Origin of the sequence: Anaerorudis cellulosivorans (assembly GCF_025943985.1) — a bacterium.
GTDB classification, from domain to species: Bacteria; Bacteroidota; Bacteroidia; order Bacteroidales; family Dysgonomonadaceae; genus Anaerorudis; species Anaerorudis cellulosivorans.
This window is the reverse complement of the sequence record NZ_JAPCWE010000018.1, coordinates 1-57,671: the sequence shown is the minus strand read 5'-3', so window position 1 is coordinate 57,671 and position 57,671 is coordinate 1. Positions and strand designations below refer to the sequence as shown.

35 protein-coding genes and 2 CRISPR repeat arrays (1 of these 37 running past the window's edge) are annotated in these 57,671 nt (G+C 38.9%); of the genes, 22 read left to right on the top strand and 13 right to left on the bottom strand.

What is annotated here, in order from left to right:
- Positions 1-4,918: direct repeats of the CRISPR family, unit length 29 nt; unit sequence CTCTTAATCGCACCAGAAGGAATTGAAAC (it extends 942 nt beyond the left edge of the window).
- A gap of 580 nt (positions 4,919-5,498) precedes the next feature.
- The 10 genes from cas6 to OLM34_RS09945 all read left to right on the top strand — a co-directional run bounded on the left by cas6 (position 5,499) and on the right by OLM34_RS09945 (position 19,624).
- Positions 5,499-6,305 (top strand): CRISPR-associated endoribonuclease Cas6, encoded by an 807-nt coding sequence (gene cas6, locus OLM34_RS09990; RefSeq protein ID WP_264407028.1) that lies wholly within the window; start codon positions 5,499-5,501, stop codon positions 6,303-6,305.
- On the top strand, positions 6,302-8,305 hold the full coding sequence (locus OLM34_RS09985) for a hypothetical protein (protein ID WP_264407026.1): 2,004 nt from the start codon (positions 6,302-6,304) through the stop codon (positions 8,303-8,305). The genes cas6 and OLM34_RS09985 overlap by 4 nt, the downstream gene beginning before the upstream one ends.
- A gap of 20 nt (positions 8,306-8,325) precedes the next feature.
- Positions 8,326-9,351 (top strand): type I CRISPR-associated protein Cas7, encoded by a 1,026-nt coding sequence (locus tag OLM34_RS09980; protein WP_264407025.1) that lies wholly within the window; start codon positions 8,326-8,328, stop codon positions 9,349-9,351.
- Between the two features lies 1 nt (position 9,352).
- On the top strand, positions 9,353-10,060 hold the full coding sequence (gene cas5, locus OLM34_RS09975) for a CRISPR-associated protein Cas5 (RefSeq protein WP_264407024.1): 708 nt from the start codon (positions 9,353-9,355) through the stop codon (positions 10,058-10,060).
- A complete protein-coding gene (gene cas3 / locus OLM34_RS09970; protein ID WP_264407023.1) occupies positions 10,045-12,507 on the top strand; it encodes a CRISPR-associated helicase Cas3' in 2,463 nt (820 codons plus the stop codon). The genes cas5 and cas3 overlap by 16 nt, the downstream gene beginning before the upstream one ends.
- A gap of 12 nt (positions 12,508-12,519) precedes the next feature.
- Entirely contained in the window at positions 12,520-13,044 is a 525-nt protein-coding gene (gene cas4 / locus OLM34_RS09965; RefSeq protein WP_264407022.1) for a CRISPR-associated protein Cas4, read from the top strand.
- 24 nt (positions 13,045-13,068) lie between these two features.
- Positions 13,069-14,085, top strand: a complete 1,017-nt coding sequence (gene cas1b / locus OLM34_RS09960; protein ID WP_264407021.1) for a type I-B CRISPR-associated endonuclease Cas1b — start codon at positions 13,069-13,071, stop codon at positions 14,083-14,085.
- Positions 14,086-14,202: 117 nt separating this feature from the next.
- Positions 14,203-14,466 (top strand): CRISPR-associated endonuclease Cas2, encoded by a 264-nt coding sequence (gene cas2, locus OLM34_RS09955; RefSeq protein ID WP_264407019.1) that lies wholly within the window; start codon positions 14,203-14,205, stop codon positions 14,464-14,466.
- Between the two features lie 213 nt (positions 14,467-14,679).
- Positions 14,680-18,221: direct repeats of the CRISPR family, unit length 29 nt; unit sequence CTCTTAATCGCACCAGAAGGAATTGAAAT.
- A gap of 66 nt (positions 18,222-18,287) precedes the next feature.
- Entirely contained in the window at positions 18,288-18,569 is a 282-nt protein-coding gene (locus tag OLM34_RS09950) for a hypothetical protein (RefSeq protein ID WP_264407018.1), read from the top strand.
- A gap of 5 nt (positions 18,570-18,574) precedes the next feature.
- Entirely contained in the window at positions 18,575-19,624 is a 1,050-nt protein-coding gene (locus OLM34_RS09945) for an integrase core domain-containing protein (protein WP_264407016.1), read from the top strand.
- A 343-nt stretch (positions 19,625-19,967) separates the two neighbouring features.
- Here the strand turns inward: OLM34_RS09945 and OLM34_RS09940 are convergent, their stop codons facing one another.
- The 3 genes from OLM34_RS09940 to OLM34_RS09930 are packed head-to-tail and all read right to left on the bottom strand — an operon-like array spanning position 19,968 to position 23,976.
- Positions 19,968-21,071: an ROK family protein gene (locus tag OLM34_RS09940; RefSeq protein ID WP_264407015.1), complete on the bottom strand. Its 1,104-nt coding sequence runs from the start codon at positions 21,069-21,071 to the stop codon at positions 19,968-19,970.
- Positions 21,058-22,224, bottom strand: coding sequence for an MFS transporter (locus tag OLM34_RS09935; protein WP_264407014.1), 1,167 nt, complete (start codon positions 22,222-22,224; stop codon positions 21,058-21,060). Before OLM34_RS09935 ends, OLM34_RS09940 begins: the two co-directional genes overlap by 14 nt.
- 15 nt (positions 22,225-22,239) lie before the next feature.
- On the bottom strand, positions 22,240-23,976 hold the full coding sequence (locus OLM34_RS09930; RefSeq protein ID WP_264407030.1) for a class I mannose-6-phosphate isomerase: 1,737 nt from the start codon (positions 23,974-23,976) through the stop codon (positions 22,240-22,242).
- 139 nt (positions 23,977-24,115) lie between these two features.
- Here OLM34_RS09930 and OLM34_RS09925 point away from each other — a divergent pair, with 139 nt between their 5' ends.
- From OLM34_RS09925 to OLM34_RS09890, 8 genes are all read left to right on the top strand, one after another.
- Positions 24,116-24,853, top strand: a complete 738-nt coding sequence (locus OLM34_RS09925; RefSeq protein WP_264407013.1) for a GntR family transcriptional regulator — start codon at positions 24,116-24,118, stop codon at positions 24,851-24,853.
- A gap of 703 nt (positions 24,854-25,556) precedes the next feature.
- Positions 25,557-28,706 (top strand): SusC/RagA family TonB-linked outer membrane protein, encoded by a 3,150-nt coding sequence (locus tag OLM34_RS09920; RefSeq protein WP_264407012.1) that lies wholly within the window; start codon positions 25,557-25,559, stop codon positions 28,704-28,706.
- A 12-nt stretch (positions 28,707-28,718) separates the two neighbouring features.
- Positions 28,719-30,674 carry a RagB/SusD family nutrient uptake outer membrane protein gene (locus OLM34_RS09915; protein ID WP_264407010.1) on the top strand — a complete coding sequence of 652 codons (1,956 nt, stop codon included), beginning with the start codon at positions 28,719-28,721 and terminating at the stop codon, positions 30,672-30,674.
- A 28-nt stretch (positions 30,675-30,702) separates the two neighbouring features.
- A complete protein-coding gene (locus tag OLM34_RS09910; RefSeq protein WP_264407009.1) occupies positions 30,703-31,458 on the top strand; it encodes a DUF3823 domain-containing protein in 756 nt (251 codons plus the stop codon).
- 38 nt (positions 31,459-31,496) lie between these two features.
- Entirely contained in the window at positions 31,497-34,649 is a 3,153-nt protein-coding gene (locus OLM34_RS09905) for a GH92 family glycosyl hydrolase (RefSeq protein ID WP_264407008.1), read from the top strand.
- Between the two features lie 89 nt (positions 34,650-34,738).
- Positions 34,739-38,137 (top strand): glycoside hydrolase family 38 N-terminal domain-containing protein, encoded by a 3,399-nt coding sequence (locus OLM34_RS09900; protein WP_264407007.1) that lies wholly within the window; start codon positions 34,739-34,741, stop codon positions 38,135-38,137.
- Positions 38,137-40,497, top strand: coding sequence for a GH92 family glycosyl hydrolase (locus OLM34_RS09895; RefSeq protein WP_413777221.1), 2,361 nt, complete (start codon positions 38,137-38,139; stop codon positions 40,495-40,497). The genes OLM34_RS09900 and OLM34_RS09895 overlap by 1 nt, the downstream gene beginning before the upstream one ends.
- 4 nt (positions 40,498-40,501) lie before the next feature.
- Positions 40,502-42,091, top strand: coding sequence for a sulfatase family protein (locus OLM34_RS09890; RefSeq protein ID WP_264407005.1), 1,590 nt, complete (start codon positions 40,502-40,504; stop codon positions 42,089-42,091).
- A 320-nt stretch (positions 42,092-42,411) separates the two neighbouring features.
- Here OLM34_RS09890 and OLM34_RS09885 read toward each other — a convergent pair whose 3' ends face one another.
- From OLM34_RS09885 to OLM34_RS09875, 3 genes are all read right to left on the bottom strand, one after another.
- Positions 42,412-42,804: a hypothetical protein gene (locus tag OLM34_RS09885; RefSeq protein ID WP_264407004.1), complete on the bottom strand. Its 393-nt coding sequence runs from the start codon at positions 42,802-42,804 to the stop codon at positions 42,412-42,414.
- Between the two features lie 62 nt (positions 42,805-42,866).
- Positions 42,867-43,280 (bottom strand): structural protein P5, encoded by a 414-nt coding sequence (locus OLM34_RS09880; RefSeq protein WP_264407003.1) that lies wholly within the window; start codon positions 43,278-43,280, stop codon positions 42,867-42,869.
- The gene (locus OLM34_RS09875) at positions 43,277-43,966 is read right to left on the bottom strand and encodes a phage holin family protein (protein WP_264407002.1); all 690 of its coding nucleotides are present in this window, start codon (positions 43,964-43,966) and stop codon (positions 43,277-43,279) included. The genes OLM34_RS09880 and OLM34_RS09875 overlap by 4 nt, the downstream gene beginning before the upstream one ends.
- A 479-nt stretch (positions 43,967-44,445) precedes the next feature.
- Between OLM34_RS09875 and OLM34_RS09870 the strand changes: the two genes are divergently transcribed.
- The 4 genes from OLM34_RS09870 (at position 44,446) to mobA (ending at position 47,442) form a co-directional block, all read left to right on the top strand.
- The gene (locus tag OLM34_RS09870; protein WP_264407029.1) at positions 44,446-45,213 is read left to right on the top strand and encodes a HipA family kinase; all 768 of its coding nucleotides are present in this window, start codon (positions 44,446-44,448) and stop codon (positions 45,211-45,213) included.
- Positions 45,203-45,595, top strand: a complete 393-nt coding sequence (locus OLM34_RS09865) for a DUF3037 domain-containing protein (RefSeq protein WP_264407001.1) — start codon at positions 45,203-45,205, stop codon at positions 45,593-45,595. Before OLM34_RS09870 ends, OLM34_RS09865 begins: the two co-directional genes overlap by 11 nt.
- Before the next feature lie 149 nt (positions 45,596-45,744).
- Complete coding sequence (locus OLM34_RS09860) at positions 45,745-46,617, top strand: DMT family transporter (RefSeq protein ID WP_264407000.1); 873 nt, start codon at positions 45,745-45,747, stop codon at positions 46,615-46,617.
- Between the two features lie 207 nt (positions 46,618-46,824).
- Entirely contained in the window at positions 46,825-47,442 is a 618-nt protein-coding gene (gene mobA / locus OLM34_RS09855) for a molybdenum cofactor guanylyltransferase (RefSeq protein WP_264406999.1), read from the top strand.
- An 11-nt stretch (positions 47,443-47,453) separates the two neighbouring features.
- Here the strand turns inward: mobA and OLM34_RS09850 are convergent, their stop codons facing one another.
- From OLM34_RS09850 to OLM34_RS09820, 7 genes are all read right to left on the bottom strand, one after another.
- Positions 47,454-49,187 carry a nucleoside-triphosphatase gene (locus OLM34_RS09850; protein ID WP_264406998.1) on the bottom strand — a complete coding sequence of 578 codons (1,734 nt, stop codon included), beginning with the start codon at positions 49,185-49,187 and terminating at the stop codon, positions 47,454-47,456.
- 25 nt (positions 49,188-49,212) lie between these two features.
- Positions 49,213-51,177 (bottom strand): TonB-dependent receptor plug domain-containing protein, encoded by a 1,965-nt coding sequence (locus OLM34_RS09845; protein WP_264406997.1) that lies wholly within the window; start codon positions 51,175-51,177, stop codon positions 49,213-49,215.
- An 11-nt stretch (positions 51,178-51,188) separates the two neighbouring features.
- Positions 51,189-51,899: a 4Fe-4S dicluster domain-containing protein gene (locus OLM34_RS09840; RefSeq protein ID WP_264406996.1), complete on the bottom strand. Its 711-nt coding sequence runs from the start codon at positions 51,897-51,899 to the stop codon at positions 51,189-51,191.
- Entirely contained in the window at positions 51,887-54,301 is a 2,415-nt protein-coding gene (locus OLM34_RS09835) for a molybdopterin-containing oxidoreductase family protein (protein WP_264406995.1), read from the bottom strand. The genes OLM34_RS09840 and OLM34_RS09835 overlap by 13 nt, the downstream gene beginning before the upstream one ends.
- A gap of 21 nt (positions 54,302-54,322) precedes the next feature.
- Positions 54,323-55,267 (bottom strand): DmsC/YnfH family molybdoenzyme membrane anchor subunit, encoded by a 945-nt coding sequence (locus OLM34_RS09830; protein ID WP_264406994.1) that lies wholly within the window; start codon positions 55,265-55,267, stop codon positions 54,323-54,325.
- Positions 55,268-55,564: 297 nt separating this feature from the next.
- Complete coding sequence (locus tag OLM34_RS09825; protein ID WP_264406993.1) at positions 55,565-55,738, bottom strand: hypothetical protein; 174 nt, start codon at positions 55,736-55,738, stop codon at positions 55,565-55,567.
- A 254-nt stretch (positions 55,739-55,992) separates the two neighbouring features.
- A complete protein-coding gene (locus OLM34_RS09820) occupies positions 55,993-56,814 on the bottom strand; it encodes a prenyltransferase/squalene oxidase repeat-containing protein (RefSeq protein ID WP_264406992.1) in 822 nt (273 codons plus the stop codon).
- Positions 56,815-57,671 lie beyond the last annotated feature (857 nt).

Here is a 57,671-nt window from a genome sequence, read left to right as displayed (position 1 = left end):
GAAGGAATTGAAACACGAAAAGGCAAGGAATGGGAAATTAAAATCTTATGGCTCTTAATCGCACCAGAAGGAATTGAAACTCACTAAAACGACAGCTGCTTTATAAGCTCCATATGTAGACTCTTAATCGCACCAGAAGGAATTGAAACTAAATATAAACCATTACCAATTGATAATAATATCGATTACTCTTAATCGCACCAGAAGGAATTGAAACAGTGGATATGTGATAATGTACCTTATTGCTATCGTGTCTCTTAATCGCACCAGAAGGAATTGAAACGCGATTTTCATTCGCTTTTCGGGATGTAATTTGAAATGCTCTTAATCGCACCAGAAGGAATTGAAACAAGAATAAATCCGGGGAATGTTTGACGATGCAAATACTCTTAATCGCACCAGAAGGAATTGAAACTGCCGTTTCTTGACTATCTTTTATCTCTATCTCGAGCTCTTAATCGCACCAGAAGGAATTGAAACAAACAAACGATAACCCGGTGAATAAGGAAATTATCGCTCTTAATCGCACCAGAAGGAATTGAAACCAATTGCTACCGCAACGAGTTACAAGGTGACGAAAACTCTTAATCGCACCAGAAGGAATTGAAACTACAACTGTTAATTATTTTCATAAAGCGAGTTGGATCTCTTAATCGCACCAGAAGGAATTGAAACACGATTGCACAGTTACGCAATGTTTACCCATTGGAGCTCTTAATCGCACCAGAAGGAATTGAAACACAAACTTTCAAAAAACATTAGAAGGCAACTATGATCTCTTAATCGCACCAGAAGGAATTGAAACCCTGCAATAGCTTGCCGCCGTAATAAGGTGTTTGTCTCTTAATCGCACCAGAAGGAATTGAAACCTGAAGCTTAAAAAAATAGACGAAATCAAAATCGTTTTACTCTTAATCGCACCAGAAGGAATTGAAACATTCTTGTCGCAGTTGTTGCGCTGACTGTGGTGTCCCACTCTTAATCGCACCAGAAGGAATTGAAACCACGATACGTCCCTGCTTCAACGTTATGAATTGTTTCTCTTAATCGCACCAGAAGGAATTGAAACAGCTGAATGACTTCATGCAGATATTTCAAAAGAATGGAACCTCTTAATCGCACCAGAAGGAATTGAAACCAGGTTCAGTATTCGCTTTCAATAGATGAAAACTATCTCTTAATCGCACCAGAAGGAATTGAAACTTCGGCGGCCGAGAAGCCTTCACAACGCAAGGAATCTCTTAATCGCACCAGAAGGAATTGAAACAGGCCTACGCGGACGGCATTGTTGACGCCGAAGAGCTCTTAATCGCACCAGAAGGAATTGAAACGCGCAAAAGGTTAAGCTGTATTTAGAAGCTCTCAAACTCTTAATCGCACCAGAAGGAATTGAAACCTTAATGTTCCTCCTATAGCTGAAACAGGAAGCAGCTCTTAATCGCACCAGAAGGAATTGAAACGAGATAGGATTAAGAAGCATCTCAACCATGAATGGCTCTTAATCGCACCAGAAGGAATTGAAACCTGCTGTTAGTAGAGTAACAAGTAATCCCAAAGGACTCTTAATCGCACCAGAAGGAATTGAAACTGCTCTTTTCCCTGAGCTCTATCTCTTTTCTGCCTAACTCTTAATCGCACCAGAAGGAATTGAAACTAAAAGGTAATAATGAGGAGATAGAGGATGCCGACAGCGACTCTTAATCGCACCAGAAGGAATTGAAACGGAATAATACCGACTGGGCGATGGTTGAGGGAAATCTCTTAATCGCACCAGAAGGAATTGAAACTACTTCTTACTTGATCATTCGGTATCTGCATTTGCCTCTTAATCGCACCAGAAGGAATTGAAACCGATAGAAGGTGGCTATTTCGATTTAGAATTACTGCTCTTAATCGCACCAGAAGGAATTGAAACGCGTATATTTGTCAGAAGGTGGTTAACCCGGCCAGCCTCTTAATCGCACCAGAAGGAATTGAAACCATTCACGATTGAACACATCCTCGTACGTCTCGCCACTCTTAATCGCACCAGAAGGAATTGAAACGACATAAAATTCAAATAGAATTTACTCCGTTTCGTGCTCTTAATCGCACCAGAAGGAATTGAAACGGAAGCATCTACCGGAGCATCTACCGGAGCATCTACTCCTCTTAATCGCACCAGAAGGAATTGAAACAAAATGGGCTGATAAAACTTTCAAAATTGCAGTAAATCTCTTAATCGCACCAGAAGGAATTGAAACGGCATCTATTTCGGTATGTTCCATTTGCTTTTCTTTCTCTTAATCGCACCAGAAGGAATTGAAACACATATTACCTGAACGAGCCATATATACCGATAACGTCTCTTAATCGCACCAGAAGGAATTGAAACATTATCGCCGAAATTATTATATCAAAATTCATTTTACTCTTAATCGCACCAGAAGGAATTGAAACACGATTCGGAAGTTAGAGGAATTATGTATGCAATACTCTTAATCGCACCAGAAGGAATTGAAACACGATTCGGAAGTTAGAGGAATTATGTATGCAATACTCTTAATCGCACCAGAAGGAATTGAAACTGTCGAGCAATTCTTTTACTTCATCTGCTGTTGAATCTCTTAATCGCACCAGAAGGAATTGAAACATATTCGTGTTCCGGAATTACCGCTTTTGCCGGGTCTCTTAATCGCACCAGAAGGAATTGAAACGTTGTATGCTGTCGATAAAGAATTTAATATAATAAGTCTCTTAATCGCACCAGAAGGAATTGAAACTAAATTATCGTTAAATTTTCGATAATTAAGGATTACACTCTTAATCGCACCAGAAGGAATTGAAACTATATTCCATAAAAAAATTGCCCATGCCCTTGGGACTCTCTTAATCGCACCAGAAGGAATTGAAACAAAAAAATCGGTTCAGCACTTCCTGCCAGTTAATTTCTCTTAATCGCACCAGAAGGAATTGAAACAATTATTGGAAAAATTCGAGCCTACACGTGATATTACTCTTAATCGCACCAGAAGGAATTGAAACGCATTGGTTGTTTTCCGGCGTGAAGAAATTAAGCTCGTCTCTTAATCGCACCAGAAGGAATTGAAACGGTATTCCAGCTCAGTATTGTATTCTTTCTCGTTGACTCTTAATCGCACCAGAAGGAATTGAAACTTATCCCGGTAATATCTGATAAAGACATTGACCCTCTCTTAATCGCACCAGAAGGAATTGAAACCTTGTTGCCTTGTCTCCAACTTCTTCCTTCGATTTGTCCTCTTAATCGCACCAGAAGGAATTGAAACAAAAAAATCGGTTCAGCACTTCCTGCCAGTTAATTTCTCTTAATCGCACCAGAAGGAATTGAAACAACTTATAGCAGAAGAAATGGTAGATGACGATGAATCTCTTAATCGCACCAGAAGGAATTGAAACGCGTGCAATAGCCGGTATAGGGGACGTCTTAGGCCTCTCTTAATCGCACCAGAAGGAATTGAAACTGGGATTTTCGGTGTAACGCTTTCTTTCCCTCCGAAACTCTTAATCGCACCAGAAGGAATTGAAACCAAGAACGGGTCGCTCTCGATATCCTTGTACTTGCCCTCTTAATCGCACCAGAAGGAATTGAAACAATTTTGCTACTACAATAACAAATCTAATAGGGACAACTCTTAATCGCACCAGAAGGAATTGAAACGAATAGGTTTATAATAATTTTTGTTTTCATAATTCCTCTTAATCGCACCAGAAGGAATTGAAACTTATTATCTAAAGCGTGCTGTATTGCACGTTGCAACTCTTAATCGCACCAGAAGGAATTGAAACCACAGTCGAACATTAGCGTAAACACATCCCACAATCCGCCCCTCTTAATCGCACCAGAAGGAATTGAAACTTAATAGAAGAACTTGTATCTCCTAATATATTTCTACTCTTAATCGCACCAGAAGGAATTGAAACAAACTATTTATTCAGTTTAGAGAGTGGTTAATAGGCTCTTAATCGCACCAGAAGGAATTGAAACACTGAAACATCTTTCGGTATCGAAACAAACGATTTTTACTCTTAATCGCACCAGAAGGAATTGAAACACTGTTGTCGATAATCGAATCACAGCAAAAAACAATCTCTTAATCGCACCAGAAGGAATTGAAACTGACTAAAAACATAAATGAACCATCGTTTCTCGAATCTCTTAATCGCACCAGAAGGAATTGAAACCGCCTTTTTATGTCAGGGTAAATTGAGAGGTTTGTTCTCTTAATCGCACCAGAAGGAATTGAAACTTAACAGCTTCTATATTAGCATATGCAATATGCATCTCTTAATCGCACCAGAAGGAATTGAAACAAAAGCAAGATAAAAGAGATTACGGTTGAAGATGCACTCTTAATCGCACCAGAAGGAATTGAAACATGTATTTCTGCGTTACACGAAAGCCCTGACCGGTCTCTTAATCGCACCAGAAGGAATTGAAACATTCGTCGAAGAAAAACGGCAATAACTCATGCACGCTCTTAATCGCACCAGAAGGAATTGAAACTTTTTTTTGATAGTTTTTTGTAATCCTGTCTTTTCTCTTAATCGCACCAGAAGGAATTGAAACCTCATATCTGAATAAGTAATTTCAGATTTAGGGAAAGCTCTTAATCGCACCAGAAGGAATTGAAACTCGATATGTCGCCGAGTTGTTTAATTATCGGTATTACCTCTTAATCGCACCAGAAGGAATTGAAACCGTTGAGGAATTAGCGGATATCATTCAGGGGAAAACTCTTAATCGCACCAGAAGGAATTGAAACGGTCATTTTTTCTTTCGTTATATACCTGTTCGGCGACACTCTTAATCGCACCAGAAGGAATTGAAACTGCATCCCTTTGCATACCAATTGCCCGAAAAATCAAGACTCTTAATCGCACCAGAAGGAATTGAAACATTAAAGGAAGCAGCTAGTCCTTCTTTAATTGATCAGATAACTCTTAATCGCACAGGAGGAATTGAAGTGAAATGATTTAGAACTTTACATAGTCGGCGATGCGGATAAGAAGTTGCCAATAGCCTGCGGCGGAGGGACAACGACGTCCGGAAACGGCGTATCGCCGACAAGCCGCAAACCCGGTTAATTGCCGGGTTTTTTTATCTTACAATCGCATCAGGGGGCATTTGAAGTGGAGATGAATTTAGGCTTGTTCTGTTTTCCGGTGTTGTAACGCTTGAACAAATTTGGAAACGTTGAAAAATGTAAGTGCTGAGGAAGTATAAGAAGTGCAGGGAGATATGGGATCTGTAGGAAGTGTAGGAAGTGTAGGAAGTGTAGGAAAGTCTTTCCCGGAGCGGGTTTCGGGTGTATAGGAAAGCGTAGGAAAGTGTAGGATTCTCCCCATGGTAAGAGAGGATTCGATTGGAAAAAAGATTGAAAATTGATTTTTATGTATTTTATTTTGTCTATTTACATATATTTTGAATATATTTGGGCGAAATATAGTAACCCATTTTTTGTTCCAAAAAATACCGAATGAGATTCAAATTATTTTTAAATATCGATAAACACCCTTTTGGCAATCGGTTGCCCTTCAATTACCAATATGAACTGTCGGCGGTAATTTACAAGATTCTTGGCAATGCCAACCGCGAATTTTCCCAATGGCTTCACGATAACGGCTTTGCGGCAGACAAAAAGGTATTCAAGCTGTTCGCTTTCTCACGACTGCAAATTCCGGATTATCGGATAGAAGGCAATTTTCTCGAAATTCTCTCCGACTCGGCCACCTGGTATCTTTCTTTTTTGCCCGAACGCAGTACGCAGGAATTTATTCAGGGCATTTTCAACGAGCAGCAATTTGAGTTGGGAAACAGGCAAGCCCGTATCCGGTGCAGGGTGCAAAGCATTGAACTGATGCCCTCGCCCGCCTTTTCGGAACCCATGTCGTTCAGGACGCTTTCGCCGATGTGCCTGACGCTGAAGCGCGAAAACGGAACCGACGAATACGTTGCCCCCACCCACCCGATGGCAAGGGAACTGATCATGCAAAATTTGCTCGACAAATACAAAGCTTTCACCGGCAACGATTTTCCCGATAAAAATGTTGCTTTCGATTTCAAGGTTGACGGTAAGCCTCGTTCGTCGTTGATAACCATCAAAGCCGACACGCCGCAGGAAAGCAAAATCCGGGCTTTCGGTTGCAATTTTCAGCTGGCAGCCCCTGCCGAACTGCTCAAAATAGCCTACGAAGGCGGCATCGGCGGAAAAAACAGCCTGGGCTTCGGCATGATAGAGGAAAAGAAAAACGAAAAAATAATTCTGAAAATAAAAGAGATATGAGTTTAGATACAGTGCTCCAAATAGGAAAAACTCTCAGAAATTCTGAGGATAACCTGAAATATTTCAAATATGTAGAACCCTGTCCTAAAGATAAAGATGGTAATTGGCCGATCTGCATTACAATACCAGTAAAAAATGATTATTCTTTTGATTTTGAAGGAATGAAATTCACTCCCGAAAATCAAAGAGAAAATCTTTATTTTTTAAAATTTAAAACTTCGAATAGTGATGGTATGGTAAAATATATTTTCGGAGATATCTACTATGAAAAAAAAGTAAAAATAAAAAATGATGGTACTATTGATATTGACGAAGGGGGATATTATCGATTAGAAAATCCCATGCATTCAAATCCAGCATACAGAACAAGTTCTTTTATCCGAGGTATAAATGACTATAATGATATTATAAAATCTTATAAAGAAAATTCTCCAAAAATTATTCAACAATTTCACGAATCATTAGAAAAAAACATAAAACATATTGAGAGCATCTTAAAATATGCGCCGGCTATTTCAGAATTAATCGAAAATGGGGAAAATAACAAAATTATTCAATTATTAGAAAATGAATATGAATTGTACAAATATACAATTACGTTTGCTTTTCTTAATACTACAAAAAACAAATTAAGAAAAATAGGAATTCCTGATAACTTAGCTGAGTGTAATGAAACTCAAAAAAAATTACTCTTTGATTGCCTTAACTTTAAAATATTTATCCATTTTGAATTTCCTGGAAATTTACATTGGTATAATTTTCCCGATGATATGAATTTATTAAATTCTAAGTTGTTTTCTGAATTTGTTGAAGAAACACCTGAAGGCTTAGTTTTAAAAAAGACTCTTTATAAGACCCTTTGTTCTGGTGATAAAAAAAATGATATTCAATTTCCATTTTTTTCAGAAAATAATAAATACAAAGCAAAAAGTTTTACAATAGATACTTTACAGGATTTATTTTATGCTGTTGATTTTACGAGTAAAGGAAAACAAATTAATAGTACGGATCTAAAGCTAATTGTTTTGCCACGTGGCATAAATCTTTCTGCAGCAGATTATGAAGAATTTTTTAAAAAAAGGAATGAATCGAAACTTCTTGCACAAAATAAAGAAAAAAATAATAGTTCTTATGACCCACTTTTTGATTTTTTATTTGATGATAAAAAAAATATTACCTCATTTGATTTGATATTATGCAACAGTAACAGAGGAAGTCAATCTTCCCCAGACAAAGATTTAATCGAATTGTCAGGTATTGAAAAAAGCAAGCTTCGTTTAATAAACGAAAGAATAAATGAAATTTCAAGAGAAATATCTAAAGAAAGAAAAAATTTTATTCATGCAAATAATGAACTTTTCCCTTTAAATATTGAATATTCTTTTCAACAAATTCTAGGTATGCCCCTATGTGATCCTAACACCGGAAAAGTTTCATTTAAAATAAGCCCCAAGTATCAATCTCATATTTTAAAAGTCTTACCTCTTATTTATACAGATAATTATACCCATGATGAAGAATTATTATCTTCTTTCATTCAAAATGTAGAATTCAGCATTCGTGCTGATGATCAAAAATTTATTTTTTTAAAATACGATCTTAAATTTCTTTTAAAAATACAAAACACTAAAATTGATAAATTTATGGAAATAACATCATCTGAAAGTTATCAAATAGGTTTTCTGCTTGGAACAATGGCAAAAAATCTATCTCAAGAAATTAATTCTTTTGAAAAGAATTATGTTGGGAATCTCAGAAGAAGAATCGCAACCTTGGCCGATTTCATAAAACTAAAAAATGAAATTGAAGAAAAATTAATTATGCATGACAAAACCAAATTCACCTTTCAAACTTCCTATGAATTAGCACAAAAAATAAAGGAGTTCAAATCAAAATATGACAAAGACGAATGTGCTTTTGGTTTTTTTGAAGGTTACTTTAAACCAATTCCTTCAAGAGAAGCTTCGACTTCAGAAGAAATAAATTCAAATATTAATTAATAAAACTAAAATTTACAATTATGACAAATCAATTAAAAAAGTCAGAAATTTTGTTCTTATACGAAACGAAGTATAATATTCCTAATGGGGATCCATTTACCGGTGAACAGCGTTATGATGAAGAAACAAAAAAAATTCTTGTAAGCGATGTTCGTATGAAAAGATATGTCCGAACTTATTTTGAAGAAAAAGAATTACCAATATATGTAAGTGAAAAAACTGGAGCAGGTAAAACTGATTCAAAAGGTGTTTTGACATGGATCGCCCAAAACCGAAATGAAAAGAAATTCACCAATATTGGTGATATATTGAAAGATCAAATTGACGTCCGTTTATTTGGAGGTATTTCAACTTTAAAAGACGACGAAACTAAAAAAATAAAAATAGACGGAAAAGAATGCACAAACGGGCATGTTCAATTTACTGGTCCGGTTCAATTTGCATTATTAAATCCTTCGTTAAACGAAGTAAATCTGAGAATACACCAAAATACAACGCATTTCACTTCAAGCGCTGAAAATACTCAAGGGTCTATTGGCACAACAACCATAGTTCCATATTCTTTAATCCAAATTCATGGATGGCTAAATCCCAAGGTTGCAGAAAAAACTGGAATGACTGAAGAAGATCTCAAACTTATGTATGAAGGACTTTGGTATGGTACAAGTGGGGAAGGAAGTTCTCATTCACGCAGTAAAGTCGGTCAAAATTCTGTACTTCTACTTGAAATTGATTATCCACAAAACAATCAAAAAATTTATGAAGTAGATCAATTAATTAAATTAATACCAAAAGAAGACAAAAAAGAAGAACAATTAAGAAGTATGGATGACTATCTACTTGATTTTTCTAAACTTTTTGAGATTGGGAAAACAGATAAAATAGAAAAAATAAGATTCTACACTGAAATTGAATCCATAAAGGATCTTTTCACTAATAAAAAAACGCTTAAAAGCGTTATGCCTCAAATAAAAGATGAAGATTTGGAAAAGCTATTTAAGAAATTTGAACAAATCGAATTCTTAAAAGATAAAAAAACAAATTGATATGAAAGGTTTTCAACTTATCATAGAAGGTAATTGGGGACATTTTAAAAAACCGGAAACAAATAATAATCCATTATCCCATGATTTGATAACAAAAACCGCACTAATTGGATTAATAGGAGCTGTACTTGGAATTGAGCGAGAAGATATGAAAAGCAAATATCCGCAATTATCTGACGATTTACTTTATGGAGTACAATTACTTCATTCAGTAAGAAAAATTTCTTGGGGTTTTACGAGCAGAAAGGCAATTAATCCTACAGCAGAAGGTGCTCCAAAATATTTTGAATTTCTTAAAGACCCTAAATTTTTGGTTTCGATTGCATTGTTAAATGAACGTTCTAATGATGTTTTTGAAAATTTTAAAATGTACATTAAAAGTGAAACTGCAATATATACGCCTGTTCTTGGATGGCACAATTGCCCTGCTAACTTAAAATGGGAATCTGAGGGGGATTTTTCAGAATTAAAAAATGGGGATTTTGAAACTTATGGATTTGTTCTTTCTGAACATACCCCTAAAGATTTTTCTGGTCAGTTTAGAATAGGCTTTGAAAAAATGCCGACATTTCAAAATGATGATTTTTGGAATTTACCTGAACGTTACAAAAATGTAATCTATCCAGATTATCCATATTCTATTATTGTTAATGGTGAATATTACGAATATAAGTCAGCAGAAAAAATTGAAAAATGGTGCTTAATATAGAGAAACTAAAATCTCATCCAGACAAGTATTTATTAGATCATATTCGAGGGGTAAGAGAAAATACAAAAAAGCTAACAAATTCCAGTTTTGCTGAATTGATTGCTATTTGTCATGACCTGGGGAAATTAAATCCCAATTTTCAAAATAAACTTAGTCATCAACCAATTATTGGATATTCAAATCATGCATATCTGTCTGCTTATGTTTTCTTTTGTGCATTTTGTACCTCTAAACTAAATATTGAGGCGCTAAAACAATTTTTGAAAGTTAATAATATTACTCAAAATGACTTGATTGAATTAACTGTTTCAATTGCAAAACATCATGGCAACTTACCTGATTTTAGTCCAGAATGGAAATATGATGAAGCATTTGCAACAATCCTTTCCAAAGATGAAATTTACATTTTATTCAAATTTCTTGAGGAAGAAACTAATCTGCCAGTATTCGAATTTATTAATTATTTTATATCAATCGAGGATTTTCGACAATTCTTGTTAAATAAAAAACTTCAAAAATTTTTTTTAGAGCAATTTATTTTTGATGGAAGAAAAAATGAAAATCCATTAGATTTCTTCATAAATGTTCAATATTCTTTTGCAAGCGTACTTCAAGCAGATAAAGCAGATGCAGGAGGAATGGGTAACTTTATCGTTGATCAGCAAAATGCTGTTCAAATATTTTCATCTTGTTTTCATGCAAAATTAGATTTTTACCTGAAAGAACTCAAACAGGATTCTAACTTAAACAAATTACGTACTCAAATTAGAGAAAATGCGGTTCGTAATATTAAAATAGGATTGATAGAGAATAAAAAAGTTTTTGAATTAACAGCACCAACCGGTTCTGGTAAAACATTAATGTTGCTATCTTTAGCTTCAGAGATTATTCAAAACAAAGGTGCTAAAAGAATCATATATGCATTACCATTCCTTTCTATCACGGAACAAGTCGAAAATGAAGTTTTGAAAATATTTAAAGGATATGAAACCTTTATTCAACGCGTAGACTCAAAATCTGAAAATCAAAGATTTGAGGAAATTCAAAAAGAACTAGATGATAATCCTGAGGAAGAAAAAATAATGGAAGCCAATATCCTTGAATTTCAGGAAAATACTTTTGCTTATCCCTTCATTATAACTACATTTGTTCGTTTTTTTGAGACATTGTTGAGCAATAAAAACGCAGAATTACTGAAACTACCAAATTTTTCCAATTGCATTTTTTTATTAGATGAAATTCAATCTCTTCCCCCAAGATTATATGGATTTTTTGTTGCTTATTTGAGCCATTTTTGCAATAAATTTGGAAGTTATGCAATTATTTCAACAGCAACTCAGCCAAGCTATGAATTACCTAAAAAACATTTAGAAGCTCAAAGATTTTTTAATGGATATTCAAAACCCTATCCATTATTGCCGTTAAGTTATTTCGATAATAATCTCTTCAATCGATATCAAATTGAATATGATAAAAATAATATTGATATAGAAACATTAAAAGATTTGATAATTTCAGAAAATCAATCGGTTTTAGTTATTTTAAATACAATAGAAGATACAAAAGATCTTTATCAATTATGCAAGAATATATTGAATAATGAAGAATTGATTTTATTGAATACACATTTTGCTCCACGAGATAGAAAATTAAAAATATATTTAGCAAAACGTCGATTACGAGAAGGTAAAAAAATTATTGTTATTTCAACTCAATTAATTGAAGCTGGGGTTGATATCGATTTTCCAATAGTTTACAGAGACTTTGCTACTGTATCCAGTATTATTCAATCAGCTGGTAGATGCAATAGAAATGGTAAATTTCCTACGTTAGGAAAAGTAAAAATTTTTCAATTACAGAATAAAGGTAAGATCAGATCAAAATTGATTTATAGAGGAAAAGATTATGAACTAATTCGTTTCACTAAAAACTCTTTTACCGATATTCTATATCAAGAAAAAGATCTTATAAATGTTCAAAAAAATTTCTTTAATCTTATTCAATCTGATTTAGAATGGGGAAAGCATACTTCTATTTCAAACCATAATTTAGAATTTGACTTCTTAAAAGATATAACGGAATGTCAATATGAAAAAATAGGTAAATTTCAATTGATAGATGAAAAAGTATTTGGCGAAGAAAAACTTTATTATGTATCTAAAAATAAAAAAGACGATTCTTTTAATCGGCTCTTAAAAATAAATGATGAAGTAATGAATTTAATTCATCAAAACGCTGATATTTCTTTCATTAAATTGAAAAGAAAAAATATTGAATTACTTTTAAGAAAGATGTCTCAACAAATTATTAAGGTTAGAATTAAATCTGAGGATAAAAAACCTGATCTGGCAGATAATAGAAGTTATTTTGATTTATTTCATATATCTTCGAGTTCATATTCATTTGAGATGGGTATAGATTTAAAAGGAAATGATTGTATAATATAAACTTAACTTTTTATGCAAATTACTGGAACGCATTTCAATTATTATCAGGTATGCAAGCGAAAGCTGTGGCTGTTTGCCAATGGCATCAATATGGAGCAGACATCCGATTTGGTGTATGACGGCAAACTGATTCACGAAACGAGTTATCCACAACGTTCGGAGCGGTATGAAGAAGTGGAAATCGATGGAATAAAAATCGATTATTACGATGCGCGGAATAAAGTGATCCACGAGATTAAGCGTTCGGACAAAGTGGAACCTGCACATGAATGGCAGGTGAAATATTATATATATGTGTTGGAACGCAATGGCATGAATGGTGTGAGCGGGTTGTTGGAATATCCGACGCTGCGTCAAACCACCAAAGTGGAGCTGACGGATGCCGACCGACAAAATATTGCCGAAATGGAAAAGGAGATTGCGGAAATTATCCGCTCCGATGATTGTCCGCCCGTTCTTCACTCGAAAATCTGCAAAAGCTGCAGTTATTACGATTTTTGTTATGTGGAAGAAAAAGAAAGTATTACAGAGCAATAATTTATATAGGCGAAAATTTATAATATGAAGAAGACCTATTACCTGTTTAATCCGGGAACGTTGCAACGGAAGGACAATACGATAAAGTTTACGCCCATTGAAGAAGACGGCAACGGCTTGGAACATGAAGGGCAACCCCGATATCTGCCTGTGGAAAATATTGCCGAATTTTACGTGTTTGGCGCTTTGAATGCCAACAGTGCTTTGTATAATTTTTTGGGACAGAACGACATTGCCGTACATTTTTTCGATTATTACGAAAATTATACCGGTTCGTTTATGCCGCGCGATGGTCTGCTTTCGGGAAAAATGATTTTGGCTCAAACCTCAGCTTATCAGAGTAAAAAAAGGAGACTCGAACTGGCACGAAAATTTGTGGAAGGTGCGGCTTTCAACATGACCAAAAATCTGCGTTATTATAATTCGCGCGGTAAGGATCTGGAGGGGGTTATCGAAAAAATTGAGCAATATGCCGCGATGCTTCCCAATGCAGAAGCCGTTGACGAAATGATGGGACTGGAAGGCAACATAAGGCAGACCTATTACGAGGGTTTCGAACTTATCATCAATGATTTCAGCATGGGTGGAAGAAGTAAGCAACCGCCTAAAAACGAAGTGAATGCGTTGATTTCGTTTGGCAATATGATGTGCTATTCGCAGTGCTTGCGGGCGATTCATCAAACGCAGCTCAACCCAACGATCAGTTACCTGCATACGCCGGGAGACCGACGTTACTCGCTGTCGCTCGATATCTCTGAAATTTTCAAACCGATTTTGGTGGACAGGGTGATTTTCAAACTGTTGAACAAAAAAGAGCTTCAGGAAAAACATTTCGAAACCCGACTGAACCGTTGCTTGCTCAATCCCTCGGGGAAAAAGATTTTTGTGCAGGCTTTCGAAGAACGGCTCAACGAAACCATTCAGCATCGATCGCTCAAACGCAAGGTGAGTTATCGCCATCTGATTAAGCTGGAGTGTTACAAATTGAGCAAACATTTGTTGGGGATGGAAGAATATAAACCGTTTAAAATGTATTGGTAGTATGACACATAAATTCCCTGTCAACCGCTTCGACTCACAAAACGAGAGGCCGAACTTCACCGGTAGTTGTGGTACATTGATCACTTGTCAACCGTCACTCATAAAAAAGTTTGAGCTGTGTATGTAATTTTGGTATATGATGTGGGAGAAAAGCGCGTCGGGAAAATGCTGAAATTGTGCCGCAAATATTTGAATTGGATACAGAATTCGGTTTTTGAAGGCGATATTTCCGAGGTTAAATTGAAAGAATTGACTATATTGGCGGAGAAAATAATGAAAACGGAAGAAGATTCGTTGATTATTTTTTCGAGTCGTACAGAAAAGTTTCTCGATAAACAAATTATTGGGAAAGAGCGAAGTAGCACCGATAATTTTCTGTGATTCGATTGTCGATGGAAGGTTTTTCTCACGGTTGCGCGAGCAATTGACAGGAGCAGCGATCATTGACATACTGAAAATCAACATATAAAATAAGTTGTCGATGGTCGGGAATTTTTATATTTTTGCCTATCGACAACTTTCCTACTTCAAAAACGAAGTTTATTTTGTGTTTTCGGGCTGATTTTCAGCCTTATTTTCAGTCGTTTTCAACGGCTCTTAATCGCACCAGAAGGAATTGAAATCGAGATGCCACTTCCAGTTAGCACCCCGATGACTGCCTCTTAATCGCACCAGAAGGAATTGAAATATCGGAATTGCTGTCGCTGCTATTGCTGGTGCTGCCTCTTAATCGCACCAGAAGGAATTGAAATTCGACTAAAGAAATAGTTGAGGAGGTATCAACTGTACTCTTAATCGCACCAGAAGGAATTGAAATATTTAATTACACCGGCAACAGCGGCTGTGGCGGCAACTCTTAATCGCACCAGAAGGAATTGAAATTCATTCCTTGTGTCATCATCGCTTGTATCGATTGTCTCTTAATCGCACCAGAAGGAATTGAAATCGTACAATTACATTATCAAATTCTCCTCCTGTAGCACTCTTAATCGCACCAGAAGGAATTGAAATCTCGTCCTTTTCGACGTATTGGAAGTTTTCGCAAAACTCTTAATCGCACCAGAAGGAATTGAAATTGTTTACTTCGAACTTACCTCCGTCGATAAGTGCCTCTTAATCGCACCAGAAGGAATTGAAATAGCCTTCGAAAATGCCATATTCGCAGTCGACATGTACTCTTAATCGCACCAGAAGGAATTGAAATGATCCAGCTCGGCTATTATCTCTTCTGCCGTCTTGCTCTTAATCGCACCAGAAGGAATTGAAATCTTGCTCCTTTTTCGACGGACTGGAGCAATTTTATTCTCTTAATCGCACCAGAAGGAATTGAAATCTAACACGCCAAGAAGCAGTCGCGTGATGATTGAGAACTCTTAATCGCACCAGAAGGAATTGAAATACGTCATTGTGCCTTTTTTTAATCGAGCTTTTATCTGCCTCTTAATCGCACCAGAAGGAATTGAAATAGTGCTACGGCAATGCGTTTTTTATCGGTATCCGTCTCTTAATCGCACCAGAAGGAATTGAAATCACTCAGTGAAGCGCAATTGACTGCAATCTCAACTCCTCTTAATCGCACCAGAAGGAATTGAAATACATATTTCTTTATTTTAGCTTTGACTGCTTCCATCTCTTAATCGCACCAGAAGGAATTGAAATAGATCAAAGCTTCTCAACTTACTAAAAAAGAATACGCTCTTAATCGCACCAGAAGGAATTGAAATTGATGTGAATAGGCAAATTTATCATCATAAACAACTCTTAATCGCACCAGAAGGAATTGAAATATTCCTTATGACCCCAAAGTGGCAAGAAGGTGGTTACCTCTCTTAATCGCACCAGAAGGAATTGAAATAAGTTGAACTATTTTCGGGTTGGCTTTACGCCACTCTCTTAATCGCACCAGAAGGAATTGAAATAAGACAAGTAGAGGCGCTCAACAATTTAGTTGCAGCTCTTAATCGCACCAGAAGGAATTGAAATATGATATTGACCAGGAAATGGCCGAAAGCTTTCTCTCTCTTAATCGCACCAGAAGGAATTGAAATATTTATGGAATTCGTCGAACGATTTACTCTGACGGTCTCTTAATCGCACCAGAAGGAATTGAAATTCTTTTGGAAACGGAATGCTGAATTTATCGTGTAAGTCTCTTAATCGCACCAGAAGGAATTGAAATCGCCTTTTTCGATATTTAATCGCCAGAGAGACCCCTCTCTTAATCGCACCAGAAGGAATTGAAATCAATTTCGAGAGCAAGCCAATATTTTTAAAATTAAACTCTTAATCGCACCAGAAGGAATTGAAATAAGTTTTTTCATATCTGTTTCAATTTAAGTTATAAGCTCTTAATCGCACCAGAAGGAATTGAAATAACAACAATTAAAACAAAACATTATGAAGACAAAACTCTTAATCGCACCAGAAGGAATTGAAATAGTCCATTTAAATGCGAATTTCGGCATCTGTGGAACTCTTAATCGCACCAGAAGGAATTGAAATAAAAAGAGGTAACGTTGAAGCCCGACAAGAAGCTGTCTCTTAATCGCACCAGAAGGAATTGAAATTATTGCTCGGTATGAGGAGATTCACGGATTTAATAACTCTTAATCGCACCAGAAGGAATTGAAATTTTTATTGTTCCTTCCGGCGAGTATCAGGGTCTCGTCTCTTAATCGCACCAGAAGGAATTGAAATAATAGTCCGCACTGTCAAGTGTGAAAATATTTTTACTCTTAATCGCACCAGAAGGAATTGAAACCACGACAATTCAACGCTGATGTGAAGCGTTGGTCCGACTCTTAATCGCACCAGAAGGAATTGAAATTTATAAGGTTTAAGATACTTGTAAACATAATCTAACCTCTTAATCGCACCAGAAGGAATTGAAATTCCTGTCCAGGAAAGAAGTAATCACCCTGACAACCGCTCTTAATCGCACCAGAAGGAATTGAAATAACAGTTGCGTTTAACATTGTTCAGACGATAACTAACTCTTAATCGCACCAGAAGGAATTGAAATCCGGAACGATAGAGCTGATTGGTAATTCAGATAGAATCTCTTAATCGCACCAGAAGGAATTGAAATTATATGGCTGGTGCATGGAACTCTACAGGACCATATACTCTTAATCGCACCAGAAGGAATTGAAATCTACGTTTATCTGACTTTGAGGGGAGACGTAAGGCTCTCTTAATCGCACCAGAAGGAATTGAAATACAATCGTCCGGACATATCATCGAAATAACGGGAATCTCTTAATCGCACCAGAAGGAATTGAAATGCACCAAAGGTAGCCGAAGATATTGCACAGCAAGGTACTCTTAATCGCACCAGAAGGAATTGAAATGCCGAGCGTGCCAACTGCATCGCCCTTGCACTCAATCTCTTAATCGCACCAGAAGGAATTGAAATTTCGGCGGCCGAGAAGCCTTCACAACGCAAGGAATGCTCTTAATCGCACCAGAAGGAATTGAAATTTGTTTTAACCAATTCGTCTTGTGCATCTGCATAAGCTCTCTTAATCGCACCAGAAGGAATTGAAATTGTAGCACCACCGTTCAGGTAATTGCTTAGTGACTGAACTCTTAATCGCACCAGAAGGAATTGAAATAGCGAAACAAGCACTGCATTTCAGTTTGCAGTTGGAGCTCTTAATCGCACCAGAAGGAATTGAAATTTCTTTCGCAACTTAGCAATTTGTCGGCACAGGTTCTCTTAATCGCACCAGAAGGAATTGAAATCAAAATAGGTTCATGCTCAATCTCATGATGAAACCTGACTCTTAATCGCACCAGAAGGAATTGAAATTTGGGTACGGTGATGGTTTTATCGTCGATGGTTTCCGTCTCTTAATCGCACCAGAAGGAATTGAAATAGTAAATCCTTTTACACGAATAAGTTTATCGACTCTCTTAATCGCACCAGAAGGAATTGAAATTCGACAATGGAAGAACCATCATGGACTTCGGCTGCACTCTTAATCGCACCAGAAGGAATTGAAATAACTATATTAAAAGAGATATATCATTTAGCGAATTTCTCTTAATCGCACCAGAAGGAATTGAAATTTATACTGTATAGATTGCTCTATATCCAGCTTGCCACTCTTAATCGCACCAGAAGGAATTGAAATATTCGACGTATATTAGCCCTCAAAAAAACCGAGCAGTAAAAAATAAAATTTATTTTTACAACTGCTATGAAAAAGAGAAAGAATTTCACATCAAAGATCAAGGCTGAAATTGTTTTATCCCTGTTGCGAGGGGAGGATCCGGAGCTGATCAGCCGGGAATACGGAGTCACTTTGGCCGAGATTAATCATTGGCGCGACCAATTTATCGAGAGTGGTACAGAGGGGTTTAAGCGTAAGCCGGAGGATTCAAAGCTCAGTGCTGCCGAGCGCAAGATCGGGCAATTGCAGATGGAGCTTGAACTCACAAAAAAAAAGAACGAATTAGCGGCAAAACTAAGAAAGAAATGATCTCTATGCTGATAAAGGAACATTATCCGTTAACAGGGAAGCCGTATCCGAAACGTTTGATATTCAAAGTAGTGGGTTACAGTAGCAGCACCTGGTATGAAAGCCCTACACCCCGAACAGGCAAGCGCGGCAGAAAACCCAAACACACCGATGAAGAGGTTTTACGGGAGATTAAAACTGAAATCAAGAAGAGCCGGTTCAACGCTGAAGGTTATATGAAAGTGAAGAAACGGATGGAAAAAAGAGAAGTAAACGCTCTTGTAGCGGGCAAGGCACGTGGGAACCGCATCATGCGGGAAAACAACCTGCTCAGCCCCAACAGAAGGACAGGAAAGAGCAATAAGCGTGAACATGACGGTATCATCATCGCGGATGCACCCAATGTAATGTGGGCCACTGACGGCAAGAAGTTCCGGATTGACGGGTTAGGGTGGCATTGGTTCTTTGGTGTGATCGATCATTTTAATGAGGAGATTATCTCATGGCATATAGCCAAAAAAGGCAATCGTTTTGCAGCTATGGAGCCGGTTAGAGCTGCCGTAAGAAAGACTTTCGGTTCGGTAGATAAGGATGTTTGCAAAGGGATGAAGCTGCAATTAAGAAGCGACCATGGGTCACAATATGACTCCGCCGATTTTACGAATGAAATGAAATTCCTGGGATTGGAGATGTCCAAAGCATTTGTACGCTCTCCACAATGCAACGGGATAATAGAGCGGTTCCATCGCACATTGGACGAACAGGTGCTGCAAACAGAAACATTTTCTTCCTTCGAGGAAGCTTATAACAGTATTAATCGATTTATTAAAGACTACAACACAGATTGGATATTTCATAGATTAGATTACTGTTCTCCTGTAGAATACAGAGAAAAGTACGCACAAAGCCGGCGAAAAGAAAAAAATGATATCCCATCGGGTAATAAGGATCCTGAGGTTCAGCTTGTCCTCATTTCAAGTGGCTCGATGCCTCGAAGAAATGAATTGCCCAATCAAGGAATGATTAAAGGGGCTATTACTTACAGCAACACCCCTTCAATTAATCCTTCGGTATAAAATATCACCATCGGATCAGCTTGTCCGATACAAAAGTACTAAAAAAAATTAAATACAATTAATGTGCTCGGTTATTACGGGCTAATACATGAAATATTCGACGACAGGATTCTTATATAGGTCAAGAGAGACTCTTAATCGCACCGGTAGAAATTGGAATGTTCAGGGTTGCGTAATGGCTTATGTTGTAACCACGGTTACATTTTTTGCGGGTGGAACTTTCTACTTTTGCAGCAGTAAAAAAGAGTTGATCTAATTAATAAAATACGGTGAGTATTCTCATGATGACAACATGCGAAAAAGCTAAAGTGATGAACGCGGGGTTGAGGAAAAACGACATATTTCAATCAATGCCTTTGTCTATTCTGTTTAGGGCAAAATTATATGCTCCTAATGCAATTGCTCTACTGGTACCGAGTTTAGTTGTTGTTATTCCTGTTTTTTTCGCAACATTATAATCTACCGTTTTATTGAACTCCGGTACTTTTACTGTCTTAATTTCTGCTTTAAAGAATTCGGATTTTTCTTGTTCGTCAAGCAAATTATATACTTTCATCGACAATCGGGGATACGGTTCTCCATTCCTTGTATATCGAAAGCCATTCATTTCTTTTATTAATGAAGGCATAAAATATTTATATGCATTAGCAATTCCCCCTCCTATGACAACTATTCCGTCAACTATACTTAATGATTCTGCTATTGTAAATCCGGCTACTTCTCCAAGTTCTTCGAAACTCTTTATGGCAGCACTTCTATTCCCCGGTGCATTTCCTTCTGCAATATCATATATCTCTTTGGGTGTCAATTTTTCATTTGTGCCGGATAATTCATAATATTTTCTTTGTATTGCCCTAATGCTAACGCCTTCTTCTGCAATTAAATTGTTATTTGTTTTATTAACCATTGACCAAACATCGCCTCCACATCCATTGTCTCCCAAAAGCAAATCGTTATTTATAACAACTCCTCCCCCAAAGCCTGTTCCGAAAGTAAATCCTAATAAGTTTTTGTATCGTTTCCTATTCCCCCTTATTTCCAACTGTTTATTTATTTCAGGTAAAATGCCGCATAATGCTTCACCATATGCAAATAAATTCCCATCATTGTTTATGAATACCGGAATATCGAATTTTTCACGCAAGAATGGGCCTAAGGCTACTCCTCCCTTAAAGGATGGAAAATTGGGAAGATCGCCTATGATGCCATTTTCGTAATCGGCCGGACCCGGGAATGCAAAACTTATAGCAACCGGTGCGGATTTCACTCTTTTTTTTATCCGGCTAAAACCGACAACCAAAGAATCTAAACACTTTTCAAGATTGTCGGGATAAGCAGGCAAAACAAGAGGGGTAACGATTTCCGTATTATTCTGTATGGCAGAAAATACAAAATTGGTTCCACCTGCATCAAGTGTGAGTACTATTCTGTTGTTATTCTTGAACATTTTTATCTAATTTTAAAGTGAAGATAAATATTAATACCAAACAAATAAACAATATGAATAAGGATGTAAAAAAACCTAAATGGTCGTTGATTATTCCTTGCAAGGGTAAAATAATGGCTCCTCCCGAAACTCCCATAATCATTAAGGCGGAAACTTCATTTGAGCGTGTCGGGCTTTCTTTTAACGCATATGAGAAAATAATCGAAAAAACATTGGCACAGGTGAATCCTATTATGAAAATCAATGCCATAAGTATCCATAAATTCGATATAAACATGAGTAGAAAAAATGTTGCCATTGCAATCAGCAACGATATTTTCAAATAATTCAACGGAGAAATTTTAAGCAACATGAAAGCTCCGAAAAAAGTTCCGATAATACGTGCTGCAAAATAAATGCTTATTCCCAATCCGGCACGATTTAATTCTAATGAGGTTCTTTTCATTAGCAATTCAGGGACATTGGTATTGATCCCCACATCAATACCCACGATAAGCAAAATACAAAAAAAGCAATATAAAATATATTTGTTGCCTAATAGATTTATAACATTGCGAAAATTGGTAGGGGTATTTTCGAATCCTTTTTCATTTGTTTTCGAAAAAAATAATAATAAAGTTGAGAGAAATGCCATTGATGAGTAAATCATAAATATCATTTTCCAATTGCTAAAATAACTTGCCGCAAATCCGACGATAATCGGACCAAGAAAGGAAGAAATTGCCTTTACGAATTGACCCAGGGTTAGTATGCTTGCTGTTTTGTCTTTTTCGAAAAGAGAGGCGACCAAAGGGTTGAGCGAGACTTGCAAAATAGTGTTGCTTATTCCTAATAAGCCAAAAGCAATTAATACCATGATATAATCGTAAAAAATATAAGGAATAAGCATAGCCGCCGTAGTAAGAATTAACGATAATAAAACGGTTTGCTTTCTTCCAATTTTACCCATGAGGATTCCGACAGGTATGGAGAATACGGCAAACCATAAAAAGGTCATCATGGGTATGACATTGGCTAACGTACTTGATAAATTGAAATCATTCTTTATGAAATTTGTAGCAATACCTACAATATCCACAAATCCCATGATAAAAAAACCGAAAAAGACAGCAATGATTGATAACCAATTGGATTTTGATTTTTTTGTCTTCATTTCTCGAATTTATTATTAATGTCGTACAAAAGCTTTTATCGTTATACATTTATTATTGCTTGAATTTCCATGAGGTTTAATGATATATTGATTTATACAAGCAGGAATAATAAATGTTTCGGCATAATGAATAATTAAAGGTTCGAATTCGCCATTTAAACTTTCTATAACGATTTCTTCCCCTTCTACCAGGTTGAGAACATTAACCGATTCGTGCGTTGAATGAAGAACAGGTTTGGAAAACGTGTGCCTTCTTGTTTCAATGAATTGTGTTTTGTGCAACCCGGTTTTCTCTTCTATCCAACCATCGCCCTGATCTATTATTTCGAATTTGTTTGTTAGTTCATTTTCAACATATTCACTATTTCTATTCCATTGAATTACTTTTTCTCCTCTTTCGATGTTTATCGGCCTGGGTTTGCCGTCGAGTCCCAATCTTTGCCAATCCCACAATTTGAAAGTAAAAAGATTAGGAGTAGTACTTATTTCCAGAACTACCGTATTTTTCCCTGAACAATGGATTGAGCCTGCCGGGATTAAAAAATGATCGTGTTTCTTTGCGGGAATTTTATTTACATATTTTTCTGCGGCAAAATCGACTCCGGAACATGCGTTCGCTTTTTTTAACTCTTCAAGCATACTATTTTTATTCGTCCCCGTTTTAACTCCTAAATATACACAGGAATCTTCTTTGGCATCGACGATATAATAACTTTCATCTTGAGTATATGTTAATCCGAAATTTTCATGAGCAAATTCGAAAGTTGGATGGACTTGTAAACTTAGATTTCCTCCCTCCATCGTGTCCAGAAAATCGAAACGAATGGGGAATTCTTTCCCAAATCGGGCTTCTACCGGTTCACCCAGAAGATCCTTACTTTTCAGATAGACCAAATTGATCGATGGCATTTCAAAAAGAATATCGTTTACCTTTAAAAGTAAACTATTTTCTTCGGGGACGCAATCAAAACACCAACCGAAATTCGAAATATTGTTGTCCAGATCGAAAACAGCTTTCATCCATTGACCACCCCAAGGTGCAGGATCAAAAAAAGGCACAACTCTAAAAGGAGATTTGGATGCTTTTTCCATTCCCTCCAAAAAAGTCGATTTATCTATCATTTTGGGATTTCCTTTTGAAACACTATCGATCCAAAAATCCACCTCTTCATATATCTGCTTTTTATGTCGGTCCAAAACTTTCCAATCGTTAAAAAGGCCACGTTTATATTGTAAGGAAAACTCCTCGTTTTTGTTATTTACACCCAATCCCGTTACTTCTTTTTTGCGCATTCTTTGTTGTATTTCCCATCTTGGCATATCTGCATAAATAACCAGGTCTCCTTTTTTGATGTATTGAGCTCCATATCCAAAGATTATGACTGTACCTTTAGTTTTGTCGATTTTTTTGCGTTCATTTTTGACTTTCTCTTTATTAAAATAATTTTCGATGGAGAGATTGGTATAATATCCGAAAAGTATATCGTTGGTTATAAATGGTTTTGTCATGGATTTTATGCTCTTTTCAGTTTTAAAGAGCTGAAGAGTATCTATGAACAACGCATTTTTTATTTTTTTAAAATGTGATTTGAGTTCTTCATAATATACACCCGAATAACATTCTATCGTTATTGTTTTACATTTATTATTTATTTTTTTTTCTATAGTTGAAATTATGTTCTCCCATCCTTGGATTATCATTCCATTATCGATTGAAATTGATGGAAATTTGTCGTATGTACTTTTCATTATATAATATAATTTGTTATTGTAAAAACATTATCTTTATATGTATGAACATATGAGTCCGCAAATATACATAAAATATAATTCCAGACAAATTTTTTGTGTAATTTGGAAAAATGTTTTACTTTGTACAAAATTGAATGCTATGATTGATCATAATAATCGTATTCCTTTGCATAAGCAAGCTGAATCGTTTCTCAGGAATTTAATTTCATCCGATGAATATAAAGCGGGGAAAATGCTTCCAAATGAAATTGAATTGGCTGAACAATTAAAGATATCCAGAAATACGTTAAGACAGGCTATAAATAAGCTTGTTTCAGAAGGTTTACTGATTAGGAAAAAAGGTGTGGGCACACGGGTTGCCGAAAAAAATATATACAGTGAAGCTAACAACTGGTTGAGTTTTTCTCAAGAAATGAAAGTATTAGGAATACAAGTTGAGAATTTTGAATTGCACATAAGTCGACAAAAACCGAGTGAGGAAGCAAAAGATTTTTTTAAAATAGAGGACGATATTAAAATTTTTCGGTTAGAAAGATTAAGAGGAAAGGAAAATTTCCCATTTGTTTATTTTTGCTCCGAATTTAATCCTAAAATTCCACTAACCGGATCCGAAAATTTTAATCGCCCACTCTATGAAATTTTGGAAAACGATTTTAATATAATCGTAAAAACATCCAATGAAGAAATCAAGGCAGCCGGGGCTAATGATTTCATAGCTTCGAAATTGGAAGTGGAAACAGGTGATCCTATTTTAATTCGAAAAAGATATGTGAGAGATATAAACGATGTTCCTATTGAATATAATATAGGTTGGTATAGATCCGATTCTTTCAGTTACAAAATTGAATGTGTAAGAAATATAAAGACAATTTCGTAATTCATAATTACTCGAAAAATCGGTCCTATTTTTCACCGGAAGCCTTAAAATAATAGTTGATTGAGGGACAGTCAAAAACAAATAATACCTGAAAACATGACCTTCTCCTTTTCGTGGAAAAGGTAAATCCCCTCATAATACCGCTAATGTAAAGAAAAGTAACATTTTTGTTTAATCATAATTATTTGATTATTAACAATATCTGTTGAAGGATTATATTAACCGAAAGCAACTTATATATTTTTACAAATCTTTAACGCAAAAAATACATCAAAAAATGCGTTGGGAAAAAATTATATATATATTTGCACAATCAATTAATATGTTTATACATATTGCAAAAAATAATGTTGCTTAAACAGCATAATGTATCTACATTATTAGTGGGATAAATCTCATAAAATAATTAATTATAAGCAAATACTGCATATTTCATACATACTTATAAATTTGAAAATTGTGACAAATTATAAAATTATATTCATTAATAAATTGATATTCAAACGGTTTTATAGTATGATTTTGACTTAATAAGAAAACTCGACAATAATTGAAAAAAAACAATGACATGAAAGAAATTAGAAAAACAAGAGATTCACCCTACATTCTTCAAATTTAAAATTTTCAGTTGTAAAATGGAAAATAATAATCAAATAAAGATTATTCGATATGTAATAGAAAAATATTTAAATGTTTAAAAAGAATGAAAAATAACGCTTTATCAAGTTTTAGTAAAAGACTCCTATTCATTGTTATAGGAATATTGTCTTTTGCTGTCATCTATGCTCAAAATATTACTGTAACAGGTACCGTTACAGATAGTAATGATGAACCTTTAATCGGAGTATCAATTCGAGTACAAGGTACAAGTCAAGGGACCGTGACGGATATTAACGGAAAATTTTCCATTAGTAATGTTCCTCCTAATGCAAAATTGGAAGTTTCTTATGTCGGAATGCAAACGCAGGTTGTAGAAATAAATGGCAGATCGTCAATAAATGTCATTCTCAAAGAAGAAACGGAAGCACTAGAAGAAGTTGTAGTCGTTGGCTATGGAATCCAAAAGAAAGCATCACTCACAGGTGCAGTATCTGCAGTTACGAATAAAGAGATTGTATCTACTAAAAACGAAAACTTACAAAATATGCTTGCAGGTAAGGTTGCGGGACTTCGCATCGCGCAAAATTCAAGCGAGCCGGGACAATACAACACCTATATGGACATCCGGGGATTTGGTTCACCACTCGTAGTTATTGACGGAGTTCCTCGGAATAATATATCTCGTTTAAACCCTGAAGATATAGAGAATATATCCGTAATTAAAGATGCATCGGGGGCCGTTTATGGTTCTCGTGCGGCAAATGGTGTTATCATAATTACCACAAAAAAAGGGGATAAGACAGGTCTGCCAAATATCAATTATTCGGGATATATGAGTTGGCAAAAACCTTCTAATTACCCTGATTTGGTTGATGCTGCAGACTGGATGATCCTCTATAATGAGAAGTTAAAACACAACGTTGATAACAGTAATGTAGTACCTCGATACTCTGCGGAAGAAATTGAATCTTACCGCAACGGAACAAATCTTTCTACAAACTGGAAAAAAGCAGTCATGCGTACAACTGCTCCCGCTACCCAGCATATCCTAAGTGCAACAGGCGGCAATAATTTTATTTCATACTTTACGAGCATAGGGTATCTAAATCAGGGTAGTTTTCTTAAAACCAATGCTATCAATTATGATAAATATACACTTCGCAGTAATATTTCCGCAAAAATTACAGAAGAGTTACTGTTAGACGTGAATTTATCGGGTTTACTTGACGAAAGACAATCTTCACCATATGGTTCGAATGACATCGTCAGATCAATGTGGTTGCATCGCCCTATGGATAAAATCTATTATGATGAAGAATCCCGTAAATATGCCATGATGGATTGGAATGTGATTGTGAATCCTGTAGCCATGATGGATAAGGATCTTGTAGGTAATAACAGCTATAAAAGTAAATGGTTTCAATCAAATTTAAGCCTTACTTATCAGATTCCCTTTCTGGAAGGTCTCTCCTTAAAAGCTATGTATAGTTATGATTATACGCTGAACGACAATAAGGAATACTCTAAGAGTTTTTCACTGTTTTTACCGAATGGTACAGAATATAAAGCGAATACTAAAATAAGTGGCAATAGTAGTATTTCTCGATATTTTTATGGGAAAGATGCGAATCTTTGGCAATTACAAATTGCTTACGAACATCAATTCGGGGATCATTCAATTTCTGCCATGAATTTGTTTGAAAATTCACATTATCAAGGAGATAACTTCTACGGAACACGTTATTTAGTGCTACCTTTACCTCAAATATTTGCAGGAATAAGTGAAAACCAGGAAATCAAACAAAGCACCAGCAGCGGTTCGCTATATGATTATGCAAATCTTGCTTCAGTTGGCCGTGTTAGTTACGATTTCAAAAGCAAGTATCTTGCCGAATTCTCATACCGTTACGAAGGCTCTTCAAAATTTCCTGAAAATAGCAGATGGGGATTTTTCCCTTCAATTTCGGGAGGATGGAGAATCTCGGAAGAAAGCTTTTGGAAAAATTTATCACTTAATTTCGTTGATAACCTAAAGCTTCGTGCTTCCTATGGTATAACAGGTGACGATAGTGCATTGTCTTACCAATTTATAAGTGGCTATCAATACCCTGCTTCCGGAAGTCCCAGGGGGTTGCCGGCAGGATACGTATTTGGTGATAAATTTGTGTCTTCCTCTAGCAATACCGGTCTGGCAAACAGGGAAATTACATGGTATAAATCGAAAATATTCAATATAGGCGCAGACTTCAGTGCATGGAATAGTTTATTGGGAGCAACGATAGATTACTTCGACAGAAATCGTTCAGGACTCTTGGCAACTCGCATACAAAGTTTGCCCGGTATTGTTGGAGCAAGTCTTCCACAGGAAAATTTGAACAGCGATCAAACCCGAGGTTTTGAGATTGAACTTAGTCACACAAATCGCATAAGCGATTTATCGTATCAGATAAAAGGGAATATTTCCTACACCAGAACGAAAACAAAACACTATGAAATGGCAGAGTTAGGTAATTCTTATTTGAATTGGCGAAATAATGTCAATGAACGTTATAACAACATATGGTGGGGCTATGAAGGAAATGGACGAATCACAAGTTGGGATGAAATATATTATAATCCTGTATATATCGGCCGAGGTTCTATACTAGGCGATTATGAATATCTAGACTGGAATGAAGATGGATGGATCAACGATCTTGATGTTCATCCTATAGCTACCAATGCACAAGTTCCTCTTATCAACTATGGCTTCAGTTTCAATGCCCAATGGAAAGGATGGGATTTGACCATGCTTTGGCAAGGATCAGGCAAAAAATATGTTATTCCGAGAGAATTTTTATATGAACCTCTTTGGTCAAACTCAAATGCCATTACGGATTTTCTAGATCGTTGGCATCCTGTAGATCCAACCGCTGATCCTTACAATCCTTCAACTGACTGGGAAAAAGGTTATTATGCTTATACCGGCTCATTACCTAATTCATCTTCCGATTTCAATATTCAAAACGCCGCTTATCTTAGACTGAAAACCTTTGAAATCGGGTACACGCTACCAAATAAATTGTTAGGTCATTTTAAACTTAAAAGCATAAGAATATATGCAAATGCATATAATCCTTTAACTTTTACAAAGTTAAAATACATGGATCCTGAATTCTACATAAATAACACGAGCAGTTCAGGTCTTTCAAACTTGGGATATAATTACCCTATCAACAAGACATTTTCAATAGGTATGAATGTAAAATTTTAAAAGTGAAGCATTATGAAATTAAAAAAAATCTTTATACTTACAGGTTTATGTGCCGCTATAGTAGCATGTACCGATTTGAATATTCCGCCTATAAATTTGTTAGGAGAAAGGGATATCTTTGGCAGTAATGAGGGTGTTACGAGTAATCTGGCTCGAATATACAGTAGACTTCCTATTGAAGATTTCAAATATTACTATCCGTCAGGATTCAATTTCAATGGGGCTCATTATAAACAAATGGCTTGTCTTACCGGTGAAGCTATCGGCAGAGATACACAAGCTTCCGATAATGAAGGGTTTTCATATTGGGATGAAGCCTATTCGGAAATTCGGGACATCAATATGTTTCTTGAAAATATTTCCAAATATTCATCGTCATTCAGTGAATCAGAAGTGAAGATGTATCTCGCAGAGGCTCGTTTTGCCAGAGCATACACATACTTTGCTTTGGTAAAAAGATATGGAGGGGTGCCTCTTGTAGATGCAGTTATAGATTATCCGGCTTCTGTCAATATGGAAGGAACTTATTATTACAGAGCCTCAGAAGAAGCCATATGGGATTTTATCTCCTCTGATTTAGATTATGCTATAGAGAATCTGCCTGAAAATTCGCCTGCAAAAGGACGTGCAAATAAATATGTCGCAGCTGCATTTAAGTCACGGGCAATGCTATATGCAGGAAGCATCGCGAAATATAATACGGTAAATGAGGTTCAGGATCAGAATGGCACATCGGTACGCATTTGCGGCGTTCCCTCAAACCGTGCAAACGACTATTTCAAGGCCTCTTATGATGCAGCCAAACGAGTTGTTGATTCAAAAAAATATTCGTTATATAAAGGTCTTTGGAAGGCCAATGATCGCATTGCTCAATATGAGAATTTCAGGAATATGTTTCTAAATGAAACCTCCGAAAACATTTTCGTAAAATACTATGAAATAAAGAATGCACCTCACAATTTCGATGAATCGGTTCAACCCTATCAGACAAAATCCGGAGGTAATGATTCTGAAGTCAATCCGACCATCGACTTCATCGAAATGTTTGATGGTATTCCTAAAGACGAGAATGGTTATTTTAAGAATATAGACAGTAACGGAAAGTATATTCTTTTTGATTCACCTTTAAGTGCTTTTGCCAATGCAGAACCCCGTTTACGTGCTACCGTAATTTTCCCAATGGATACTTACAGAGGTAAGGTGATCGAGATTCGTCGTGGCATCTGGACAGGTGATGCAAGCAATGGAATCTCTCCTTTGGCTAATGAGGGAGATGTTGGAAACTGCAATCAATTGACTGATCCGAATTTGAAATTGGCAGAAAGTTTGAGCTCGAACCCTCTCATACAATTAAAAGCGGGAGATCCGAATGGAACCAGCATGAGGGCTGCCGGTATTAATGGACCGGTATCAAATTGGGATTTTGGTAATGTTGGGGGTGTATATCTTCGCAAATATTTGAGGGAAAGTGGCACAACTAACGATTTTAATTCTACGCAATGTTGGATCGAAATTCGTTATGCGGAAGTTCTTCTGAATCAAGCCGAGGCAGCTTATGAATTGTTCAAGGCAGGAATCACGGGTGATAACTATCGTTCAATAGCCTATAATAATATAAACAGTATTCGTGAACGTGCAGGTGCTACTTTGCTTTCTTCAGAGTTAGCTCTCGACAATATTAACATCATTCGTAATGAACGCCGCAAAGAACTCGCCTTTGAGAATAAAACATATTGGGATTTAAAACGTTGGAGGGTTCTTCATGAAGAGCAAAACAACAGACGATACAAAATTCTGAATTCGTTTTATTCAACGGATGCTCAAAAATATTTTCTATCGGTCAAATTCCAGGAACCGCGAGGAGGATTTCAATATATCTATACATTTGACACAAGATATTATTATCAACCCATTCCTACATCGGAAATAAGTAAAAATCCGAATTGTAAACAGAATCCCGGTTATTAATTCAATTTAAAATTTTAAATTTACAGTTATGAAAAATTTTAGATATTTTGTTTTTTTATTTCTTGCCCTTCCAGCTTTGATTTCCTGCGAAACAGACAACTATGATTTTCCGGCAGAGACATTCAGAGGATCTTTTATCGATGCCGGCACCAATGAACCTTTTCAAACAGCAATCGGCAATACAGGCATTCGTATTGCCATGATGGAATATAGCTGGAGGGAAAACCCTATACCCTATTATATGAATTGTATGATGGATGGTAAATTCAATAATACTAAAATATTTAAAGGAAGATATGGTGTAAAACCTGAGGGAGCATTTGTACCTTTGGAGGAAGAAATCATAGATATTAGAGGAATAGTCGAGAAAAATTTTGAAGTTGAACCATTGCTTCGCGTTGAGTGGATTGAGGAACCTGTTATTAATGCTGATGGCACTGCAACAGTAAAAGTGAAGATTACTCGCGGTACTTCAAACCCCGAATACCAACAACCATTGGCAGAAGTTTGGCTGTTTGTGAGTGAAACGCAATATGTGGGAGATTTTAGTTATAGCTCGAATTATTCCACTAAACTAATCGGTTCAACATTACCTTCCCTTGACAAGATCGTTACCATCTCTACTGGTTGGCCAAGTGGCATTGGAACAGGATCCCAAAGATCATTTCCTTCCTATTCGAGAAAATATTTTTTGAGAGTGGGAGCGCGCACTACCAAAAGTTTCAGTGGCGTCAATCGTTATAATTATTCTACAATAAAAGAAATAACAAGCATAGCACGTTAAAATATTAATAAATATGACCAATAATACAAAATAAAAAGATGAAGTTAAAGAAGATCGTAGTATTATTTTTTTGCTTAAATAGTTTGACATTTAGTTGGGCATTTGACAATCAGATAATTTGGCAAATAGGAACACCGGATAATTCTGCCGCAGATTTGGCTTTAGGGCCTTCAGAATATAAACAATTTCTTGCTCAGGATTTTGGTTATGAAGATCGTTATTTTTTAGTAAACAAATCTATCGCTCGAAATGATTTTCCTTATGTTTTGCCGGGTCCGGATGACAGTTGGGGGGGTACCTCCCCAACCTCCGGATGGCGTACGCATGAGATTAATATCTTGTTTACTATAGACAAACTACCTAAAAATGGCGAATGGAAATTTGTGGTTGACTTGGTAGATTGCAATCCTAACCGTTCGGTTGTAAAATTAACAGTAAACAATAATGCTGAGAAGAAGTTTGAAGTTGCAGGACATTCCAACGATGTTTTGGAAGGTAATACAGATCATGCAAAAGAACAAATTTTAGAATTTACAATAGCTTCCAATACACTGAAGGAAGGTGGAAACTGCCTTACAATTTCCGTTTTAGAAGGGGGTTGGATTGTTTTTGATTGCCTCTCCCTGGAAGGGCCGTCGAATACTGTTTTAGGGAAAAATAATCCGTATGTTTTTTTGAGAGATGTTGTACCTGCTAATTATGAAATAGAGCAAGAAAACAAAAGGGTACAGCCACTTTTAGTAGATATTGAGCATTTGCATGGATCCCCAAAACTTTCGGTTAAATTAGATAATTCTTTGATATTTGAGAATATACTGGATACAGCACGTTATGTATTTGAAGTCCCTATGCCCGCTGTAAGGAAAATACAAAAAAGTCAATACTTAATTTTGGTAAATGATGAAGTTATAAAAAAAGGGACAGTCGTGCGTTTACCTCAGCCAATCCAAACAGCGGCTGATTATGTAGATACTAAAATAGGTACTGCTCATTCTCGCTGGATGATTGCACCCGGACCGTGGATGCCTTTCAGTATGGTAAAGCTGAGTCCTGATAATCAAAACAAGGGTTGGCAAGCCGGGTATCAACCGACCTTTGAGACCATAGGCTGCTTTTCCCATATTCACGAATGGACAATGGGAGGATTGGGAATAATGCCAACAAGCGGTAAGTTATATACAAAAGTTGGTGATCAATTTCATCCTGATGAAGGCTATCGTTCCCGCATGGATAAGAAAACGGAACAAGCGCCATTAGGATATTATAAAGTGTTTCTAACAGACACTAAAATTCTGGCAGAGCTTACTGCAACTGAACGATGCGGTTTTCAAAGATATACTTTCTTCCCTAAAGACAAAGATGGGCGGGTGATGATCGATTTGCATGTTCAAGCAGAATATGATTATAAACTGGCTGATGTTAAAATTGAAAAAGTAAGTGATACCAGAATTGAAGGATATAGTAAACAGTTTTCCCCGGGTGTTTGGAGTAATGACGCTGATCAGGAATATGTAGTCAATTTTGTAATTGAATTTGATGCCCCAATAAAAAAAGTAGGTGGTTGGAAGAATGATAAAGTTATTGATTCGAATCATATTGAAGGAAAAGAATTGAACGATGCCGGTTTATATGTTGAGTTCGATACACAAAAACATCCGATAGTTCAAGTGCGAACAGGTATTTCTTTGGTCAGCATCGCTAATGCTTCTGAGAATCTTCAAAAAGAGATAACAGACAAATTTGGATGGGATTTTGAAGCCGTAGTACAAAATCAAAAAGAGAAATGGAATGAGATATTAAATCGTGTAACAATTATTACAAATGATCGGAGAGAAAAAGTTCGTTTTTATACGAATATGTATCGGGCTTTTTGTCGCAATACCTGGAGTGATGTAAACGGCGAATGGGTATCGCCGGATGAAAAAGTGCAAAAGTTGGCCCATCCCGATCATTTGGCATTAGGATGTGATGCTTTTTGGAATACCTTTTGGAATTTAAATCAATTGTGGAATTTGATAACACCGGAGTGGTCTTCCAAATGGGTAAATTCTCAATTAGCTCTTTATGATGCCAATGGATGGCTGGCAAAAGGTCCGGCAGGCATGGAGTATATACCTGTAATGGTGGCAGAACATGAAATTCCTCTTATTGTTTCAGCTTATCAAATGGGGATTCGCGATTTCGACACAGAAAAGGCTTTTGAAGCTGTTAAAAAAATGCAAACGACACCTTCTGCCCATGTTGGGGGCGGACTTGCCGGCAATCGTGATTTAATTCCTTACCTTACCTACAAATATATCCCAATGGAAAAGGGACGTTTTTCCAATACCCTGGAATATTCATACGATGACTGGACAGTAGGACAGTTTGCGAAAGCATTGGGTAAATATGCAGAATATGATATGTTTGCTCAACGGGGTGAATGGTGGAAAAATGCAATTAATCCTACTAACGGATATGCCCATCTTCGCGATACAGCCGGTAATTTTATTCCTAATTTTGACCCTTTTCAGTCTGGACGAAATCATCATTATGTAGAAGGTAATGCATGGCAATTGACTTTTTTTGTTCCTCAGGATGTGCCCTCTTTAATTCGAATAATTGGTGAAAAAACATTTGTCGATCGTCTCAATTGGGGATTTGAAGTGAGCGAACAATGGCGTTATAACGCGCCGAATGATCAATATTGGGATTATCCGGTAGTGCAAGGAAATCAACAGTCTATGCATTTTGCTTTTTTATTTAATTGGGCAAACCATCCTTGGTTGACTCAAAAATGGAGTCGTTCGGTTATGGATAGATATTATGGTTACGGCATTTCGAATGCCTATTTGGGTGATGAAGATCAAGGGCAGATGAGTGCATGGTTTGTAATGGCAGCTCTGGGATTGTTTCAAACAGACGGAGGATGTCGTACGGAACCTATTTACGAGATAGGTAGTCCTCTGTATCAAAAAGTAATCATCAATTTAGGAAAGCAATATAACCGAGGTGAGCATTTTATAATTGAAGCCAAAAATGCTTCAAGAAAGAATAAATATATTCAAAACGCCGTTTTGAATGGCAAATACTTGAATAGCTTTTTCTTCCCTGCCTCCGAGTTATTGAAAGGAGGAAATTTGATTTTGGAAATGGGAGATAAACCAAATACAGAATGGGGATGCATAGATGCTCAACAGTTGTTAAAATAATCATCAACAAGTATATGTTTATTTATTTTTTTCTAGGATTCATTGTTTGTTTTGTGGGATTTATAATTCCTGCAAAATCACAAGAATCAATGGAAATATACACTCCTATAGAAATGCCATCAGTGCAAGTAATGGCAAGTAGTGAATTCCCGGGTTTCCCTGCTGTAGAAACAATCAATGGTAGCGGAATAAAAAACCGCTACCATCAATCACAGAATTTGGGTCGTACAATGTGGATCTCACTGCCTTCTCAAAGTGAAACCCGAGCTCATAAAAAAACTAAAACGGGTGTTGTATGGCTGTTATATTCATTTGATCAGGTGCAGAAAATCGATTTTTTGGAAATCTGGAATCATAATCAAAATGACCACACAAATAGAGGATTACAAAAAGTATACTTTCAATATTCCTCAGATGGTGAAGAATGGCATATTTTAAAGAATGGTGATAAAGATTATTTTATTATTCCGAAATCAACAGGATGTAAAGAAGAACCGGCCGATTTCCAGTTAAAACTTCCCGGACTCTTGATGAAATATTTTGTAATTACAGCCGATTTGAAAAATGGCAATTATTATCACGATAATTCGGTTTTGACCCGACAAGAAGCTGAGGAACATAAACAAAATATAGATATTTATGGATTAAGTGAAATAAAATTTTATGAATCAAAGAACATTCCTATAAGTGCTTTGCCAACCATAGAAGATTTTTCTTTTAAACCTTCACAAGCTTATCGTAAATCACCGAAAGGGCCGGAAAGGGAGTTTACAATTAGATTGAATGATCCTCTTTATACCGGAGGGCAATTTATAATAGAGGTGGCAGGAACAAAACAAGTTCATAAAATTTTGCCTTCCCCTCTTGGGATTACAAAATATACATCTGTTTTTCCCAATGGTTTAATGGAAAATGAAAAGAAAATATCTGTTTCTTTTTTTTCATCACAGGGTTCTGTAAAAAAATCATGTCTTGTGCCGGCAGCAAGGAAATGGACAGTTTATTTTTTACCTCATTCGCATGTTGATATCGGATACACACATAATCATGAAGAAGTGTTGGCCAAACAATGGCGTAATCTTGAACAGGCTATTCATTTAGCAGAAACTACCTCTGATTTTCCGGAAGGCGCAAAATTTCATTGGAATTCCGAAATAACATGGCCGATTTCCGAATATTTGAAACAACATAAAGGGACGACAAAATCAAAACGTTTGATAGATGCGATCAAGGAAGGAGTGATCGGAGTCGATGCATCTTTAGGGAGTATTTTGACAGGGATTTGCAAACAGGAAGAAATCACACACCTTTTTGACGATGCGCATCAAATAGAAAAAGCTACGGGTGTAAATATTTGTACAGCAATGATGTCTGATATTCCGGGGGCCACATGGGGTATTGTTACTTCCATGTCTCAAAATGGGATAAAATACTTTTCCATGGCTCCCAACTATGTCCCTTTTTATTTGGTTGGAGGTAGTCGCGTCGGGAATATTCATCCGGAGTTAGGAGATTTTCCTTTTTACTGGGAATCGGGTTCTGGAAAAGAAAAAATTCTTTTTTGGTCGGCAAGTAAAGGATATTCATTTTTTCATAGCTGGTTGGAGGATAAATTAGCTGCTTGTGGGACAGAACCTATTTGGGATTACCTGACAGAATTGGAAATGAAGGAATACCCTTATAATATCACTTATATGCGTTATACGATTGAGGGTGATAACGGGCCTCCGGATAAAGAAATGCCGGAAATAATACGTGCGTGGAATGAAAAATATGAATACCCAAAATTTATAATCGGTACTACCAAACAGCTATTTACAGACTTTGAAGAAAAATATGGGGATTATCTTCCGGTAATGAAAGGAGATATAACGCCTTATTGGGAAGACGGAGCAGCTTCAACTGCTGTTGAATTGGCTATGAACCGCCGCAGCTCAGATCGTTTGAATCAAGGAGAAATTTTATGGTCTTTAATCGACAAAACTAATTATCCTGAGGCGGATTTTTTAAAAGGCTGGCGAAATATTGTCTTATTTTCCGAACATACTTGGGGGGCAGCAACGAGTGCATCAGAACCTGAATCACAATTCACAAAATTGCTGTGGTCTCAAAAACAAGCTTTTGCTCATCGGGCAGATTCTTTGTCCAAACACCTTTACCTTTCTGCTTTAGCCCGAATGAAGGTTCATAAAGGAACAGAAGAATTTGTACAGGTATTCAATACACAGATATGGCAACGCACGGATGTAGTTTGCATTGAAACCCAGAAAGATTTATCGGATAAAATGCTTATTGATGAGGAAGGAAATAGAACTTATTTGCAAAAAAAAGGAGAGAACGGTTGGTTTTTTGTGGCTCATGATGTTCCTCCCTTAGGCTCGAAAGTCTATTGGATAAAGGATTTAGAGGAAATGCCGAAAGAAGCATTTATATATCAAAACAATACATTATCAAACAAAATTCTTTCTTTTTGTGTGGATACAACAAAGGGAGCTATTATCTCTTTAAAAATAGAGGGGGAAGATTGGAATTATGTTGCAGAAAAAGGATTGAATCAGTATATATATTCGGGGCGAAACGCTACTCATATACAAGAAATCGACAGTATTAAGGATATCAAATTGGTTAACAACGGTCCGGTTTTTGCAACCCTTAGAATTGTATCAGTTGCTCCGGGAGCAAATTCTTTAATAAGGGAAGTTACTATTTATAAAGATATTAAGCGTATAGATATAGCCAATATTATCGATAAACAGAATATTTATGAAAATGAAAATGTACGCTTTAAGTTTTCGTTTAATATACCTAACAGTCAGCTGAAATTGGATATACCTTTTGAAGAAGTAGCGCCTGAAAGAAACCAATTGCCGGGCAGCAATAAGAATTTTTTTTGTGTAAACAACGGGGTGGCTATAAAAGGCATGAAACATAGTATTTATTTGGCCACTACGGATACTCCTATTTTGGAAATTGGAGAAATGACAGGCGAGGATTGGATGGAAGACAGAAAAGAATTTCTTGCATGGAAAAATGTAGCAAAACATTCCTCTACTCTTTATTCCTGGGTAATGAATAATTCTTGGAAAACCAATTATAAGGCTTCCCAAGGTGGTATATGTAGACTAAATTATTCTGTTATTCCTATTCAAAATGACTCAAAAGATTACAAACGTAGAGGAATCGAAATTTCACAACCTTTGGTTGCTACAATTTCTTATAGCCCGATTCCCATAAAGAGTTTATTTATGCTGAGCGGGCATCATGAAATTGCTGTTTCTACTATTCGACCCTGTAAAAATAGTAGCAATTTGTTGGTTCGTTTGGTGAATACTTCTCGGTGGCCTGTCAAATCTTCATTTATCTGGAATGAGACTATTCCTTCGAAAATTTATGAATGTGATAATGACGAAACGATTAAAAGAACTTTTAATGGAGAATCGTTTTGGATGCAACCTTATGAAACGTTGACTCTAAAATTTGAATATTAATGTTAAAGATGAAACGATTGAATTTAATTGTTATTTATTTGATGATATTATTCTCTTTTACTGCGAAAGCTAAAGGAGAAAAATCGTTGAGTGACTATGTTGATCCAAACATTGGAACCGCACATTGCCGGTGGTTTTTTTATACTCCGGCAGCTGTTCCATTTGGTATGGCGAAGTTGGCACCTTCTACCGATGCTCACCTCGGCAATCCCGGCGGTTGGCAGGCAGTTGGTTATGATTTTCGTCACACCTCGATTGAAGGATTTGCTCATTTTCACGAATTCCAAATAGGAGGCGTTGTACTAGCTCCTACAGTAGGTCCTTTGCAAACTGTACCCGGAGAGCTTGACAATCCGGATGGAGGATACCGCTCTCGGTTTGATAAAAAAGACGAAACAGCAAAGCCCGGTTATTATTGTGTGTTTTTAAAGGATTATGGAATAAAAGCTGAATTAACCGCAACAAAAAGAGTGGGTTTTCACCGCTACACTTTTCCAAAGTCGGAGCAGTCGAATCTGATTTTCGATATAGGCAATAAACAAGGTGAAAGTGGCGAAGTGAAAGATGCTTATGTGAGATATACTTCTGATGGGAGAATTGAAGGGTATGTAATTACATGGCCTGTATATGTAAATATTTATCAGCCCGGAGCAGATATCCGCATGTATTTTTCGGCAGAATTGAATAAAAAACCGATTAAGGTTGGGTCGTTCATTAAAAATACGATTTATCCGGGTAAACAAGAAATTGCAGGACAAGGAGCAGGACTTTATCTGACTTTTTCTACCAAGGAGAATGAAACAATCGACGTAAAGGTAGGACTTTCCTATACTTCAATAGAAAATGCACGGTATAATTTAGAAGCCGAAGGTAAACATTTAAACTTTCAAGATGCCAGAAAATCTGCCAATGAAGTATGGAATGATTACTTGGGGAGAATCATTGTTGAAGGGGGTAAAGAAACCGATAAAGTGAAATTTTACACAGGACTTTATCATGCCTTGTTGGGGCGCGGATTAGCAAGTGATGCAAATGGTTATTATCCTAAAAATGACGGTTCCGCCGGACGCATTGCGCTTGATGCAAAAGGGAATCCTCTCCATAATCATTATAACACCGATGCAATTTGGGGAGGTTTTTGGAATTTGACCCAACTTTGGGCTTTAGCTTATCCGGAATATTATTCAGACTGGATTAAAAGTCAACTGCTGGTATATAAAGAAACCGGATGGTTAGGAGACGGAATTGCATGCAGTAAATATGTATCGGGGGTAGGAACCAATTTTACGGGTTTGGCCATTGCTGCCGCATATAATTGCGGTATACGTGATTTTGATATAGAATGCGGATACGAAGCTGCTTTGAAAAATGAAGTAGAATGGCGCGGACGTATAGAAGGGGCAGGGAAAATGGATCTTCGCCAATTTATAGAGCGTGGCTATTCGCCTTATGAAGAACGATTTGATATGAAAACTACCGAAGAAGGATCCGGATTCGGTGCTTCACATACGCTGGAATACAGTTTTAGCTGTTTTGCCGTGTCTCAGTTTGCTAAACAGTTGGGGAAAGAGAAAGACTATCAGTGGTTATCCGAATTATCGAAGGGGTGGAAACTTCTTTTTGATAAGGAAACTCTTTTAATCCGTCCGAAAGATACGAAAGGACATTTTTTGAAAAATTTTGATCCGTTAGCTCCCTGGAAGGGCTTTCAAGAAGGAAATGCGATGCAATATACTTTTTATGTACCACATCATATTGACCAATTGATCGATTTAGTAGGGAAAGATAAATTTAATAATCGATTGGACAGCATTTTTTCATTGTCTCGAAAAAATCTATTTAGTGGCGGTACAGAATTGAATGCTTTTGCCGGCTTAAATGCGTTATATAATCATGGTAACCAACCTAATTTACATATATCATGGCTATTTAATTTTTCCGGAAAACCCTGGCTATCGCAGAAATGGGTACACGCTATTTTGAACGAATTTTACGGTATTGAACCCCTTCATGGTTATGGTTATGGACAAGATGAAGATCAAGGACAGTTGGGAAGTTGGTATGTAATGTCCTCAATAGGATTATTTGATGTGAAAGGATTAACAGAAATCAATCCGAAATTGCAGATCGGAGCGCCATTATTTGATAAGGTAACGATCTACTTAAATCAACATTATCATCCCGGTAAAAAATTTGAGATAGAATCAAAAAAAACAACGGCTGATGCATGTTATATTCGTTCAATTATGCTGAATAATAAAAAACAGAGCACCCCAATGTTACCTTTTGAAGAAGTAGTGCAGGGAGGAAAAATGGTAGTGGAGCTTTCGGAATACCCTGATATGAATTTAACTGACTGATAAGATGAAGAGGAAGATTGTTACATCATGTATAGGCATGCTGTCAGCAGTATCAGTGGCACATTCTGTTTCGGCTCAGAATAATGGGCCTAAATCTCCTAATATAGTTTGCATTTTTGTGGATGATTTGGGGTTCCAAGCTATTAGTGCTTACGGACATCCGATTTCTAAAGTTGCACCAACTCCAAATATTGATCGCGTTGCGAAAAATGGAATGCTTTTTACCCATTCATTTGTTGAAAATTCGATTTCTACACCTAGTCGTGCTACCTTATTGACCGGTTTATATAGTCATCAACATAAACAAACTCGTCTGGGGTGTTGCTTGGACACGACAAAAACGTGGTTTACGGAGTTACTTCAAAAAGAAGGATATGTTACGTCTGTTTTTGGAAAATGGCATTTAAATGTGGATCCTAAGGGATTTGATTATTATGATATTTTATTTGACCAAGGTGAATATTATAACCCGGTGTTTCGCCGTCCGGATACTAAAGGAAAATATATTCCGGAGAATGGTTATGTTACAACACTAATAACAAATCATGCAATAGAATGGTTAGATGAAATTATTCCTACAAAAGAGCCTTTTTGTATTTTGGTAAATCATAAAGCACCACATCGCAACTGGATGCCGGATCTTCCGCATCTAAATTTGTTTAATGATGTCGATTTCCCTGAACCTCCGACATTGTTTGACGACTATTCAACGCGAGGGCCACAAATGGAAACACAAGAATTGACTATTGCTCATCATTTGGGATATGCTTTTGACTTGAAAGTTGAAGAATTAAAGGATGAACCTACTTTGCAGTATATCAAGGATAGTTGGCCTGTGGCAATGGATCGTTTAACAGCTGAGCAGCGAGCTGTTTGGGATGCTGCCTACAAAGAACAAAATAGGGAGTTTTTAGATCACAGACCTGTGGGAAAAGAATTAATTCGATGGAAATATCAACGATATATTAAAGATTATTGCCGAACTGTTCGTTCGATAGATGAGCAAGTGGGCCGTTTACTTGACTATTTAAAAGAAAAGGGAATATTGAATAATACCATTGTTATTTTCACTTCCGATCAAGGTTTTTTCTTGGGTGAACATGGTTTGTACGATAAACGTTTTATGTATGAAGAGTCTTTTCGCACCCCTCTTCTTATTTCATATCCTCCGTTAATAAAAAAGCAGTCTCAATGTGATGAACTTGTTCAGAATATTGATTTGGCTCCTACTCTTCTCAATATTGCGGGAATTGATATTCCTGAAGATTTTGCAGGGAAATCATTATTACCTCTTTTTAAAAATGGCAAATGTAATGAGTGGAGAAATGCGTTGTATTACCATTTTTACGATTATCCTGCTGTAGGGAATGTACGTCAACATTACGGAATTAGGACGAAAAGATATAAGTTGATTCATTGGTATGGTGCCGGTTATGGGAAAGATAAGGAGATAGATTTTTGGGAATTATTTGATTTGAAGAAAGATCCAACCGAACTTCATAACGTTTATGGCGACATACACTATAAAGAAATACAGAATGACCTTAACGAACAACTTATTCAATTACGTAAAAAAATCGGAGTGTCAGAATAATGATAATTTATGGGATCTGTAGGAAGTGTAGGAAGTGTAGGAAAGTGTGATCAGGAGCGGATTTCAGACACATACCGAAGCGTAGGAAAGTGTAGGAAAGCGTAGGATTCTCCGTATTAGTGAGGAATACAGACGTATAGAAAGGGGCACCGTAAGATGTATAGGATGTATAGGATGTATAGGATGTATAGGGTGCGTAGGATGTGCGGGATATCGCGAATTTTTGCGGGTTGCGGTCATGGCGGGAAAAAAGGGTATTACGGCGTTGTGAAAACTAGCGGAATTTGTATTCGCTCAAATGTTATGGCGGGAAAACGGGGTTACCGCCGGATTTTGGACACGAAACGGAGGCTGCCGACCAGCAAAACGAGAAGGGCGATGCGTCCGCACCATAGCTGAAAGTGCCGGAAACCGGTGAGGGGGGCTTTTACCGTTTTGACGACTTCCACGGGATAGGCAATGCGGATGGTGTCGTTGATGAAGACGGAATCGGTGACGAGGTTGTTTTTGTATACGTACCTGTACCGCTCGAGAAGGATGGTGTCGGCTTGTTGACGGACGAAAACAGAGTCGTAACGGAAGACGGAATCGCGGACAAGGCGGTCGCGGTGATGGATTTTTACGGTTTCTGCGGGAATAGATTGCACCGATTTGCAGGAGGGGCAAAAGACCGGCAGACACAGGATGACGGTTATCATGATTTGATTTTTCATCGGAAGAGTGAGTTTGCGTGCGCCTTAACGGCAGTTTCGGCGCAAGTGTTTTCTATAAATTTTTAACGGGTAATTCTTAGTTTATGTTGAAGGGCAAAGCCGGCTTCGATTTGACGGGTATCGGCGGGTATGCCGTTTTCTACCCGACTCATGGCGGCGACGATGCGTTGGTATGCTGCACCGTCGGCAGAGGTGAGTGTTTTGTTTCGGGGGATGCCCGACCATTTTTCGACGTTTGCAATATAGCATTCCGTGTTGTTTTCGGCCGGCGGTGCCCAACGGGTTATGATTTTTTCGATGGTGTTGCACCCTCGCGAAAGATAGGTTGCAAGGATGACAAAGGCGGCGCGGTATCCGTAAGACTCGGACGAGAAAGTTTTGAAACCGGTGTCGTTTCCCTCGATTTCTCCCTGAAAGCGATCGGCACTGTGCCGGATATTTAACGGGTTGTTGTTGCGAAGTCCTCTCGGTTTCATTGGGTTTCCTCCTGTGTTTTCGCGTTTGTGTGAGTCTCCGCATTTGCGTGATTTTGCACATTTCCCGGCTTCTGTTCATTTTTCGGCGTAGTTGAACTTGCTTGATTTTCTGAACTCGCCCGGGTCGCTGAACTTGCTTGATTTTCTGCACTTACTTCATTCCTCAAACTTGCCCGAGTCGCTAACCCTGCCTCATCCCCTGAGGTTGCTTCTGTTTTGCAACTTGCCCGATTTCGAAAGGTTTCCTGCGTTTGTGCATTGAGAAAAGCAATGAGGGTTTGAATTTCTTCCTTGTTTTCGAAAAATTTCAAGAGCAACCGTTGCACTTCGGCAATATTTTTTTCCTGCTGTTTCAGGTTTTCGAAAACGGATTTGGCTTCGACCAATATAATGCCGATGGCGCCGACAACCGAGAAATAGGGCATTTTGAACACGACGCTTGCCACAACGTCGGCTATGGAAAACATGATCATGAGGCCGAAATAACCGGTAAGCTTGGTGATGGTGCGCCGATAGCCGTAACTGGTACGCATTATTTTTAATTGCCGGGCACGCCGCACGCCGAAAAACAAGTCCACGATTACCGACAGGAAAACGCAGGTATAGAGCACGGCCAACACAGCGAAGAGGCCATCCAAATGAGTCCATTCCTCGGTTATTGCAGAAGAAAGAAAAAGTAATTTCATTTTTATCGATTTTTAAAGAATTATGCTAAAATGATGGTTCGAAGATTATACTGAAAGATTATGTTGAAAAGATTATACCCAAAAAATATAGTAAAAAAATGTCCGAAAAATTGTAACGAACAGGATGCAAATGAATGGGATGTTGCGTAAACAGGTTGCCGGATGGATAAGAGAATGCATAGGATATTGACTTTATCTGAAGACGAATTTACAACTTAAAATATTGATTGATAATGGTTTAGTGTTTTCTGCGTTTGTTTACATCGTCTTGCTGTCCGGAAATTTTTTTCTTTTCAACGATTGTTCGTAATTTTGCTAATAACAAACGAAACATTCGGAACGCTCACAAATTAAAATTCAGGAATCAGCGGCTTTCGAAAATTTGTTCGTAATTTTGCACAAGGATTAGGTCCAAGCTATAGTTTGGCGAAATCGGCAAGAAAGGTGAGTTTATGATAATGAATAGACCGAAAAAAGATATTTCACTGCGAACGGTAACGGTCATGCGCTACATTGTACCTCTGCGTGAGGGGGGTTCGTTGCCGGCATTAGTAGAAGCGGATGACGGTTTTAAATATGTACTCAAATTCAGAGGTGCCGGGCACGGCGTGAAAATGTTGATTTCGGAATTGATGAGCGGACAGATTGCATCGCGTCTCGGATTGCAACTCCCGGAGTTGGTTTTTGCGTATCTTGACGACGATTTCGGCAAGTCTGAAGGTGATGAGGAAATTCAAGATTTACTCAAAGCAAGTGAAGGTCTGAATTTGGGAATGCATTTCTTATCAGGGGCTTTGCCTTACGAGCCGTCGGTTAAAATCGATCCGTTACTTGCCTCGAAAATTGTATGGTTCGACGCTTTCACAACGAATGTCGACAGAACGGTTAAAAATCCCAACCTCTTGTTGTGGCACAGAGAGTTGTGGCTTATCGACAACGGCGATTCGTTTTACTTTCACCATTCGTGGAAAGATTTCGAAAAACATGCGCTCAGCCCTTTTTCTTACAGTAAGGATCACGTTTTGCTGCCTCAGGCAACGATGCTCGATGAGGCCGATGCGTTTGCGCATGCGGTGCTTTCGGATGATTTTTTCGGAGAAATTGTGCGCCTGATTCCCGACGATTGGCTTCATTGGAAAGGTACGTCGGCATCGCCTGACGAAATCAGAGAAGTATATTTTGCGTTTCTCAAAACGCGATTTGCTCATTCTTCAACCTTTGTAAACGCTGCAAAAAATGACCGCTAACGACTTGAATCTCTTTCAGTATGCCGTAATTAGATTCGTGCCGAATATCGAGCGTGAAGAATTTGTGAACATCGGGTTGATCATGTATTCAAAGAAAGCCCGATACATTCGGATGGAATATCGGTTATGTGCCGAAAAATACAAATCGATTTGTCCGGCAGGTCCCGAGTACGAGGAAGTGGTGATCATTCTTGCCCATATGAAAGATATTTCGTTGGGAAACCGACAAGCAGGGCCGATTGCCGCACTCGATTTGCCGGAACGCTTTCGCTGGCTGACGGCAGTGCGAAGTACCGCTATACAGTCGTCTCCCGCCCATCCCGGAAAAACAGATGATTTGGATGCCACATTCGATCGTCTTTTTCACGAATTGGTGCTTTAATGCTGTTCCGCGTTCAACAACTGTTCGATGTTGCCACGAACCGCAGCGACAACCGGGTACTGTAATGCTGCACCGCTTTTGCCCGGTATCGAAACACCAGGTGGTGTAATCGGGGAAAGCGAAAAACCGGTAAAAAATCACGCGTAAAAATGGCTCTATTTATTGCACTTTTCTTACGAATCTTATCGAATCCGTTTGGCAATGTATGTCAGAAAAAACTTACCGCCTCGCGACAAAATCCGCTTTGGGTAAATTTTGTGGGATTTTTCAGCTTAAGCATTCTGAGCCTTCCTTTTCTCGGAAAAATTCCATGGAGCAGTTTCCCTCCCATTTTCTGGATTTATTGTGTTGCAGGAGGATTGTTGGGTTCGTTGGGAAACGGATATTTGATAAAGGCAGTTGAAAAGGGTGATATTTCGCTTCTTGGTCCGATAAATTCCTACAAATCGTTGATCAGCTTGTTACTGGGAATTCCGCTGCTTGGCGAGTTGCCCAACCTGTGGGGTCTGGTGGGTATGGGATTGATCATTTTCGGCAGCTATTTCATCCTCGATACGCTTCCCGAACGGTTTTCATGGCAGGTGCTGAAACGACCCGAAATCAAATTTCGAATTTATGCAATGCTCTTGACAGCCTTGGAGGCAATTTTCATCAAAAAAATCATCATGTTGTCTTCTCCCAACATTTCATTTGTGGTGTGGTGCATTTTTAACACGGTGTTTTCTTTCCTTTTTCTGTTTATTTATCGTGTTAGTCCGAAAGCACAACTCCGCGTTATTTACAAACGAAATATTCCTGTTTATTTGGCGCTTGTGGCATGTATGGGAATCATGCAGATGGCTACCAATTATTCGTTTGCCCACATGCCGGTTGGTTATGCACTTGCGTTGTTTCAATTGTCGGGAATTATCTCAGTCGGCCTCGGATATGCGTTTTTCAACGAACGAAATATCCGGAAAAAACTCTTAGGAACGGCTATCATGATAATCGGTGCCGCGCTCATTATTTTGTTCGAATCTTAATTCAACCTTCAAATACAACCGTATGATTGAAAAAACTTCGCAGCGTAGTCGAACTTTCGAGTTCAGTCCAACTTCCGAGGTTAGTCGAACTTCCGACAAATTCCTGTGAACATCATTAAATCATCAAAAGTGTACGCCGAATGAAAATTATCCTGTACATTTGTCGTGTTTCGCATTCTATCCACGTAACGAAGAAGAATAAGGATTGTGCCTACAGATAAGAAGAATATAAGCGGTTTTGTCTTGACCGGCGGCAAGAGTTCGCGGATGGGCTCCGATAAGGGGTTGATGCCGTTCGATCGTAAACCGTTGGTGCTGCATGCGCTGGAAACGCTCGACGAAGTTGCGGAGCAGGTTATGATCAGCGCCAATGATGCGGTGTATAGCCAATTTTCGCATCCGGTTGTGCCGGATGTGGTTCACGACATCGGACCTATGGGCGGTATCTACTCCTGCCTTCGGCAATCGGCAACGGAATTCAATATCTTTTTGCCATGCGATACTCCTTTTGTCCCGCCTGATCTGTTTATCTTGTTGTTGCAACATATCGGCGACCATCCATGTGCCGTGCCGGTGCACGACGGCAATAAAATGGAACCGCTTTGTGCGGTTTATCGAAAAAGTTGCCTGGAAACGTTTGCCGAATTCATTGAGAAAGGCTGCTACAAGGTGCACGATGCTCTCGCGCGGTTGGGTTATGCGGCAGTGAAGATTGACGAAACAACCCCGTTTTACGACAACCTCATGTTTTTCAACCTCAATACCCTACCCGATTACCATTATGCGCTTCACTATATCGAAAATCGCAAGAAACGAGAATCCTAAAACGGAAAATTTTACTTTTCTCCTTCGAAATAGGCAATAATTTCGCTTGCCAATGTTTCCACGTTACATTCGGATACATTGTAAATCGCCGAAGGATGCAGATCCCATTTGTTGATGACATCATTCACACATTCCAAGCGTACCGACAGCACGATAAACAGTTGTTTTTCCAATGGAAGTGCGTTCAATTCGTCGTGCCAGCCGCCACCTTCGAGTTCCAATTTGCCGATTTCGTCGATCATCAACAAGTTGGCATCCATGGCTCGAGCAATGGCTTTTTGTCCCAACTCCAACCCAGCACTGTCTATGGAAAAAGCGCCGATTCGCAAGCCGGTGTCTTCGTTGTCTTTTCGCAACAAAGGCTGTTCTTCGCAGGTTGCAACGTTCACTGCCCGATAGCCGATGATCTCGCCGTTATCGCGGATTTTTTTGGTGTAAACGCCCCCCACTTCAAATCCCCGCTTTTTCAATTCATGGGCAGTTTCCGACAGAAAACGCGTTTTACCGCTTCCTTTTTCTCCTGTAACAATCGCAACCGTGGCCTGTTGTCGCTGCCGTGTCCCGATTTCATGCATTCGATATTCGGCATACGACATGAATTTTCGAATAATGTCGATGGGGTGACTAAAAATCGTTTTCAGGTTGGGCACCAACGCAATCATGTTGGGCAAACTTTCGGTTGACAAATCGAGTGCGGTATAAAGCGAGAGAAGCGATTTTCGTTGGAACATTTTTTTGATTTTCGGACTATAAAGTTCTGTACCGATGACGGAAAAGCCGATTACAACGACAATGGCGCGTACATTCATTTCGATGCCGATCAGTGTTCCTTCACCTAACGATACCCCGCCTTGAAACTGCGAAAAAGCCACAGCGGCAATCACCGTAATAAGGAAAAACGAAAGCCACAGGCGGGGTCGCGCCAGACGGCGCAATGCTACTTTGTAGTGCATGATCCAGCTTGCAATAACGGCAATGCTCATGCCGAACCAATATCCGGCGGGTATGAAGTTGGCCGTAACAAGTACGGCACCGACAGCCAACAAATCGAAAATCAGCCAAATGGTGGAAAAGGGGAAATGCGAATATTTGGGAATTAGCGTGACGGGTGGGTTGTTTTTATCGTCCATCGGTTGCGGCATCAAATCGGCCGATTCGATGCGTTTTCCGATGGAAATACCGGCGATGGCCGTACCCATTCCCAATAAAACATAGATGATCAACAACAATACGATGGGAGCCCAAACCATATCGATATCGGTATGCAGTTGTTTTTGGGCATAGAGCATGATGCTTTCGTAGAGTTTCACCAAATTGTATCCGTAAGCAATTACCTTACCGATGATGGCCTGGACTAAATTCCAGGACATGGCCAGAATGGCGCCGATGGCTAATCCGATGTGGTTTTTTCCGAACAACCTGACCGACGCTTCGAGCAGGAGTGCTTCACTGAAGATGGCAATCATCGGCCCGAAAATCACCGCACTGGGCGACATGGTTTTCAACAAAGCACAGATTACGCCGGCACGCCAAAACAATCCCTTTTCGTTCCAACGGTAGCTTGCCGATATAAGAATGATTAATCCGATGGCGGTAAGGATGTGGCCACTGAACGGCACCCTGAGGTTGTGCAGAAAACTGCCCCATACAATCTCCACCGATGCCCACATCGAACCCATGATGGATGCTTTGATCCATTGTTCATTCAGCTGTGCTTTTGTTGTTTCCGTTGTTTTCGCGTTCATCGGTTGGTGAAAAGGGTGAAGTTACTTAATTCAATTGAAAGACCAGTTTGGTAAAATAGTTTCTTCCCGCTTCGGGATAACCTTCGGCATAAGCATAATTGGTGTCGAAAAGATTATTCAGTCCCACGTAGAGCGTCAATTGTTTCCACGAAAACGCGCCCTGCAGGTTGAACAGATGAAATTCGCCGGCCGTGATGCCGTAGGAACGGCTGTATCGGCGCGAATAGTATTCGTGGGTAAGGCCGACCTTTGCCCAACTTGTGGGTTGATACGACAAATGGCTCCACACCTTGTGTTTCGGAACATCCGTAAACCGTAAATCGGGATCCGATAGGTTTTTTTGAATGATGAAGGAATAGGAGGAAGTCAAATCGAGATTTTTCAGGATCGCATAGTGCAAACTTGCATCGAATCCGCGAAAACGGGCTTTTCCTGCATTCTGTATTTGCGTGAGATTTCCTTCGACATCGTTTACCAATTGAATAACGTCGTGCAACCGGATAGCATATACCGAACCGTTGAATGCCAGATTTTTACGTATTTCGTATTGAAATGAAACATCGAAATGGGTGGCTTTCTCGGGTTGTAGTTCGGGGTTGGGAAGCCCCTGCCCCATCTTGTACGAATACCGTTCCTTGAGGGTGGCGAACCGTGTTTTTCGCGCCACATAGGCCGACATCGAAAAATTGTCGGCGGCCGTCCAGTTGGCCGATAGTTGTGCATTGACGGCCTGATGCGAGTTTTCGGGAAACGTGGTTGTCCCTTCGTCTGTGACCTGATCTTCGGCTTTCAGACTTTTTTGCCGATTGTAAGATAATCCTCCGGTCAATGCCCATTTTTCGTTTATCGTATACCGATCGTCCAACCCCATGCTCCAAACAAAATCGCTATTGGTGAGCTGCGGACTCCCTTCGTTATGCGATTTGTGCTCGTTACGATTCAGCTGAATCGAAAAATTCAACTGATTGTCGGCGATGGAGGTATTCGATAAAATCACGTTTCCGCCAACGTTTCGATCGTTGTATATGCTGGTAAAAGCATATTTTTTGTTCTGCGTGGTGTACGACTGATCGTCGTAGCTTTCCATTACGTTATAAAACTTATCCGCATAAATACTTGTCTTAATATCGTTGTTCGTGTTTATCCGGTTTTTCGAAATGAAATACAGACTATGCCTTTCCCACACGGGCCATTGCCAAAATCGGGCTGATTGCTTGTCGTCGCTGCCGCTGTACGGCGGATTCCCTTTTGCGTTGTTCTGATAATGGTAGTTGAGGGTAAACTCCTGACCCGGGGAGGAAAGGTATCCGATTTTCAGGTTTACTTTCCGAAAATCGGAATAGGAATTATCTCTTTTTCTGTCGGGTTGATACGTAGTGGGTTGATAGTTGTGCGAGAGCGTAAAATAGTCGGTATGACGCTCATAATAACCAACTTGGGCAAAGAATTTCTCCCTTCGGCTTCCGGCGTTTACTCCATATTCATACGTGTTGCCACTTGCCAGGCCGGTTATTGCCTGCAGATTCACTTTGTCGGTGGGTTGAAAACTCACCAGATTGATGCTCCCGCCAATGGCGTTGGGCCCTAACGACATGGGTGTAAGGCCTTTTGTAAGCGAAACCTGCGCATAATCGAACGTGGTGAGGTGTCCCAAATCGATGTCGCCATCGTAAGGCATCTGGAGCGGGATTCCGTCCACGAAAACGGGGATACCTCGGATATCGAATCCACGCACCAGGATAGTCGGCTCGAAACGACTGCCCATATTGGCATAGATCACCGAGGGAATCGATCGCAACGCTTCACTCACGTTGATGTTGTTCATCTGCAGATTGAAATCCTGACCGACCGTATTATCCGATCTTGGCGCAAGCACAACGACTTCACCCAGTTGAAACGTGTTCGATATACCGGTTGTGTCTATCTCTTCGGCCTTTGCAGAAAAAAACAGTAAACCCACAAACAGTACTGTCAAGTTTGCTCTTTTCATTATTCCACACGTTACCGGATAAAATCCAAGCCGGTTCGTCTCGTTTTTTTCTTGGCAGGTGGAATGAAGTACACGTTAGGATTTGTTCCCATCTGCGGATGAAGTGTTTCGACGGGATTCTCGCGAATGAGTTGCGAAACATCGCTATCTTCATCGTTCAGGTCGCCAAAGAAACGGGCGCGTTCCGGACAAACGTCGATACAAAACGGATTCAGTCCCTGGTCGATGCGTTCCACACAGAAAGTGCATTTTTCGACCACACCTTGATATCGGGGTGTAACCCCCTCTTCTCCAAGCTGAACATCGCAATGTTCGTAACGGGGTTCTTCGGTATTCGCAATGCGCACGCCATAGGGACAAGCTTGAACACAAGCCCTGCATCCGATGCATTTATCGTAATCGATCAAAACCAACTTGTCTTCTTCTCTTTGGTAAGAAGCTCCCGTTGGACAAACATCCACACAGATCGGATTTTCGCAATTCTGACAATTCAGCGGAATGGAATAACGCACGGGATGTTCATACGTACCTCCGGCCGTATCGATTTGATCTCCGCCAACCGTAATCACCCTGTTCCACCATAAACCATCGGCCAGATTGTTTTTTATTTTGCAACCTACCGCACAGGTTTGACATCCCACGCAACGGGTAAGGTCGATAACCATTCCCCAACGTTTTTTCTTTTTCTTATCGTTATTTTCCATAGCTGTTATCCTTTCCATTTTTCTACTTCCACCAGAGCATCGAAAAACGACATGCCATAGTGAACCGTATTAATATGATTTTTTGTAAGTTCCTGATAACCTCCTTCTTTAAACTGATGACGCTGCCAACCTTTGGGAATGGCGGCTCCACCGTCGTTGATAGCATCGTCCACTACGAGGCGTACCACGCAATGGCCGCGATCGTTGAATACACGCACGTAATCGCCGTCCTTAAGTCCTCTTTTCTCGCTTTCGCGACGATTGAGATAGACCACCGGCTCGGGATCTATTTCACGCAGTACTGCAACATCGTAGAATGTGGTATGCACCCGCCATTTGGTATGCAGGGTACTCAGTGCCAACGGATATTTTTTGATGAGTGGATTGTCGAACCATGCTTCGGCCGGCGGTTCGAAATGCGGCAACGGATTATGTCCCTCGTTTACCGGCAACTGCAGTGCAGGCATGGTTTTCGGAAAAACGGTTGCCACCCCTTCGGAATAAAATTCGGCACGACCGGTGCGCGTGTAAAACACGCCGTCGGCAAACGGAACGGAATGAGGATCGGAGAGTCGAGCGATGCCTTTTTCTCTAAATTCTTTCAGAATTTCTTCCTTCCTGTCCCCAAAAAGATTTCCCAGCACGTCGAGAATACCTTCTATCTGATCTTTGGCTTCCCCCATGAAATACTTGCCATATCCCATTTTCTGCGCCAAAAGTTTGAATATCTCCCAATCGCCCTTGCTTTCGCCCATCGGTTCGATGGCTTTTTCCATCCGCATCACATACGGATGAAGTCCGCCGACGATATCGTCGTTTTCGAACCAGCTGGTGCAGGGCAGAAACAAGTCGGCCTGACGTGCGGTATCGGTCATAAACATATCGATGCAGCAGATGAAATCGAGTTTCTCCTCGCTGAACATCTCCTCGATCGTCACCTTTTGTTCGGCGTGATTGCTTACCACGTTTCCCGTAGTTAAAATCAGTCCTTTGATAGGCCAGTCTTTCGAAACGGGTGTTTTGGCCGTTGGACCTGCAAGCGGATTGCCGGGATCTTTGGGTTCCCACATATCCACTTTCCCGGTGAGAATAGCTTGCTGCAACAGCACGAAATTGAGCAGTTCGGCTTGCGTGCCCGATGGACTTGTCCATGGTCCCATCACCGCATCCGATATGGTATATTGTATAGCGCTTTGCCCCATTGTTCCGAGTGGAGATGCGCCTTTTTTCCCGATTTGTCCGGTAATTACACCGAGCGTAGCAATCCCTCTGCCTACCTGATCGGCATTGTCCCATCGATCTATTCCGAATCCGGGATATATGGTGGAAGGTGTATTGGTGGCGTAAATTCGGGCTATTTCTCTAATTTTTTCTGCCGGTACGGTTGTTATTCTTTCGGCCTCGTCAGGCTTGTATTTGTCGGCTTCGTCCTTCAACATTTGCAAGGCAGTTTTCACCTGCAAGGTGTTGCCGTTGTGCAGCTTAACGTCGAATGTCCCCAATAATTCGGGCCGGGCAACCGATTCGACCGGTTCGATTTCGCCCGATTCCGAATCCACGACCACATATCCGGCTTGATCGCTTCCGTCGATATCGCTCTGACGGAGAAACAAGCCGTTGTCCTGACGCACCAGGAAAGGAGCTACCGTGTGTCGAATGCAATAATCGCTGTCGATCAGGTTTTCTTCTATGATAACCTGTATCATCGACAAAGCAAGTACCGAATCCGATCCCGGTCTGATTCTGATCCATTCGTGCGATTTGGCGGCGGTCTCGCTGTAACGGGGATCGATACAGATCAATTTTGCTCCGTTTTCCATTGCATCGAGCACGAAGTGCCAATTATGCACCTGCGAATCGGTGATGTTCGTTCCCCAAAAGATAAGGGTTTTGGCATAGCTTAAGTCTTTCGGTTCCGGTCCCAAAAAGAGGGAGGCCATACCGCCTGCCATATTGGCCACAACCTGCGACATACCGGTAGGCATACCGAAATCGACACCATCCACCACAACAGTACCTTCAAAAATGTTGGCAAAACGTTTGATGGCACCCGGCATGCCGCCGTTGATGGCAGCATAACTCCCCGACCACGGAATAAAGGCAACCGCTTTCGATCCATATTTTTCGCGAACCCGGTTAAGATTGGTCGAGAGAATATCGATAGCCTCGTCCCAGCTAATTTGTTCGAATTTGTTTTCGCCACGTTTGCCCACACGTTTCATCGGGTGAAGAATGCGCTCTTTGCTGTTAACACGCTGTGGGTGTGACAGTCCCCGCAGGCAGATACGATTATAGGAGGGATCGGGAAAAGGCGCAGCCGATGTTTGAACCAGTTTCCCGTCGCGCACATGCGCATATAAACGGCAGTTCATCCAACAGTTGGGAACACATGCCGAAAACTTTTTTATTTCTGTACTCATAATTGTAATTCTTTCATGTTGTTATACCAAAGGTGAAACACGTAAACCGGCAAGCAACTGACTATATCGGAATGAAAAACTTCCGAGAATGGTGCAGACGCCAATCCACATCATGCTTGAGGCAGGGAAAATGCCATTCGTGAGCATCACGACAAGCATGGCAATGGGCAGGAGCGATCCCACGATTTGCGAAAACCAAAACCAACCCGACGCTTTTCCTTTCAACAGGTAGTTGATCGATGCCCTGATGCACGGATTTTGCACGCTGTTGCGTTCGAATAAATAGACAAACACCGACACGAGCGTGATAGCAAGAGTAGCAATAAATACCACGTAGAACGACGATGGAAGCGCTTCGCCGTTGGCTGTAACCATCCACCCCACAAGCCCGAAACTGCTGGTTAGCGCATATTCGAAAAACAGAATCGGGGTGAAAATGCTGTTCCAAAAAGGAATATTCCGCGAATAATAGAGCACAAATCCCGGATAAATCATGATGATAAAGGCAAAGAAAATTGCCAACACAATAAATATCCTACTTACGACATCGGCTTGCGAAAATACGGCATCCGACCAAGGCAGGGAGGGAATTAATCCGGGCAGAACATACAGTACGCCGATTCCCAAAAACGCAAAATCGGAAATGGCTCCTCGCGAAATCCATGCTTTTTTGGGTTTAAGAAGCGAGTTCAAAAACCGAAACGGTTTCCCGAGGTCGAGAATCAAAATCAAACCGCCGATGGCTACCAAAACCAACCCGACAATGTCGATAGCGTTCATTCCCAAAAAAAGGCCGCTGCCACTAATGCCGAAAAATTGGCGCAGACAAAAAATGCCGCTCCCGATACCCATTGCCCAAAACCACAGCGCATGCCATACACGCCAATGTGTTTGCGGAACATAGTGCAGAGCAAACCTGTCCACAGGGCGCTCGTTTTCAATAATGCTTGGTGTTATTGTCCACATAGTATTACCTTTATTTATGATCGTTCGTATTGTATTAAATTAAACAGGAATCGAAACAAAACAACTGTTAACCGGGAAATATTCCCCCTCTGTAGCATCTCTCCGGCTCAAATTCCACATCGATTCTCAAAGATAAAAAATACCTTGGAATTATCAAACAAAATAGTGCCAATTTCCCGATAATAATGCCTAAATTTTCAGGTTGCGCAAATCGAGTGATGATAGCGGTGTAATGGTACCGCCTGTAGCGCTCAAAAGGGTACCGGCTATAGCGGTGGTATCCTTTGAGCAATATTATCAGTGAGCGACAATGTATTTTTGGAGTTCGGGTAATTCTACAATTTCGATACCGTCGAGGAGTCCCATCACGAAACGCCCGACGCCATCCATGGAGCAAACATCCGGGGTGAGCATCCATTCATTTTCAGAAAGTTTGGTGAGGTATTTCGAAGCAAGGGGAAATTCTTCCACCAAAAGGTGTTTTACCCAAAGTATATGCGCGACAAAACCTCGATCCCATCAGTTTGGGAGAATTGATCGACTTGATTGGCAACGTTGGCAGTATGGTTAGTTGCCGACTTCGAAGCGCTTTTCTGTCAAGTTACAACTATTTTAATACGGGCTGAAAAGCTTGAATCTGCACTAAACCGGCAATTAACTATACCGCTTGTTAGCGTTTCGTGCTTTTTTTATTGCTATCAACAAGACATTACTCATAGAAAATTTTATTTGAGATTATTCAATATCTCTATATAGCGTCGAGTTGCAAGGTCGTTTGGTTCTCCCTTTTTACAGAAAGTAAAGTTTGCCAATTTAGCGTTGGGATTCTCAATTATAATCTTTCCATCTACCATTTTGGACTTTAAAACATTTAGTGCATCTAGGAATCGAGTGTCATTTTTAGCTCTTTCATAGAATGATAAAACGTAAACATAAAAAAACAAATTATACCGGAAGAACGGGTATTCCACTTTCATGAATAATGTACCAATTCCATAATGGCAAGGTCCAAGAGGTTTGCGAGTTTCCCAATGGCTGAGTAAGGATTCTACTGCTTTATCAAGTCGCTCGTCTTTATTAAGGTAAATTGAGAACCTGAACGCGTCTAAGGCTGCTAACGTTGTTCCTGGATTTGAGAAAGCAGTTTCCATGCCTCTCCCAAATTTATAAGTATTGCAACGCCAGCCACCATCTTCATGCTGAATTTCCAGAAGATGTTTAAATGTCTTTCCAAGCCTGATGTCATTTGCATAACCCAAACGACATAATACTCTTGCAACATTAGCCGTATGACAAGGATAAATTGCACTTTTTGGAGCTATTTGAAATCGTCCATCTTCTCTCCATAAACTAAACATTAACTCACCCGCTTCTTTCATTATTGCAGTCACGGTCGATTCCAACTCTGCAAGCATTAACACACTTTCAAGAGTTGAAAATGGGGCACCTTTGTATATCCGTCTATCAGGAGTAGCCCATAAATCATCTCCGTTGTCATAACGTTTTGCAATAATTGCTTCTATGTCCGATTCATAACGTTTTGTCAAAGTTACGGTACTATTATCATGTTCTATACTCCTGTCCTGGCAAATTTATGCAGTATGTTTCTTGTCCTCTTTGCATGAACGCTAACGCTTTATTTACGCCATAAATATACAACATTTGTAAATAAAAATTATAAATTAAGAAAATTATTTTTGCTTTTATACTTGATATTGAAAGACAAATTGCATATTATCAATAGGATAAACTGTTTTTTTATTTGTAAGTTCAACTTAGAAGTGCGAATTTCCCGATAAGTTTTACATAGGTTTTTAAAAATAAAACGATGAAAAACACTGCGGGGGATTGCCAAACGGCTGGGGGTGCAAAACCCCCAAAGAGTGTCAGAATCAACCGGCAACATAATTTACCAAAAAATGAGTTTTACAAACAATTAGTGTAAATTCGCACTTGCCGGTTGACTCTACAAAAACTAAAATATAGAATGAGAATATTAACGAATAAATTATCTTTGCAACTGATGCACTATTGTTACTAAAAATGCTGCATTATTGTTACCGAAAGTGTTGCAGCGTTGTTACTAAAAACGCTGCACGCGAAATTACCGAAAATGCTGCATTCTTATTTACCGTTTACAGCGGGATTAGATAGCACTGACCTATCAACCGTGAACTAATATATTTAAAAACCGATGAAAACCTCAACCTACTTGACCCGCATTGGGTATGAGCCGTTGTTGTGCCGTCGTGTTTTATTTTGTTTTATATCTATCTACATTGCTGTCCCATTAAAATCTACAATAGCTCTTTGAAATATTTGAAATTTAGTTAGTTGTATACAATTTTCGATTAAACGGATTTGAATTCTCATCTTTGTGATCCTAATATGGATTGCAAATGCA

Excerpts from the sequence above, each read along its gene's own strand:
- cas6 (WP_264407028.1), top strand. The coding sequence starts at position 5,499 with ATGAGATTCAAATTATTTTTAAATATCGATAAACACCCTTTTGGCAAT.
- OLM34_RS09985 (WP_264407026.1), top strand. The coding sequence starts at position 6,302 with ATGAGTTTAGATACAGTGCTCCAAATAGGAAAAACTCTCAGAAATTCT.
- OLM34_RS09980 (WP_264407025.1), top strand. The coding sequence starts at position 8,326 with ATGACAAATCAATTAAAAAAGTCAGAAATTTTGTTCTTATACGAAACG.
- cas5 (WP_264407024.1), top strand. The coding sequence starts at position 9,353 with ATGAAAGGTTTTCAACTTATCATAGAAGGTAATTGGGGACATTTTAAA.
- cas3 (WP_264407023.1), top strand. The coding sequence starts at position 10,045 with ATGGTGCTTAATATAGAGAAACTAAAATCTCATCCAGACAAGTATTTA.
- cas4 (WP_264407022.1), top strand. The coding sequence starts at position 12,520 with ATGCAAATTACTGGAACGCATTTCAATTATTATCAGGTATGCAAGCGA.
- cas1b (WP_264407021.1), top strand. The coding sequence starts at position 13,069 with ATGAAGAAGACCTATTACCTGTTTAATCCGGGAACGTTGCAACGGAAG.
- OLM34_RS09950 (WP_264407018.1), top strand. The coding sequence starts at position 18,288 with ATGAAAAAGAGAAAGAATTTCACATCAAAGATCAAGGCTGAAATTGTT.
- OLM34_RS09945 (WP_264407016.1), top strand. The coding sequence starts at position 18,575 with ATGCTGATAAAGGAACATTATCCGTTAACAGGGAAGCCGTATCCGAAA.
- OLM34_RS09940 (WP_264407015.1), bottom strand. The coding sequence starts at position 21,071 with ATGTTCAAGAATAACAACAGAATAGTACTCACACTTGATGCAGGTGGA.
- OLM34_RS09935 (WP_264407014.1), bottom strand. The coding sequence starts at position 22,224 with ATGAAGACAAAAAAATCAAAATCCAATTGGTTATCAATCATTGCTGTC.
- OLM34_RS09925 (WP_264407013.1), top strand. The coding sequence starts at position 24,116 with ATGATTGATCATAATAATCGTATTCCTTTGCATAAGCAAGCTGAATCG.
- OLM34_RS09920 (WP_264407012.1), top strand. The coding sequence starts at position 25,557 with ATGAAAAATAACGCTTTATCAAGTTTTAGTAAAAGACTCCTATTCATT.
- OLM34_RS09915 (WP_264407010.1), top strand. The coding sequence starts at position 28,719 with ATGAAATTAAAAAAAATCTTTATACTTACAGGTTTATGTGCCGCTATA.
- OLM34_RS09910 (WP_264407009.1), top strand. The coding sequence starts at position 30,703 with ATGAAAAATTTTAGATATTTTGTTTTTTTATTTCTTGCCCTTCCAGCT.
- OLM34_RS09905 (WP_264407008.1), top strand. The coding sequence starts at position 31,497 with ATGAAGTTAAAGAAGATCGTAGTATTATTTTTTTGCTTAAATAGTTTG.
- OLM34_RS09900 (WP_264407007.1), top strand. The coding sequence starts at position 34,739 with ATGGAAATATACACTCCTATAGAAATGCCATCAGTGCAAGTAATGGCA.
- OLM34_RS09895 (WP_413777221.1), top strand. The coding sequence starts at position 38,137 with ATGTTAAAGATGAAACGATTGAATTTAATTGTTATTTATTTGATGATA.
- OLM34_RS09890 (WP_264407005.1), top strand. The coding sequence starts at position 40,502 with ATGAAGAGGAAGATTGTTACATCATGTATAGGCATGCTGTCAGCAGTA.
- OLM34_RS09885 (WP_264407004.1), bottom strand. The coding sequence starts at position 42,804 with ATGAAAAATCAAATCATGATAACCGTCATCCTGTGTCTGCCGGTCTTT.
- OLM34_RS09880 (WP_264407003.1), bottom strand. The coding sequence starts at position 43,280 with ATGAAACCGAGAGGACTTCGCAACAACAACCCGTTAAATATCCGGCAC.
- OLM34_RS09875 (WP_264407002.1), bottom strand. The coding sequence starts at position 43,966 with ATGAAATTACTTTTTCTTTCTTCTGCAATAACCGAGGAATGGACTCAT.
- OLM34_RS09865 (WP_264407001.1), top strand. The coding sequence starts at position 45,203 with ATGACCGCTAACGACTTGAATCTCTTTCAGTATGCCGTAATTAGATTC.
- OLM34_RS09860 (WP_264407000.1), top strand. The coding sequence starts at position 45,745 with ATGGCTCTATTTATTGCACTTTTCTTACGAATCTTATCGAATCCGTTT.
- OLM34_RS09850 (WP_264406998.1), bottom strand. The coding sequence starts at position 49,187 with ATGAACGCGAAAACAACGGAAACAACAAAAGCACAGCTGAATGAACAA.
- OLM34_RS09845 (WP_264406997.1), bottom strand. The coding sequence starts at position 51,177 with ATGAAAAGAGCAAACTTGACAGTACTGTTTGTGGGTTTACTGTTTTTT.
- OLM34_RS09840 (WP_264406996.1), bottom strand. The coding sequence starts at position 51,899 with ATGGAAAGGATAACAGCTATGGAAAATAACGATAAGAAAAAGAAAAAA.
- OLM34_RS09835 (WP_264406995.1), bottom strand. The coding sequence starts at position 54,301 with ATGAGTACAGAAATAAAAAAGTTTTCGGCATGTGTTCCCAACTGTTGG.
- OLM34_RS09830 (WP_264406994.1), bottom strand. The coding sequence starts at position 55,267 with ATGTGGACAATAACACCAAGCATTATTGAAAACGAGCGCCCTGTGGAC.